At 68.3% G+C, this 57494-nt stretch carries 51 protein-coding genes, 1 tRNA gene and 1 pseudogene (2 of these 53 only partly in view); 25 read left to right on the top strand and 28 right to left on the bottom strand.

Annotated features, from left to right (window positions below; translation table 11 throughout):
* Together ACZ5KP_RS04390 and dnaG are read left to right on the top strand one after the other, a co-directional pair.
* Positions 1–164, top strand: partial view of an Nmad3 family putative nucleotide modification protein gene (locus ACZ5KP_RS04390; RefSeq protein ID WP_460920284.1) — the 3' portion only. Its footprint begins 625 nt before the window's first position; 164 of the gene's 789 nt are visible here — the last part of the coding sequence; its start codon lies off the left edge, out of view; its stop codon occupies positions 162–164.
* Positions 165–361: 197 nt separating this feature from the next.
* Positions 362–1861, top strand: a complete 1500-nt coding sequence (gene dnaG, locus ACZ5KP_RS04385) for a DNA primase DnaG (protein WP_460920281.1) — start codon at positions 362–364, stop codon at positions 1859–1861.
* Positions 1862–1906: 45 nt separating this feature from the next.
* Here dnaG and ACZ5KP_RS04380 read toward each other — a convergent pair whose 3' ends face one another.
* Complete coding sequence (locus ACZ5KP_RS04380) at positions 1907–3235, bottom strand: DUF92 domain-containing protein (protein ID WP_460920279.1); 1329 nt, start codon at positions 3233–3235, stop codon at positions 1907–1909.
* Between the two features lie 201 nt (positions 3236–3436).
* Between ACZ5KP_RS04380 and ACZ5KP_RS04375 the strand changes: the two genes are divergently transcribed.
* Complete coding sequence (locus ACZ5KP_RS04375) at positions 3437–4051, top strand: undecaprenyl diphosphate synthase family protein (protein WP_460920277.1); 615 nt, start codon at positions 3437–3439, stop codon at positions 4049–4051.
* A gap of 58 nt (positions 4052–4109) precedes the next feature.
* Here the strand turns inward: ACZ5KP_RS04375 and uppS are convergent, their stop codons facing one another.
* Positions 4110–5051, bottom strand: a complete 942-nt coding sequence (gene uppS, locus ACZ5KP_RS04370; protein WP_460920275.1) for a polyprenyl diphosphate synthase — start codon at positions 5049–5051, stop codon at positions 4110–4112.
* Positions 5052–5329: 278 nt separating this feature from the next.
* Between uppS and ACZ5KP_RS04365 the strand changes: the two genes are divergently transcribed.
* Positions 5330–5728: a universal stress protein gene (locus ACZ5KP_RS04365; RefSeq protein ID WP_460920273.1), complete on the top strand. Its 399-nt coding sequence runs from the start codon at positions 5330–5332 to the stop codon at positions 5726–5728.
* Positions 5729–5901: 173 nt separating this feature from the next.
* Positions 5902–6741 (top strand): DUF429 domain-containing protein, encoded by an 840-nt coding sequence (locus tag ACZ5KP_RS04360; protein ID WP_460920271.1) that lies wholly within the window; start codon positions 5902–5904, stop codon positions 6739–6741.
* Here the strand turns inward: ACZ5KP_RS04360 and ACZ5KP_RS04355 are convergent.
* From ACZ5KP_RS04355 to hemB, 3 genes are all read right to left on the bottom strand, one after another.
* On the bottom strand, positions 6732–7334 hold the full coding sequence (locus ACZ5KP_RS04355; protein ID WP_464761885.1) for a hypothetical protein: 603 nt from the start codon (positions 7332–7334) through the stop codon (positions 6732–6734). The genes ACZ5KP_RS04360 and ACZ5KP_RS04355 overlap by 10 nt on opposite strands.
* A gap of 373 nt (positions 7335–7707) precedes the next feature.
* Positions 7708–9399, bottom strand: coding sequence for an ammonium transporter (locus tag ACZ5KP_RS04350; RefSeq protein WP_460920266.1), 1692 nt, complete (start codon positions 9397–9399; stop codon positions 7708–7710).
* Positions 9400–9962: 563 nt separating this feature from the next.
* Entirely contained in the window at positions 9963–10976 is a 1014-nt protein-coding gene (gene hemB, locus ACZ5KP_RS04345) for a porphobilinogen synthase (protein ID WP_460920264.1), read from the bottom strand.
* Positions 10977–11142: 166 nt separating this feature from the next.
* Between hemB and ACZ5KP_RS04340 the strand changes: the two genes are divergently transcribed.
* The 6 genes from ACZ5KP_RS04340 to ACZ5KP_RS04315 all read left to right on the top strand — a co-directional run bounded on the left by ACZ5KP_RS04340 (position 11143) and on the right by ACZ5KP_RS04315 (position 16873).
* Complete coding sequence (locus ACZ5KP_RS04340; RefSeq protein WP_460920262.1) at positions 11143–13272, top strand: DEAD/DEAH box helicase; 2130 nt, start codon at positions 11143–11145, stop codon at positions 13270–13272.
* Between the two features lie 63 nt (positions 13273–13335).
* Complete coding sequence (locus ACZ5KP_RS04335; protein ID WP_460920260.1) at positions 13336–14292, top strand: rhomboid family intramembrane serine protease; 957 nt, start codon at positions 13336–13338, stop codon at positions 14290–14292.
* A 17-nt stretch (positions 14293–14309) separates the two neighbouring features.
* Complete coding sequence (locus ACZ5KP_RS04330; protein ID WP_460921122.1) at positions 14310–15191, top strand: endonuclease V; 882 nt, start codon at positions 14310–14312, stop codon at positions 15189–15191.
* A gap of 65 nt (positions 15192–15256) precedes the next feature.
* Positions 15257–16150 (top strand): SDR family oxidoreductase, encoded by an 894-nt coding sequence (locus tag ACZ5KP_RS04325; RefSeq protein ID WP_460920258.1) that lies wholly within the window; start codon positions 15257–15259, stop codon positions 16148–16150.
* Between the two features lie 76 nt (positions 16151–16226).
* Complete coding sequence (locus tag ACZ5KP_RS04320) at positions 16227–16637, top strand: DUF7718 family protein (protein ID WP_460920255.1); 411 nt, start codon at positions 16227–16229, stop codon at positions 16635–16637.
* 68 nt (positions 16638–16705) lie between these two features.
* A complete protein-coding gene (locus ACZ5KP_RS04315) occupies positions 16706–16873 on the top strand; it encodes a hypothetical protein (protein ID WP_460920253.1) in 168 nt (55 codons plus the stop codon).
* Positions 16874–16911: 38 nt separating this feature from the next.
* Here ACZ5KP_RS04315 and ACZ5KP_RS04310 read toward each other — a convergent pair whose 3' ends face one another.
* From ACZ5KP_RS04310 to ACZ5KP_RS04295, 4 genes are all read right to left on the bottom strand, one after another.
* The gene (locus ACZ5KP_RS04310; protein ID WP_460920251.1) at positions 16912–18150 is read right to left on the bottom strand and encodes an ArsA family ATPase; all 1239 of its coding nucleotides are present in this window, start codon (positions 18148–18150) and stop codon (positions 16912–16914) included.
* A gap of 77 nt (positions 18151–18227) precedes the next feature.
* The gene (locus ACZ5KP_RS04305; protein WP_460920247.1) at positions 18228–19358 is read right to left on the bottom strand and encodes a pyridoxal phosphate-dependent aminotransferase; all 1131 of its coding nucleotides are present in this window, start codon (positions 19356–19358) and stop codon (positions 18228–18230) included.
* 88 nt (positions 19359–19446) lie between these two features.
* Entirely contained in the window at positions 19447–20253 is an 807-nt protein-coding gene (locus ACZ5KP_RS04300) for a hypothetical protein (RefSeq protein ID WP_460920244.1), read from the bottom strand.
* A 92-nt stretch (positions 20254–20345) separates the two neighbouring features.
* Positions 20346–21362, bottom strand: a complete 1017-nt coding sequence (locus tag ACZ5KP_RS04295) for an MBL fold metallo-hydrolase (protein WP_460920242.1) — start codon at positions 21360–21362, stop codon at positions 20346–20348.
* 494 nt (positions 21363–21856) lie between these two features.
* Between ACZ5KP_RS04295 and gltB the strand changes: the two genes are divergently transcribed.
* Positions 21857–26644, top strand: coding sequence for a glutamate synthase large subunit (gene gltB / locus ACZ5KP_RS04290; protein WP_460920240.1), 4788 nt, complete (start codon positions 21857–21859; stop codon positions 26642–26644).
* 632 nt (positions 26645–27276) lie between these two features.
* Here the strand turns inward: gltB and ggt are convergent.
* On the bottom strand, positions 27277–28977 hold the full coding sequence (gene ggt / locus ACZ5KP_RS04285; RefSeq protein ID WP_460920238.1) for a gamma-glutamyltransferase: 1701 nt from the start codon (positions 28975–28977) through the stop codon (positions 27277–27279).
* Positions 28978–29109: 132 nt separating this feature from the next.
* On the opposite strand from ggt, the gene ACZ5KP_RS04280 reads away from it, so the two are divergent.
* Both ACZ5KP_RS04280 and ACZ5KP_RS04275 read left to right on the top strand, forming a co-directional pair.
* Positions 29110–29247: a hypothetical protein gene (locus ACZ5KP_RS04280; protein ID WP_460920236.1), complete on the top strand. Its 138-nt coding sequence runs from the start codon at positions 29110–29112 to the stop codon at positions 29245–29247.
* 71 nt (positions 29248–29318) lie between these two features.
* Positions 29319–29514, top strand: a pseudogene (locus tag ACZ5KP_RS04275) (hypothetical protein); the annotation flags it as partial.
* 7 nt (positions 29515–29521) lie between these two features.
* Here ACZ5KP_RS04275 and ACZ5KP_RS04270 read toward each other — a convergent pair.
* The 6 genes from ACZ5KP_RS04270 to ACZ5KP_RS04245 form a co-directional block, all read right to left on the bottom strand.
* Entirely contained in the window at positions 29522–29689 is a 168-nt protein-coding gene (locus ACZ5KP_RS04270; protein ID WP_460921138.1) for a hypothetical protein, read from the bottom strand.
* Between the two features lie 286 nt (positions 29690–29975).
* Positions 29976–30046 (bottom strand) — tRNA-Pro (locus ACZ5KP_RS04265).
* A gap of 71 nt (positions 30047–30117) precedes the next feature.
* On the bottom strand, positions 30118–30318 hold the full coding sequence (locus tag ACZ5KP_RS04260) for a DUF8141 family membrane protein (protein WP_460920234.1): 201 nt from the start codon (positions 30316–30318) through the stop codon (positions 30118–30120).
* Between the two features lie 107 nt (positions 30319–30425).
* Entirely contained in the window at positions 30426–30806 is a 381-nt protein-coding gene (locus ACZ5KP_RS04255; protein ID WP_460920232.1) for a Zn-ribbon domain-containing OB-fold protein, read from the bottom strand.
* The gene (locus ACZ5KP_RS04250) at positions 30803–32005 is read right to left on the bottom strand and encodes a thiolase domain-containing protein (protein WP_460920229.1); all 1203 of its coding nucleotides are present in this window, start codon (positions 32003–32005) and stop codon (positions 30803–30805) included. The genes ACZ5KP_RS04255 and ACZ5KP_RS04250 overlap by 4 nt, the downstream gene beginning before the upstream one ends.
* 219 nt (positions 32006–32224) lie before the next feature.
* A complete protein-coding gene (locus tag ACZ5KP_RS04245) occupies positions 32225–32770 on the bottom strand; it encodes an inorganic diphosphatase (RefSeq protein WP_460920227.1) in 546 nt (181 codons plus the stop codon).
* Between the two features lie 362 nt (positions 32771–33132).
* On the opposite strand from ACZ5KP_RS04245, the gene ACZ5KP_RS04240 reads away from it, so the two are divergent.
* Entirely contained in the window at positions 33133–33492 is a 360-nt protein-coding gene (locus ACZ5KP_RS04240) for a PadR family transcriptional regulator (RefSeq protein ID WP_460920225.1), read from the top strand.
* A 120-nt stretch (positions 33493–33612) separates the two neighbouring features.
* Here the strand turns inward: ACZ5KP_RS04240 and ACZ5KP_RS04235 are convergent, their stop codons facing one another.
* Both ACZ5KP_RS04235 and rnhA read right to left on the bottom strand, forming a co-directional pair.
* Positions 33613–34380, bottom strand: a complete 768-nt coding sequence (locus tag ACZ5KP_RS04235) for a DUF7108 family protein (protein WP_460920222.1) — start codon at positions 34378–34380, stop codon at positions 33613–33615.
* On the bottom strand, positions 34373–34981 hold the full coding sequence (gene rnhA / locus ACZ5KP_RS04230) for a ribonuclease HI (RefSeq protein ID WP_460920220.1): 609 nt from the start codon (positions 34979–34981) through the stop codon (positions 34373–34375). The genes ACZ5KP_RS04235 and rnhA overlap by 8 nt, the downstream gene beginning before the upstream one ends.
* 175 nt (positions 34982–35156) lie before the next feature.
* Here rnhA and ACZ5KP_RS04225 point away from each other — a divergent pair, with 175 nt between their 5' ends.
* Complete coding sequence (locus ACZ5KP_RS04225; RefSeq protein ID WP_460920217.1) at positions 35157–36113, top strand: transcription initiation factor IIB; 957 nt, start codon at positions 35157–35159, stop codon at positions 36111–36113.
* Between the two features lie 509 nt (positions 36114–36622).
* Complete coding sequence (locus ACZ5KP_RS04220) at positions 36623–37942, top strand: M48 family metallopeptidase (RefSeq protein WP_460920215.1); 1320 nt, start codon at positions 36623–36625, stop codon at positions 37940–37942.
* Between the two features lie 38 nt (positions 37943–37980).
* Here ACZ5KP_RS04220 and ACZ5KP_RS04215 read toward each other — a convergent pair whose 3' ends face one another.
* From ACZ5KP_RS04215 to mutL, 5 genes are all read right to left on the bottom strand, one after another.
* Positions 37981–38418 (bottom strand): hypothetical protein, encoded by a 438-nt coding sequence (locus ACZ5KP_RS04215; protein ID WP_460920213.1) that lies wholly within the window; start codon positions 38416–38418, stop codon positions 37981–37983.
* A 581-nt stretch (positions 38419–38999) separates the two neighbouring features.
* The gene (locus tag ACZ5KP_RS04210; protein WP_460920211.1) at positions 39000–39452 is read right to left on the bottom strand and encodes a bifunctional nuclease family protein; all 453 of its coding nucleotides are present in this window, start codon (positions 39450–39452) and stop codon (positions 39000–39002) included.
* A 104-nt stretch (positions 39453–39556) separates the two neighbouring features.
* On the bottom strand, positions 39557–40156 hold the full coding sequence (gene pdxT / locus ACZ5KP_RS04205) for a pyridoxal 5'-phosphate synthase glutaminase subunit PdxT (protein ID WP_460920209.1): 600 nt from the start codon (positions 40154–40156) through the stop codon (positions 39557–39559).
* 123 nt (positions 40157–40279) lie between these two features.
* A complete protein-coding gene (locus ACZ5KP_RS04200; protein ID WP_460920206.1) occupies positions 40280–40444 on the bottom strand; it encodes a preprotein translocase subunit Sec61beta in 165 nt (54 codons plus the stop codon).
* A 99-nt stretch (positions 40445–40543) separates the two neighbouring features.
* Positions 40544–42811, bottom strand: coding sequence for a DNA mismatch repair endonuclease MutL (mutL, locus tag ACZ5KP_RS04195; RefSeq protein WP_460920204.1), 2268 nt, complete (start codon positions 42809–42811; stop codon positions 40544–40546).
* Positions 42812–43005: 194 nt separating this feature from the next.
* Between mutL and ACZ5KP_RS04190 the strand changes: the two genes are divergently transcribed.
* The gene (locus tag ACZ5KP_RS04190; RefSeq protein WP_460920202.1) at positions 43006–43233 is read left to right on the top strand and encodes a DUF8106 domain-containing protein; all 228 of its coding nucleotides are present in this window, start codon (positions 43006–43008) and stop codon (positions 43231–43233) included.
* A 115-nt stretch (positions 43234–43348) separates the two neighbouring features.
* Here the strand turns inward: ACZ5KP_RS04190 and mutS are convergent, their stop codons facing one another.
* The 3 genes from mutS to ACZ5KP_RS04175 form a co-directional block, all read right to left on the bottom strand.
* A complete protein-coding gene (gene mutS / locus ACZ5KP_RS04185; RefSeq protein WP_460920200.1) occupies positions 43349–46117 on the bottom strand; it encodes a DNA mismatch repair protein MutS in 2769 nt (922 codons plus the stop codon).
* A 105-nt stretch (positions 46118–46222) separates the two neighbouring features.
* Positions 46223–46918: a helix-turn-helix domain-containing protein gene (locus ACZ5KP_RS04180; RefSeq protein ID WP_460920197.1), complete on the bottom strand. Its 696-nt coding sequence runs from the start codon at positions 46916–46918 to the stop codon at positions 46223–46225.
* Between the two features lie 134 nt (positions 46919–47052).
* Positions 47053–47319, bottom strand: a complete 267-nt coding sequence (locus ACZ5KP_RS04175; RefSeq protein ID WP_460920194.1) for a HalOD1 output domain-containing protein — start codon at positions 47317–47319, stop codon at positions 47053–47055.
* A gap of 182 nt (positions 47320–47501) precedes the next feature.
* Between ACZ5KP_RS04175 and ACZ5KP_RS04170 the strand changes: the two genes are divergently transcribed.
* Positions 47502–48269, top strand: coding sequence for a LysE family translocator (locus ACZ5KP_RS04170; protein WP_460920192.1), 768 nt, complete (start codon positions 47502–47504; stop codon positions 48267–48269).
* Between the two features lie 45 nt (positions 48270–48314).
* On the opposite strand, the gene ACZ5KP_RS04165 is transcribed toward ACZ5KP_RS04170, so the two are convergent.
* Positions 48315–49298, bottom strand: a complete 984-nt coding sequence (locus ACZ5KP_RS04165; RefSeq protein WP_460920190.1) for a GDP-mannose 4,6-dehydratase — start codon at positions 49296–49298, stop codon at positions 48315–48317.
* 816 nt (positions 49299–50114) lie between these two features.
* Here ACZ5KP_RS04165 and ACZ5KP_RS04160 point away from each other — a divergent pair.
* Positions 50115–50846, top strand: a complete 732-nt coding sequence (locus ACZ5KP_RS04160; protein WP_460920188.1) for a protein-L-isoaspartate O-methyltransferase family protein — start codon at positions 50115–50117, stop codon at positions 50844–50846.
* Between the two features lie 28 nt (positions 50847–50874).
* On the opposite strand, the gene ACZ5KP_RS04155 is transcribed toward ACZ5KP_RS04160, so the two are convergent.
* Complete coding sequence (locus ACZ5KP_RS04155) at positions 50875–51387, bottom strand: carboxypeptidase-like regulatory domain-containing protein (protein ID WP_460920185.1); 513 nt, start codon at positions 51385–51387, stop codon at positions 50875–50877.
* A 141-nt stretch (positions 51388–51528) separates the two neighbouring features.
* Between ACZ5KP_RS04155 and ACZ5KP_RS04150 the strand changes: the two genes are divergently transcribed.
* From ACZ5KP_RS04150 to ACZ5KP_RS04130, 5 genes are all read left to right on the top strand, one after another.
* A complete protein-coding gene (locus ACZ5KP_RS04150; protein WP_460920183.1) occupies positions 51529–52284 on the top strand; it encodes a queuosine precursor transporter in 756 nt (251 codons plus the stop codon).
* 154 nt (positions 52285–52438) lie between these two features.
* Positions 52439–54334, top strand: coding sequence for a S9 family peptidase (locus ACZ5KP_RS04145; RefSeq protein WP_460920181.1), 1896 nt, complete (start codon positions 52439–52441; stop codon positions 54332–54334).
* A 103-nt stretch (positions 54335–54437) separates the two neighbouring features.
* Positions 54438–56447, top strand: a complete 2010-nt coding sequence (locus ACZ5KP_RS04140; RefSeq protein ID WP_460920179.1) for an AMP-binding protein — start codon at positions 54438–54440, stop codon at positions 56445–56447.
* A gap of 133 nt (positions 56448–56580) precedes the next feature.
* Positions 56581–56922, top strand: a complete 342-nt coding sequence (locus ACZ5KP_RS04135) for a MazG nucleotide pyrophosphohydrolase domain-containing protein (RefSeq protein ID WP_460920176.1) — start codon at positions 56581–56583, stop codon at positions 56920–56922.
* Positions 56923–56970: 48 nt separating this feature from the next.
* A protein-coding gene (locus ACZ5KP_RS04130) for a helix-turn-helix domain-containing protein (protein ID WP_460920174.1) crosses the window boundary here: on the top strand, positions 56971–57494 show its 5' portion. Its footprint extends 154 nt past the window's final position; only the first 524 of its 678 coding nucleotides appear in the window; the start codon lies at positions 56971–56973; the stop codon falls past the right edge of the window.

Raw genomic sequence — 57494 nt, 5'->3', positions numbered from 1 at the left:
ACACTGCGATCCCGCTCTCGACGCCCAGCGGCGGCACGGCGGCGAACCGGATCGTCACGGAGCTCTCCGCGGATTCCGGGAAAGGGCCGTGGTGGCGACGGCCGTTGCGATTCGACGGCGATGCCACCGCGGCGCTCCAGCCCGTCGTCGAGGCGTCGCGCTGAGTGATCGGGGGCTCCCCACGATTCGCGCAATCCTTGGGTTCGGTGAGCGGGTCCCGCACGGCCTCGCGTTGAGCAAACTGGCTCCCTGGGGATCGCGCGCTGTGGTCTGCCATCCGATAGGACTTTGCGTGCCGATCGCCCTAGATGGAACCAACTCTCGGGCCGACGGCTCGATCCCCGACCGTCGCCCACCACACATGGACAACTCCGCAAAGTACCTCATTCACGCGGCGTTCGCGGCCGACGGCGTCGTCGAGCGCAGCGACGTCGTCGGCGCCGTCTACGGCCAGACGGAGGGCCTCCTCGGCGAGGAGCTCGATATCCGCCGGCTCCAGGAGTCCTCCAAACTGGGCCGCATCGACGTCGAAGTCCAGACCGCCGGCGGCCAGTCCGCCGGCGAGATCACGATCGCGACGAGTCTCGATCGGGTCGAGACCGCGACCCTCGGCGCAGCACTGGAGACGATCGACCGCGTCGGCCCTTGCCGTGCCACGATCGAGGTCACGAACCTCGAGGACGTTCGCGCGGCCACGCGCCGGACCGTCGTCGATCGCGCCCAGGAGCTGCTCCTCGAGGAGTTCGAAGGTGCCACCAGCGACGAGATCGTCGAGGAGGTCCGCCGTCGCGTCGCGACCGCGGACGTGACGACGTATGAGGGTCTCCCGGCCGGCCCCAGCGTCGAGGACGGCGACGCGATCGTCGTCGTGGAGGGACGCGCGGACGTGAAGGCGCTCCTCGCCGCTGGCGTCAAGAACGCGATCGCCGTCGAGGGGACCGACGTCCCGGAGTCCGTCGCCGAACTCTCTCGCGAACGCCGGACGACGGCGTTCCTCGACGGCGACCGCGGCGGCGAACTGATCCTCCAGGAGCTCCGCCAGATCGGCGACGTCGACGCGGTGGCGTTCGCGCCCATCGATCGCTCCGTCGAGGACCTCTCCCGCTCGGAGATCCTCGCGGCGCTCCGGAGCACCGTCGACGTCGCCGCGCTCGGCGACGCCGCCAGCGCGAGCGACCTCGCCGACGCTGCGCGCGCCCGAACGTCCGGCGGGACCGCGATCGAGACGCCCGGCAGCGAGAGCGAGACCGACGACTCCGACGAATCAGTTGCCGGCGACGCCCCGTCAGCCGCCGGTGAGGATCGCGTCTTGGCGACGGATATCGACACCGTAGAAACGGACGTGTCGGGGGACGGTGAAGGGAACCCATCCGATGGAGACGGCTCGAACCGGTCGGCCAGCGCCGACGGTGCTGGCGCTGCGGGAGCGCCCGATCGGCAGGCTGGATCGGGAAGTGCTGCGGACGGAGGGACGGCGACGGCTGCCGGAGACGTCGAGACTGAGCCCGGTGCCGCGACTGCGGAGGCTGTGGCGGACGACGGCGGCGGCGAGCAGTCCGCCGCCGAACCCCGAACGATCCGCGGCCACGTCGAGGCACTCGAGGGGACGAATCAGGTCCGATTCCTCGACGCCGAAGCGACGGAGCTGCTGACCGCCGACGCCGAAGCGGCCTTCGACGAACTGGAGGGAGCAGACCCAGTCCCGGCCACGATCGTCCTCGACGCCCGGCTCGAACAGCGACTCCTCGACCTCGCCGCCCAGCGTGGGGTCCGCGAGATCGTCGCCGTCGAGCTGGGCGAGTTCGCGAAGCGCCCGACGGACGTCCGGATCCGGACGACGGCGACGCTGCTCGGCGAGTAGTAACAGACGACAATTCGCTGACGAGCAGCGGCGACGGTTCGATTTTCAGAACGCGACGCCAGACACCGTCACGATCCCGGCAGCGACGGCGATTCCGGCCGCGGCGAGCGCGCCAGCGAGCGTCGCCGTGAAGTTCACGCCGGAGTTCCCGAGGATCGTCCCCTCGATCGCGGCGCCGAGGACCGAATCGACGGTCATGCCAGCCGCGCCGCCGAGCCCGATCGCGACCGCGCCGACGATCGTGACGTCCGGGAAGGCGAGCAGCGCGAGCACCCCGATCGTGGCGGTCCCGACCGCGCCCGCGGCGGTCCCCTGCCACGTGACCGCGCCGTCGGTTCCCGGCGGCACCGGCTCCAGCGACGTGATGAGCCGGGTGCCGTCGAACGCGCCACCGATCTCGCTGGAGAGCGTGTCGCCGAGCGCGGTCGCCACTGCGCCGGCGAAGGCGAAAGGAACGAGCGCCGTCGGGGCCTCGAGGAATCCGGCCTCGATCGCGGCGAGCGTACAGACCGCGCCGACGGCGACCAGCGAGTTCGCGAGCACGTTCGTCCCGCCGCGGTTGCCGCCGTTCTCCTCGGCGACGCCGCGTTCGAGCTTGGTTTCATAGCGGAACTTCGTCGCGAGCCCGCCGACGCCGAAGAAGGTGAGGAGGAGCGCGAACCACGCGTAATCGGCCAGCACGATCGTGACGAGCCCGAGCAGGACGCCCGCGAGGACGCCTTCCAGCGAGGCGGTGTCGAGCACGTAGGAGAGGACGCCGAAGACGACCATCACCGCGACGGCGATCGCGACGGCGCTGGGATCCGCGCCCGCGTCGACGGCCGCGAGGAACCAGAGCACGAGCCCGACGGTCAGGAGGACCGGGGGCTCGTCCCTGGGGAACAGCATCGAGCGGATCAGCGCGCCGACGAGTGCGCCGGTCAGACAGAGCAAGAGCAGGCTCCCCGCGGCGAGCCCCTCGCCGGCGAGGACGCTCACGACCGCGATGCCGACGGCCGCGCCGACGGAGCCGGCACCGAGGAAGCCGATCGCCGGTGCGATCGAGGCGCGGACGCGGACGACTTCTGCGCCGAGGTTCCCGACCGTGACGAGGAGGACGCTGCCGGCGAACACCGTGATCGGGAGGTCGCCGAAGACGGAGAGCCCGCCGAGCACGGTCGCCGCGAGCGCGAAGTCGAAGAGCGCGCGGAGCCGTCCGGCTTCGCGATCGGTCGGTCGCGCGAACAGCTCGAACACCGGGCCGTTCGTGATCACGAGTGCCGCTGCGGCCACCAGGAGGAAGGGAACGATCGCAGTGGGTCCCAGCAGCGGCGCAGCCAGCGCGAGCGCCCCCACTGCAGCGAAGGCACCGGCTCGCCGCACGCTCTGGTTCACAGTACCGGGGCTTTCACGGAGGATCACTTAACCCTCCCGAACGCCCGACTGCGCGGTAATCTCTGCCTACTCTGGAGCCAGCGAGGAGCCCTCGGGTAATTACGACGGCAGATCGTCCGTAGCAAAGATCGGTGGCGCTCCGGTAGCTCGTCCATCGGCGGAATCAGACCGTTTTAGGCGCGGACGACCGTCGACTCCCTCGTGGGACTGTACGATCGGTATCTCGCCGTGCGGGTCCGGGCATCCGAGGGCACGCCACCGGCCCACGTCGCCCTCGTCATCACCGAGCGCGACCTGCTCGAACCCGGCGCGTACGACACGCTCTCGGAGTTCCTCGAGTGGGCGTTCGCCTACGGCGCCGAGCGGGTCACCGTCTACGTGAGCGTGCTGGACCCCGAGGCCGTCTCGCCGCTCCGGCGCGGGCTCGAATCCGCCGACGCGCCACGGGCCGTCGCCGTCCACGGTCCGGAGGAACGCACCGACACCGACGCCGACGCGCAGATCCAGGTCAGCGTCGGGCTCGGCGGTAAACACGAGTTCACCGAGGCCGTGCGGTCGCTGGCCGAAGAAGCGGCGGCCGGCGATCTCGACCCGGCCGACATCGACGAGGCGGACATCGAGTCCGAACTCGTCCTCTCCGAGGAGCCGGACCTCGTCATCAAGACCGGTGCCGAGCGGCTCTCGGATTTCATGATCTGGCAGTCCGTCTACTCCGAACTGTACTTCACGGACGTCAACTGGCGAGACTTCCGCAAGCGCGACTACCTCCGTGCCATCCGGGAGTACACCGACCGCTCGCGCCGCTTCGGGAAGTGATTGCGTAGTCGCAGTACGTGGACCCCACGAGGGCGATGACTCGTCGAGCCGGCGTCGGTCACTCGGTCGTGGCCGTCGGCTCCGAGGACTCCGGGATCTCGGACGGTTCGCCGTCCGCCGGTCGTTCGGCAGCCGGGAGCGCGTCGCGACACCGTCTGACCGTCTCGCGGGCCTCGGCGAGTTCGACGCCGCCCAGCGCACGCAACAGCGCGAGCCCGCGGCGGGCTCGCGTGCGTCGCCAGGACTCCTCGCGGTGTTCGTACGTTCTGAGTCCGCGCAGGAAGTCCACGCGCGAGAACTCCGGCCAGTACGGCGCACAGAAGTAGACTGCGGCCTCGTTCCCGTTGGCGTGCCAGGGGAGGAAGTTGCTCGTTCGCTGGTCGCCGCCGGTCCGGACGATCAGATCGACGTCGCGGACCCGCCGATCGTAGAGTCGATCTGCGACCGTGTCCACGTCGATCTCGGCCGGATCGATCTCCCCCGTCGCAGCGGCGTCGACGACGTCGCGTGCCGCGGAGAGCATCGTCTCTCGCCCGCCGTAGGCCAACGCGATGTTGAGCACGAACTCGTCGTACCCCTCGGTCCGATCCTCCGCGTAGTCGATCGCTTCCTGGACCCGTCCTGGCAGCCGTTCGACGTCGCCGATGGCGCGGATCGAGACCTCGTTCTCGTGGACGCGCTCGGCGTCGGCGAAATCGTAGAGTTTCTCCTCGGCGAGGTCGAAGATGACGTCGAGCTGTTCCTGGGGCCGGTCGAAGTTCTCCGTCGAGAAGGTGTAGAGGGTCAGCTCCTCGATGCCCAGCGTCTGGCACCACTCGAGGACGTCCTGGGTCGTCTTCACGCCCTCGCGGTGGCCGTCGCTGGCGTCGGCGCCGTGTTTGCGGGCGTACCGACGGTTACCGTCCTGGATGACTGCGACGTGTTCTGGGGGCTCGTCGACGGCTCGCTCGAGCTGGCGCTCGTAGGCCCGTCGAATCCGGGTTCGCAGCCACTCGATCACGGGGACCACTCCGTCACGAACTGGAAATCGGCCGCTCGCCATTTGTACGTTTCCGTCAGCATCCGTGCCTCCCGTTTGCCGGGTGGGACTTCGTTCGGGACCGGCTACGCGGGTTCGACGACCTCGATCGGCCGTGGTAGTTCGGTTTGGACGCGGTAGTTCGGGCCCAGTCGCGCTCGGAATGCGCTCCGTTCGGACCCATGTTCGTGGTCGGACGCGTTCGTCGGAGCCGCTGCCCGCGGCGTCACGTTCATCCGCCCTGGCTCACATCCCTCCGTATGCGATATCTCGCTGCCGTCGACACCGTCCACACTGCGGCGGCGCTGTGTGATTACCTCGACGAGCGCGCCGATGGTGCCGACGAGGTCGTCGCCGTTGCGGTCCACGAGCCCAGCGACGGCGACGCCGATCCCGACGCGCCGGCCGACGAACGCGACGGTCAGGAGGCCCTGAACGTGATCGGCGTCAGGCTCGCCCTTCCGGACGTCGAGACCGTCCAGCGACGCGGCGACGCCGCGACAGAACTCCTCGCGGTCGCGTCGGAACGCGACGTCGACGAGATCGTACTCGGTCGCCGCGCCGGAACGCCGGCAGCGTCGGCCGATGGCCTCGGAGCCACCGCCGACGCAGTGCTGGCCGACGCCGATCGACCGGTCGTCGTGCTCCCCGTGGGCTGAGCGTCGCCCTCGACGTCGCCGGACGCCACGAAATCCCGAAATCGGGCAGGAGCTACTTGTAGGAGGCCCCGAAATCGCTACGGCATGTGCCGACGCGACGGGGGTCTCGGGCACCACTCGACCGGCCGAACGCGGCGACAGGGCTGCTACCGACCAGCACGGGGGCGGTTCCGGTGAGCTCCACCACTGGTCGGCGTCGGATCTACGGGATCGACTTCAGCGGCGCGCAGGACGCCGGGCGCAACGTCTGGCTCGCCAGCGCCACCCGGCGACAGGGGACGCTCGTCGTCGAGGGCTGCTTCCCCGGCGCGGCGCTCCCGGACTCCGGGACGGATCGCGAGGACTGCCTGCCCGCGCTACGGGAGTTCCTCGCCGGTGCCGACGACGCCATCGTCGGGATGGACGTTCCCTTCGGCCTCCCCGTTGAACTCGTCGACGCCGACACCTGGCCGGCGTTCGCGGGGGCGTTCCCGAACGGCGCCGAGGGACCGACCGAGTGGGCGGAGGCCTGTCGCGATCGCGCCGAGACGCTCGATCGGGATCGGGTCGAACTCAAGCGAGCGACCGACGAGGAAACCGGCGCGCCGTTCTCGCCGTACAACCTCCGGATGCGATCGAGCACGTACTACGCGATCTCGTCGGTGCTCGCGCCGCTCGTCGGGGCCGACGCCGCGAGCGTGCTGCCGATGCTCCCGCCGAACCCCGGCGTCGCGTGGCTGCTGGAGGCCTGTCCGGCGGTGACGCTCGACCGGCTCGACCTCGACGCCGAGGGGTACAAGGACGACGACGAGGCCGCCGAGGAACGCCGCGCCGAGATCGTCGACGCGCTCGCCGAGGGGCCGGCAACGATCGTTCCCTCCGTCCGCGAATCGGCGATCGACGAACCCGACGGCGACGCGCTCGACGCGGTGCTCGCGGCCGTCGGCGTCACGATGGCGCTTGAGCGGGGAGAGGCGACGTCGCCGGGGACGGTGGACGCGCGGACGCGAATCGAGGGGAAAATCTACGCGTGATCGTCCGCGTCGGTCGCCGGCGAACTCCACCCGAATTCGAGCCAGGTGACGCCGATCGCGAAGATCACGAGGAGGAGCGGGCCGGTCGGAACCGAGCCGTGAGCAACCAGTCCGAGTGGCGCACCGAAAAGCAAGGCGAGCGGGACGAGCGGTGCGCCCTCTCGTCGGGACAATGTCGCGATAGCCACGACAGCTAGCAGACATCCTGTGGTTCCGAGCAGCGCCATTGCGCCGACCATCGGATCGCCAGTCAGCGTCGAAACCGTCGATTCGACGCCCGCCGACTGCTCGGCTGGAAGCTCCTGGCCGTTCTTGACGACCAGTCCGACCGCGACGCCGGCGATGGCCTCGTACCCCGTGTGAACGACGAGGTAGATGGCAGTTCCAGCACGTCCGATCGTGGCGACGGCGCCGCTGTAGTCAGCCAACAACAGGTAGAGCGTGACGCCGAACATGCCGAACAGCCCCAGCAAGAGGACGTGGAGGAAGAGCCACGTGTCGACGACTGGCTTGACGTTCGCGTACACGTCGTCCCCTGCATGTGGGTGAACCCACAGGGCGGCCGCGAGCGCGAGCGGGGTGCCTACGAGCACGAGCAGCCGAACGATCCGTCTACCGTCGCTCAACGGTTCCAGACCGCCGGACGAATCGCCTGAAGGACTGGCTGGCATCGTGATCGAGCTAGATCGAAGTGATATTCGCTTTTACATAAACCGAGGTGATACAGATCGTCACTGAAAGTCGGCCGTGGCGAACGACCAGTCGAACGGAGAACTGCCTGCGTAGTTCTGGTGGGTCGATTTTGCTGGAGCCGTTCGATTGCGAAACGTCGCCACCGGTCACGCTACCGCTACTCGTCGTAGCGTCCGAAAGAAGGAATCCGCGAGTGAAATCGATCCGCAGCGATTCGCGGATCGAAACGGATCGACCCGATTGCGTCGATCCGATCGTGTCGCAGTGATCCGATCAGACCGCGTCGACGCCGGACTCGCCGGTGCGGACCTGCGTGGCCGAGGTGACGGGGAGGACGAACACCTTCCCGTCGCCCGGCTCGCCGGTGTTGGCGGCGTCGCGGATCGCCTCGACGACGTCCTCTGCGGGGACGTCGGCGACGACGCACTCGATCTTGACCTTCTGGTGGAGGTCGACCGTGTACTCCTCGCCGCGCCACTGGCCCTTCTTCGCGGGCTGAGAGCCGCGGCCGGAGACGTTCGTGACCGTCAGCGACGGCGCGCCGACTTCCGCGAGCGCCTTCTTGACGGCACCGAGGCGGTCGGGCCGGACGACGGCCATGACCATCTCGATGTCGGTGGCGAACTGACCGCCGTCGGTCCGGAGCTTCTCCTCGGGGATCGCAGTGCCGCCGTCCGTGGCGACGTCGGGCTTGCCGAACTCGGGGTAGGTGTCGACGCCGTGTTCGGAGACGTCGAGCCCCTCACGCTCGTGTTCGGGCGTGACGCGTGCCTGGCCGGCGAGCTTGAGGGCGTACCAGATACCAGCCGTCGCGGCGATAGTCCATGCGGCGATCATCGCGACGCCCAGCACCTGGGCGATGAACGCGTCGACGATGCTGGTACCATCTAGTGCCGCGTCGGTCGCGACGAAAGGGTACAGGAGCGTCCCGAGCACACCGGCAGAGCCGTGGACCGGGAAGACTGCACACACGTCGTCGATCTTGAGCGTCTTCTCGACGAAGCCGAAGACGAGGGGCAGCTGTGCGCCGGCGAGCCCGCCGACGACGAACGCGCCCCACCACGTCGCGACGTTTGGAATCGCCGTGATGCCGACGAGGCCCGCGAGCAGGCCGTTCGCGACGTAGAGCGTGTCGACCTTGCCGGTCTTGAACCACGCGACGCCGCCCGCGCCGATGGCACCCATCGACATGGCGACGGTGGTCGTCAGCACGACGCGGCCGAGGACGCCCCCGTTGAGCACCCACTCGCCCGCCTGGTTCTGCACGACGATCGACGCGGTGCCGACGTTGAAGCCGTACCAGCCGAAGGCCAGCAGGAGCGTTCCCAGCACCGCGAACGTCAGCGAGTGACCGGGGATGACGTTGACGCTGCCGTCCTCGTTGTACCGGTCCATTCTCGGACCGAGTACGGCTGCAGCCGTGAGGCCGGCGATACCGCCCATGCCGTGGACGATCATACCACCCGCGAAGTCCTGGAAGGGAGTCCCGACGAACTCGGTAACCCAGTAGCCAGACCAGGTGAATGCGAGAACGACCGGGTAGATGACTGCTGCGAGCAGGAACGTGTAGAGCACGTACGCGCGAAGCTTCGCGCGCCCCGCGACGGCGCCGGACACGATCGTCGCGGCGGTCATCGCGAAGACGGCACCGTAGAACCAGCCGTTACCCCAGGACGCTGCCGAGTTGTTGGGCGTGAACGCCCAGCCGCCGGTCGACCCGACCAGGTCGCCGATCAGCGGTGCGACTCCCGACCCGATGAGCAGGAAGGCAAGCACACCGACCGACCAGGTCAGGAGGTTCTTCGTCAGCTGGTTGGCGACGTTCTTCGAGCGGACCTGCCCGGCTTCGAGCATGGCGAAGCCCGCGTGCATGAAGAAGATCAGGAAGGAGACGACGAGCACCCAGGAGTAGTTGATCGCTCCCGCGGTGTCGGCACTGATCTGCACCGGAAGCGTGCTCAGCATCCGACCGTCACCTCGTCGTCGGTAGTTTCGGTCTCCGAACCGAGGGAACCGATCTCCCTCCGATCGTAACTCGATTCACCCAATACGTGATCGTTCGTCTTGCGCATCACGGATAGTCTGCTTGAACCATTTGGATATAAGACTTAGCGTTGTTGTATGTCCAATAATATCGTCCACGGGGGACGGTCGTCAGAGATACAATCTGTATAATGGAGTATAAGGTGGTTGAACGGTCGGAGAACGGCGCCTCGATTGCCACGTTCCGGACGAACGTCAAACTAGCTCGTCTGACGGGAGTGCCCATTTCGCAAGTCTTGCACCCCGATCGGCCGGATTCGGCCCTCGCGCGCGGCAGGATTTGCCAGGTCCGGCTGCGCTGCTCCGTTCCGGAGCAGTTCGAACACTGACCACTCGTGAACGTTCGGCAAATCGTGGTGCCGTCGGGGGATCGACGCGCGTCAATCCCGAGACATCGGGGGCTTCTGGGCACCTGATCGTCCCGACGACTCCGTAAAACCGCCCGCTGCAGACGCCCTCGACGCCGTTCGCGTCACCGATCGCACCTACAGCCGCCGGGCCACGTCTTCGGCGAAGTACGTCACGATCAGGTCCGCACCGGCGCGCTTGATGGAGAGCAGGGACTCCATCGCGACGTCGTCGAGGTCGAGCCAGCCCTGCTCCGCCGCGGCGTGGAGCATCGCGTACTCGCCGGAGACGTTGTAGGCGGCGACCGGGCGGTCGAACGAGTCGTCGACGCGCCGGACGACGTCGAGGTATGGCAGTGCTGGCTTGACCATCAGCACGTCCGCGCCCTGCTCGACGTCCAGTCGAACTTCCCGCTCGGCCTCCTCGGCGTTCGCGGGATCCATCTGGTAGTGCCGGCGGTCGCCGAAGGACGGCGCGCCGTCGGCGGCGTCGCGGAACGGCCCGTAGAACGCCGACTCGTACTTCGCCGCGTAACTCATGATCGGCACGGCGTCGTGGCCGGCGGCGTCGAGCGCCTCGCGGATCGCACCCACCATCCCGTCGATCATCCCCGACGGTGCGATGACGTCCGCGCCCGCATCCGCGTGCGAGGTCGCGATCTTCTCGAGCAGGTCGAGCGTCACGTCGTTGTCGACGGTCAGCGTCGCTTCCTCGTGGCCCGCTGGATCCTCACCATCGGCGTCCGGTCGCGCTCCCGGCTCGAGCACGCCGCAGTGACCGTGCTCGGTGTACTCACAGAGACAGACGTCGGTGATCACGGTCGCGTCCGTTGCATCGGTGATCGCGCGGGTCGCACGCTGGATCACGCCGTCCTCGGCCCACGCCCGGGTCCCACGCTCGTCCTTGGATTCGGGGATGCCGAAGAGGATCACCGCCTCGACGCCGGTGGCGAGGACCTCCTCGACGCGCTCGACCGCGTCGTCGAGGGGCACGCGCTCGTGGCCCGGCATCGACTCGATGGGCACGCGCTCCTCGGTGGTCGCGTCGACGAACACCGGCGCGACCAGGTCCGACGCCGCGAGGTCGGTCTCCGAGACCAGCTCCCGGAGGCCGTCGCGGCGCAGTCGGCGTGGCCGCTCGCTCGGATGCATGACCGGTCATCGGAGGCCGTCGCGAAAAACTCCACCGGTCGTAGCGTGCGTGCGGTGGACCGGAGTAACAGTCTGGGCACGCTGCAGCGCCGCAGCCGCCCGGCTGAACCACTTCCAGGCTGTGCTCGACGAACGTTTACGTACGAAGGCGGCCAGAGTACCGCCAATGCGCGTCGCCGATCTGCCCCTCGATCCCGAGTACGTCGCCCACTTCGAGGAGCAGGGCATCGAGGAACTCTATCCGCCACAGGCGGCGGCCGTCGACGCCGGCATCTGCACCGGCGAATCCGTCGTCGCGGCAGTCCCGACCGCCAGTGGGAAGACGATGATCGCCCAGCTGGCGGCTCTGACTGCGGACGGGCCCGCCTCTCGCCGAGCAGCGCGAGGCGAGGCTCGTCGGTCGAGCGAAGCGAGTCCGACGGTGGTCTACGTCGTACCCCTCCGTGCGCTCGCGACCGAGAAGGCGGAGACGTTCGAGGCGATCCCGGGAATCAGCGTCGGCGTCGCCAGTGGCGACTTCGACGCGACGGACGAGGAGCTCGCCGGCCACGACGTCGTGGTAGCGACCGCGGAGAAGGTCGACGCCGCGATCCGCCACGGCGCGGACTGGGTCGAGCAGATAGCCTGCGCCGTACTCGACGAGGTGCACCTGCTGGACGACGCGGGCAGGGGGCCGACCCTCGAGGTGACGATTGCGAAGCTCCGGCGGCTCAACCCCGAGGTCCAGCTCGTGGCGCTCTCCGCGACCGTGCCCAACGCCGAGGAGATCGGCGAGTGGCTCGACGCGACCGTCGTCCGGAGCGAGTGGCGCCCGGTGGAGCTCCGGACCGGTATCTACGCGGAGGGGTCCCTCGTCCTCGGCGACGAGGAAGCCCTCGAAGAGCGTACGATCCAACCGGTCGAGGCCGACGACGCTGCCGACCACGACACCTCGCCGACGATCGACCTCGTGGCCGACGCGCTCGACGACGGTGGCCAGTGTCTCGTGTTCGTGAGCTCTCGCCGGGAGGCCAGACAGCTCGCGAACGCGCTCGCGGGTGCGCTCGATATCGCGGAATCGACTGGACTGACCGATCAGGAAACAACCGCCGACCACCCGGAGCAGCCCCACTCGGATCCCCACCCAACCGCCACGGCACTCCGCGACGCCGCGCGGACCATCACGGGCGAGTCCCTCGCCGACGTCGCCGAGTCGGGGGTCGCGTTCCACCACGCCGGCCTCGCTGCCGAACACCGGAGCCACGTCGAGGCTGGCTTTCGCTCGGGCGAGCTCCGGGTCCTCTGTGCGACCCCGACGCTCGCCGCTGGCGTCAACGTCCCCGCGCGCCGGGTGATCGTCCGTGATCACGAGCGCTACGGCGACGGCGGCTACGAGCCGCTCTCGCCCCTGGAGGTCCGCCAGATGTTCGGTCGAGCCGGACGGCCGGGGCTCGACCCTTACGGCGAGGCGATCCTCGTCGCCGAGGACGAGGACGAGCGGGCTGAGCTCCGGGAGCGCTATCTCGAGGCCGAGCCCGCCCCGGTCACGTCGAAGCTCGACGAGCCACGAGCGCTCAGGCCGCACGTACTCGCCTCCGTCGCCGGCGGCGTCGCGGACTCCCGCGTACAGCTGTCCTCGCTCCTCGAAGAGACTTTCTGTGCCCACTGCGGCGACGCCGACTCGCTGCAGGCGACCGCAGCCGACGCGATCGACCGCCTGATCGACGCCGGGATGCTCCTCGACGACGGGGCGGAGCAGGACGAAGCGGCCGTCACTGGCGGCTCCAGCGCCAGCGGCGGTGGCGATACGAACGCCGGCGAGCGGCTCGTCGCGACCGAACTCGGCGCGCTCGTCTCCCGGGTCTACGTCGACCCGGCGACGGGCGCGGACGTCGTCGCCGCACTCGAGCGCGCCGACGACCTCGACCGCATCACGCCACTCACCGTCTGTGAGATGATCTGCGATACCGCGGAGATGCCGACGCGGTACGTGGGTCAGGCCGAGGCCGGCGAGCTGAGTGAGTTCGCGCTCCGGAAGGAGGGCGAGCTCGCCCGGCCGATTCAGGAGTTCGAGGGCGAGTTCCACGCGTGGCTCGCCTCGCTCAAGACCGCTCGGCTGCTCGCGGACTACGCCGACGGCGTTCCGCTCGACCAGCTCGTCGACGGGTACAACGTCGGACCGGGCGACGTTCGACGGTTCGCCGAACGCGCGGAGTGGCTGCTCGCGGCGACGGAGTCCCTCGCCGAGCACGTGGGAAGCGACGCCACCGAGCGGATCCGCGACACCCGGGAACGGCTGGCGGAGCGGGCCGAATGAGCGGGGCGCTGGCGACCCCTACGGACCACAAACCACATCACGTGCCCGGGCCAAGGACGCGCAATGGCAGAGTGCGACGCGTGTGGCAAGTCCGAGAACATGCCATACGAGTGCAAGCGCTGTGGCGGCTCCTTCTGCACGGAACACCGCCTCCCCGAGGCCCACGACTGCCCCGGGCTCAACGCCTGGTCTGGCGGCGAGGGCGGTGGTGCACTGGGTGGTGGGCCGAGCGCCGGCGGTCCGAACGCGGGGCAGGGCCCCTCCGCAAGCGGGGGCATCGGATCGATCGGCTCCCAGGACGACTCCGGCGTCTTCGACGATCCCTTCGGCACCGGCGGCTGGCGGGGGTACTTCCGGAACAACATGACGTTCGTGTTCCTGGTTGCGATGTGGCTCACCTTCGCCGTGCAGCTGTTTCTCCGCCTCTCCAACGAAGGCGGCATCTACGGACTCGAGGGCGAGCTGTTCATGGTCAGGACGACCAGCCCCGAGAACGTCTGGACGTACGTCACGTCGATCTTCGCTCACAGCGGAATCGCCCACATCGCGTTCAACTCGATCGCGCTGTACTTCTTCGGGCCGATCGTCGAGAAGAAGATCGGGAGCAAGCGCTTTACCGCGCTCTTCTTCGGCGCCGGCATCCTCGCCAGCGTCGGTTCGGTCGCGGTCCCGCTCCTCCTCGACGAGCCGATGGCTGGGCTGGGGGCCAGTGGTGCGATCCTCGCGATCCTTGGCGTCCTGACGATCCTGAACCCGGACCTGCGGGTCCTCCTCTTCTTCGCGATCCCGATGCCGCTGTGGGTGCTCACCATCGGCTACGGTGCCCTCTCCGTCTTCGCCATCGGTATCGCCGGGCCGGGCGCTGGCGGGATCGGCCACGTCGCCCACCTCTCCGGGCTCCTGATCGGGCTCGCGTACGGCCAGTATCTCAAGGAACAGGGCGTGACCGCGCCGCGACAGCTCCAGTTCGGAGGCGGCGGTGGCGGAGGCATGGGCGGTGGCGGCCGCCGGCGGTTCTGAGGCCGTAGCCTCCGATGGTGACCGTCCAGCGTCCGGAGTTCGTTCCCGATCCGAGCCTCGATCGCGAGGCGATGGAGTCCCTCCAGCGCGAGATCGCTGCCGAGGCCGTCTTCGAGGACGACCTCGGCTTCGATCCGGCGCAGCTCGATACGACGGGACAGACGACGCTCGGTTTCGACCACGAAACAGATCGCACCGAGCCAGCGGACGATCGCTCGGCTGAGCCGTCGTCCGACCCACCGATCGTCGCTGGCATCGACCAGGCGTTTCGAGCAATCGACGGGAGCGACGCCGGCCCCGGCGAGTTCGACGAAGCCGTCAGCGCCGTCGTCGCGATGCAATCGGGCGAGGTGATCGAGCGCGTCTACGCCAGCAGCGATCTCGAGATTCCGTACATTCCGGGCCTCCTCTCCTTCCGCGAGGGGCAGTCGATCCTCGTAGCGCTCGCGGAGCTGTCCGTCGAGCCGGACGTCCTCTTGCTCGACGGCAGCGGCCGGATTCACTTTCGCGAGGCCGGCATCGCGACCCACGTCGGAGTCACCGTCGATCTGCCGGCCGTCGGCGTCGCGAAGTCGTTGCTCTGTGGAACGGTCCAGCCGGCGGCTGGGGAGGCCGACGGACTCGACGGGACGGGGAACCTCCCGGCAGGCACGATCCTCCCGATCGAGGCCGACGACTCGATGGAGACGCCGCCGGGGACGGTCGTCGGTGCGGCCGTCCAGACCCGGCAGTTCGACTCGCCGAACCGCTCGATCAATCCACTCTACGTCAGCCCAGGCCACCGGGTTGGCTGGGAGACCGCCGCGGCGATCGCGCTGGCGACGGCGGGCGAGTACAAGCTTCCCGAGCCGATCCGGCTGGCCGATCAGTGGGTGGGAGAGCTGACGACGGCGGAGTAGTTCGCGACCTCCGTGCGCGCGGGCGACCCACGGAAGTTAACATCCAGCGCGCCGACGTTCCGGCCATGCCGGACGACTCGCGACGGGAGGGGTCGCTCGTCGACGACGGAACCGCCCCGGAAGACAGCGGCCGCGATCCGGGGACGGTGTTGATCACTGGCTGTTCCTCGGGCATCGGCCGCGCGACCGCGCTGACGTTCCTCGAGGACGACTGGACGGTTTACGCGACGGCGCGGGACACAGACGACCTCGCGGACCTCGCCGACGCCGGCTGTGCGATCGACGAACTCGACGTCACGAAGCCAGCGGACGTCCAGCGGGTCGTCGACCGGATCATGGAGGAAGACGGCCGGATCGACGCTCTCGTCAACAACGCGGGCTACGGCGTGTTCGGGCCGGTCGAGGAGGTACCGACCGACGTTCTGGCCGAGCAGTTCGACGTGAACGTCTACGGGCCCCATCGGTTGATCCGCGAGGTGCTGCCCTACATGCGCGAGCAGGAACGCGGCGCGATCGTCAACGTCTCGAGCTTCTGGGGCCGGGTCTCCTTCGCCGGCGGCGGGGCGTACGCCGGTTCCAAGCACGCACTCGAAGCGCTCTCGGATGCCCTGCGACAGGAGGTCTCCTCCTTCGGCATCGATGTCTCGGTCGTCGAGCCCGGCCCCGTCGACACCGAGTTCACGAGTCGCGCGGAGGACGAACTCGACTCGCTCCAGCCCACGGGCGCCTACCCATGGTTCGAGTCAGCGTTCGAGGACCTCAGCGCGATCGGCGGTGGCGGTCCGGGGGCCGTCTCCCCGCGGGAGGTCGCCGAGGCGATCCACCACGCCGCAAGCAGTGAGGACCCCGAACCGCGCTACCCTGTCGGCGTGCCCGGCTCCGTCGCGATGCTCGGACGGTTCGTGCCCGCTCGGTGGCGGGATCGGCTGTTCTCTGTCGCGCGGCGGGTGCTGTCCTGAGAACTGTCGGGGTATTGCTCGAGCCCGCTCCGTCCGGCTCCACAGGTTCAATGCGAATAGCGCAGCAACCTGATCCGTGCCGAATACGCCGGCTGGGTTCGACCTGCAGTACGTCGTCTCGACGCCGAGCGAGCGGTGTCGAGTCTGGCTCGGGATCGACGTGTTTCGCGGCGCAGTCCAGCGGTTTCTCGTCCAGCTACAGCGTCGCTCGGACACCGACCACCGGACCGTCGTTCAGATCGCTCGGATCGACCACAATCCGGCCGGAGGCAACGGGCACGATCTCAGTACGGAAGCTGTCCACGTCGATGTCGTCCTGCGCGATGGCGAAGAGCAAACTGTCTATCCACCCACTACTGGTGGCACGCCGACGGATCTCGGCGCCGTTATAGACCAGGCGAAACGATACTTCCGACGGCACACGGGATACTTCCTCCGGGTGCATTACGGAGAGATCGAACCCGACGATCCAGCACCGTGGCCCTGATGGATCGTCTGCGAACCATTCTGACGGCTGCCACACACTTATTGTACATCGACGCCCAACGTCTACCCATGGAGGAAGAACTGACAGAGCCCATCGAACTCTCTCCCGAGGAGTTCACCGAGGAACTCGCTCGAATTCTCGACAGGGACCCCGACGAACTCCGTGCCAAGACCCAGGAGATGGACTGGGGACCACCCTGGGAGGCCGAGGTCGTCGAGACGGAGCGGGCCGAATAACCGTCCACATACCTGTTCCTGCAACCGGCATCGTCGCTTCACTCCAGACACGCCGCAACCACCCGCAGCGACTGCTCTCCCCGGACCTCGTCGGCCAGCAGCGGCACCCGCTTGATCGTCCGCCCCCGGAAGACCTCCTGCGCGCGGGTGAGCGCCCGCTGCTGGACGTCCCAGCGGCGCTGGCAGAACTCACAGCTATCGAGATCCGGCGTCACGACGTCCTCGGTCGGGACGTCGTCGGTGACGTCGGCCAGATCCTCCATTACCTTGTTCACGACCACGGTCTCCACAGGGATCGAGAAGTCGTCGAGCTGGCGGAGCAGTCGCTCGGACTCGATGACGGAGAGTTCCTCGGGCACCATCACGATCCGGAAGTCCGTCAGCGCGGGATCGGTGAGCGTCTCGCGCAGGCGCTCGATCCGATCGGACAGCTCCCGGAGGCTCTCGGTGCCTGTCTCGGGATCGGCGTCCTGCCCGCCGATCATCCCCGAAAGGCCGTCCATGAGGCCGGACATCTTCTCGCGCATCGTGAGGATCCGTCCGACCATCGAGTCCATGAGCTCCGGGAGCTCCAGCAGGCGGAGCGTGTGACCGGTCGGCGCGGTGTCGACGACCACGCGATCGAACCGGTCGTCGTCCATGAACTCGACGAGCTGTTGCATCGCGACGGCCTCGTCCGAACCCGGCATCGTCCCGCCGAGCATCGACTCGAGCGGATTACCGCCGCCCATCATCGCGCCGATGCCGCCCATGCCGCCTGCATCGTCCGCTCCGCCAGCCGCCTGACCGCCTCCGCCCGCTCCGCCAGTCGCCTGCCCGGTTCCACCCGCTCCACTCGCGTCGCCGAACATCGACATCCCCTCGTTCATGGCCGCATCCGGATCGATTTCGGCAGCGTAGAGTGGTATGTCGTCGCGGAGCTGCGTGGGTTCGGGTCCGATCTCGGCTTCGTACGTGTCCGAGAGCGAGTGGGCGGGATCAGTGGAAACGACGAGCGTTCTGGTGCCCGCTGCCGCAGACGACAGGCCGGTCGCGGCAGCCATCGTGGTCTTGCCGACGCCGCCCTTGCCGCCGTAGAGCACGAACTCGGGCGTGTCGCTCGCGACCGGTGGAAGCCGGTCGGCGTCGAGCGCTTCGGGCTGGCCGGGTGCCTCAGCTCCAGCATCGTCCGTTGCCGGTGGCCTGTCCTCGTCGGACGTCGCCGCGTCGTCAGCTGGCGGTGGGGTTTCGCCGTCCTCGCCGGCGTCGTCGACGGGCTCCACGTCGATGTCGCTCATGTCCCGCGCTCGGCGCGCCGAACGGTTCAGGGCGTCGATGTCCGGAGTCGTCTGCGTCGCGCGGAATCGACTCGTGGCTACGCGAAGAACGCCGAGAGCCGATCGGCTGCTTCCTCGACGCGCGGCGTGACGAGGGCGAAGCGGAACCAGTCCTCGCGAGACTCGCCGAAGGCCTCGCCGGGCATCCCCGCGACGCCAGCCTCGTCGACGAGCCGTTTGGCGTTCTCGAGTGTCCCCGGGAACCCGTCGAAGCGTGCCATGACGTAGAAGCCGCCGTCGGGTTCGGTGTACTCCGCGCCGGCGGCGTCGAGTGCGTCGGTGAACGTCGCGATCCGCTCGGCCATTCGCTCCCGGTTGCGCTGGTAGTACGCCGGCTCGGTCTCGCGGAGCGCATCGAGCACCGCCTGCTGTGCCGGGCGGCTCGTCGCGACGTTGACCAGCATGTGACGGGTCCGGGCGCCGCCGACCATCGACTCGGGGAGGATCGCGTAGCCGACCCGGAACCCCGTGACCGCCATCGACTTCGAGACGGCGTTGGTGACGACGACGCGCTCGGCGTCGAGGGTGAGCGCGCTCTCGAAGCGGCCGGTGTAGTCGTAGCGATCGTAGACTTCGTCGGAGAGCAGCAGTGCGTCGTGCTCGTCGGCGATCGCGGCCAGGTCGGCCATCGTCGAGCGATCGTAGACCGCGCCCGTGGGGTTGTTCGGCGTGTTGACGACGATCGCGGCGAGGCGCTCGCCGGCAGCCCCAGCCTGCTCGCGAACGGCGGCGGGGTCCAGCGATCCGTCGGACTCGGCTGCGACGAACCGCTCGGTGGCGCCGAGGAGTTCGGCCTTCCCGGGGTAGTAGGGATAGACTGGGTCCGTGAGCACGAACACGGGCTCCTCGCCGTCCGGTGTGCGGTCCTCGATGCGATCCACCGCTCCCGCCATCGCGAGGTAGTTCGCCTCGCCGGCACCGTTGGTGACGATCACGCGATCGACGGCGACGTTCCGGCGTGCGGCGATCTCCTCGCGGAGTTCGCGGAGCCCCTCGCTCGGCGGGTACTGGAACTCGCCGGAGTCGGTCTCGGCGTACTCGGCGAGCCCCTCCCGGAGCGCGGCAGGTGGTTCCCAGTCCGGCGATCCGCTGACCACGTCGATCACGTCGCGGTCTGCGGCCGCGGCGTACTCCATGACGTGGTAGAAGAGCGGCCGGTCGTAGTCCATGGCCGGTCACTGGCAGCGCCGCCACGTGGCTCTTACGACCTGCCGGATCACCGTCTGCCGCGAGACGTGGCCGTCATGCCCCGACGAGCTACGTGCCCGTTCCCGGTGCAACGTCGGGCCCGCGCGCTTCGGCCGCGATCCCTCGCTCGCGAAGGACCGCTGCGACGCCAGCCGCGTTCCGGGCTGGGACGACGACCACCGGGTGCGCTCCGTCGCCGGCGTCGAAGCTCGCCTCGGCGATCACCGCGGCAAACGACGCGTCGGTCCGCCGGATCGCGGCAGCTTCGTGGAGGAGTGCGAAGCCGGTCCCGAGCGCGAGCGCACCGACCACGAGCAACGCCGCGAGAATCCAGGCCAGCAGTCCGCTGGCGACGACCAGGAGTCCGATCGCGGCGAGTGGGATCCCGGCGGTCACCGCCGTGACTGCCCAGGCGCCGACGGTCCAGTTTCGCCGCCAGGCTGTGGACGACTGGTCCCGATCTGCACCCGTTCGTCCCCGACGGTCCAGCTCCCGAACCGGTAGCGAACGCTCCGTAGCAGCTGCCGCGGTGGCGTCCGCGAGCGTCTCGGCCGACGGCCGGGTCCCACGCAGTCGCTGGAGGATCGACCGCGCCGCTTCCAGTGGGTTCGTCCGGACGCCGTTGGGTTCGATCGACCGTCGATCGAGCGCCGGCACGCGGTAGAGCCCGCTCGCGTCCGCAGGGACCCACTCCGGCAGCTCTACGAGGCTCCTGGGATCCGAGGGATCCACGCCGAGGACCGTAATCTGGGGTGTCGACGCGACCCCTTCGTCTGTCCGCGGTGTGGATCTCTCCGGTGATGGGGACTCCTCTGCTGGTGTTGACCCTTCCGTCGGTGTGGTCCCCTCCGGTGGGGCGGGTCCCTCCGGTACCATACGTCGAATCGGTACGGCTGCGGGCCTCAATCTGGCGGTGTCAGTGACGGGCGCCGAGCAACTGTGGAGCGGATCTGGGAATTCGCCGATCCCTATTCGCCGAGTTCGTACCGGAAAACGCCGTCCTCGTCCTCGCTCCGAGCGGCTGCCCCGTCCTCGACGAGCGCCTCCAGGTGCGCCCACGCCTCGCCAGGGCCGTGCATGACGTGGATGTTCTCGAGGTCGCCGAACAGCTCGGCACTGACCTCCCACGCCGTCGCGGGGCCGATCTCGCCGAGCACCGATCGCGTCCGCTCCGTCCGTTCGTCGTGGTGGGTGAGGATCGCTTCGGCACGGCCGGCGGGATCGTCGATCGGGTCGCGGTGGCCGGGCCAGACCCGGTCGAGGTCCGTCGCGGCGAGCCACCGGAGACTCGATCGATAGGTCGCGAGCGGACGCTCGACGCGAGGATCGGCACCGCCGACGTTCGGCGTGTACTCTGGGAGGATCACGTCGCCGACGAACGCCTCGGCGCGGCGCTCGAACGCGAAGGCCGTGAGCCCGTCGGCGTGGCCGGGGAGGTGGATCGCCCGGAGCGCGTCCGAATCGGCTTCGTCGTCTGCGCGACTGCCACGGTCTCCGTCGGCTCCGCCGTCGGCCCCTGGGCTGCCCGCGCCGAGCGGGAACCGTTTGCCGTGGGTGAATGTCGTTACGTCTGCCGGCTCGCCTGCGAGTTCCTCCTGCCCCTCGAGGAAGGCGAGGAGTTCCTCGCGAGGCTCGGTTGGAATGCCCCACCGCTCGAAGCAGGTTCGCTGGAGGTCGAGGTAGGCGTCGTGACCGCTCCCGTCCACGAGCGGTGCGTCGCGCTCGTGGACGAACACCTCGGCACCGCTGTCGGCCTGGAGTTCGCCGGCGAGTCCGGAGTGGTCCCAGTGCCAGTGCGTGAGCAGGATTCTGTCGAGGTCGGCGATCGCGACACCGGCGTCGGCGAGTCCCTCGCGGAGCGACTCCCGGACGTTCGCCGTCGGCGCGCCGGAATCGACGAGCGTCGTCGGCCCTGCTGGCGGATCGAGCAGGTAAACGACGTTCTCGCCCTCGAAGACGGCGTTGTCGAGGCGGATCGAGTGCACGCTCGTCGAGACGGGCGCGGTTCACTAACCACTCACGGTCGCAGCACCCACGGTTGCCATGCCCTGATCGCTACAGGCACTCGCCGCGCGCACGGCCGCGGCCGGACGGTCGGGACAGGCCTGGTCGCGACGCGGACGACCGCCACACCCGTGGTCGCCCCACGCCTGGTCGCGCGGGGCTCGCCTCCCACTCGTCACGCTGACGCCCACGCCGGGTCAGCCGTCGCTATCGCGTCCGTCCGCGCCGTCTCGTCGGAGGGTCCCGCGGCCGCGCGGTCAGTCATCGTTCGCTCTCGTGTCGGAGAGACGAAACGTCGGCGCTCGGCGACCATATCGGGTGGTTCTTCCCGAAACAGTGGACGTTCGGTCCGGTTCGTTCGACGGCTCGGACCGAACGGTCGGTCCTCAAACAGGCTTAATATCCTTATATGCAATTAATATACATTTACCCTTTCAGGAACACCGTCTTATTGTGCGAGTGACCACGGCTGGGTATGACCCAGCCACACGCAGGGGCGGATGGCGGTTCGCCGGCCCCCGCGAAGCGGGGCCCGTCGGACGCCACGTCCGGCGACGCCCGGGCTCGCGGGCTCGCCGACCCCCAGGAGGAGCGATCGAACTGCGGCGTCGGCGTCGTGATGGACCTCGACGGCGGTACGAGTCACGACGTCCTCGACGACGGACTCACGCTGCTCGAGAACCTCGAACACCGCGGCACGACCGGCGCGGAGCAGAACACCGGCGACGGCGCTGGCGTCCTCATCCAGCGGCCGGACGAGTTCTTCGCTGGCGTCGTCGAGGCCGACCTGCCCGACGTCTACGCCGCCGGCTCGTTCTTCTTCCCGCAGTCCGACGACGCGCGAGCCGCGCTCAAAGACCTCGTCGAAGCCGAGCTCGCGGCCTACGATCTCGACGTCCTCGCGTGGCGGCGCGTCCCGACGGACAACGCCGATCTCGGCAAGACGGCGATCGATTCCGAGCCCGTCGTTTCCCAGGCGTTCGTGGCACCTGCGGGCGATCTTCTCACTGCCGATGCCGCGACGGCCGAGGGGGCTGGTTCTGACGCGATCGACGCCGACGCGATCGACCTCGACGGCTTCGATCGCGCGCTCTACGTCGCGCGCCGGGACCTCGAAACGACGATCGAGGACGAGCAGCCGGCCGGCCACGAGCGCTTCTACGTCGTCTCGCTGGATCGCAAGACGGTCGTTTACAAGGGGCTCCTCAAGGGCGATCAGGTCGCGGGCTACTACCCCGACCTCACCGACGAGCGGATGGCGACGACCTTCGCGATGGTCCACGCCCGCTTCTCGACGAACACCCTCGGCGCGTGGCATCTCGCCCATCCCTACCGCGGGATCATCCACAACGGCGAGTTCAACACCATCCAGGGCAACATCAACTGGATGCGCGCTCGCGAGACCGACCTCGAGAGCGACCGGCTCGGCGAGGACGGACTCGAGGCCATCGAGCCGGTCATCAACGACCCCGAGCAGTCCGACACCGCCAGCGTCGACAACGCGCTGGAGCTGCTCCAGGCAGGCGGCCGCGACCTTCCCCACGCCCTCCGGATGCTCATCCCGGAGGCCTGGCGCGGCGACGACGCGATGGACGACGCCCGTCGCGAGTGGTACGACTTCCACGCCTCGCTGGTCGAGCCCTGGGACGGCCCGGCACTCGTCGCCGCCACCGACGGCGAGCGGGTCGGTGCGGTGCTCGACCGCAACGGCCTCCGCCCCTGCCGATACGACGTGACCGCCGACAACACCCTGATCATGGGATCGGAGGCCGGCGCGCTCGAACCCAACTTCGGCGAGATCGTCGAACGCGGTCGGCTCCAGCCCGGCCAGTGTTTCCTCGCCGATCCCGAGGAGGGGCGGATCGTCCCCGACGACGAGGTCTTCGAGGACCTCACCGACGAGCGCTACGGCGAGTGGGTCGCGGAACAGCAGGTCGATCTCGCGGACGTTGCCGACGCCGACGACCTTGCGCCCGCGAACGTCGGGGCCGGCGACACAGGGGCCGACGGCGAGGGCTCCAGTGCAGAGACCCTGCCCGCGCTCCGCGAGCGCCAGGCCACCTTCGGCTACAGCCACGACGAACTCGAGAACCTCATCGAGCCGATGATGAAGGCGGGGAAGGACCCGATCGGCTCGATGGGTGACGACACGCCGCTGTCGGTGCTGTCGGACTACAACCGCCCGCTGTTTACGTACTTCAAGCAGCTGTTCGCGCAGGTCACCAACCCGCCGCTTGACTACATTCGCGAGGAGCTCGTCACCTCGATGGAGACCCGGCTGGGCTACCAGCGAAACCTCCTCGAGGAGTCGTCGGCCCACGCGAACCAGCTCGTCGCCGACTCGCCCGTCCTCACGGACGCAGAGACGGCGGCGATCAAGGAACTCGACGAGAACGGGTTGACGTCGGAGGTTATCGACATCACGTACGAACCGCCACACGGGGGCGCTACCGCGGACGACGTCGAGGACTCCGACACCGTCGATCCGGAACCCGACGTGCTCACCTTCGAGGGCGAGTACGGCGAGGCCCTGGAGACTGCGGTCGAGCGCGTCCGCGAGGAGGCGACCGCGGCGGCGGAGGCCGGCGCGGACGTCGTCGTGCTCTCCGACCGGGACACCGGCGAGGACGCGGTGCCGATCCCGAGCCTGCTGGCGACCGGCGCGGTCCACCACCACCTCGTTCGCAACGGGCTGCGCAACCACGTCGGGCTCGTCGTCGAGTCCGGCGACCCCCGGCAGGTCCACCACGTCGCGACGCTCGTGGGCTACGGTGCGGGCGCCGTGAATCCGTACCTCGCCTTCGAGACGATCGCGGACCTCGTCGCCGGCGAGGACGGCGCGGACCTCGACGAGGCGATCGAGGCGTACGTCGGTGCGGTCGAGGACGGGCTGCTCAAGACGATGGCGAAGATGGGGACCTCGACGGTCGAGAGCTACCAGGGCGCCCAGATCTTCGAGGCGGTCGGGCTCGATTCGGACTTCGTCGCCGAGTACTTCGAGGGGACGGAGAACCGCACCGGCGGCATCGGCCTCCCCGAGATAGAGATGGATCTGCTGGACCGCCACGCGGCGGCCTGGACCGACGCCGAGATCGACCGCTACGGCGAGTTCGAGCACCGCTCCGACGGCATCCACCACCAGTGGAACCCCGAGACCGTCGGGACGCTCCAGCGTGCGGTGCGCACGGGCGACTACGAGACCTACACCGAGTTCGCGGAGCTGATCAACGACCAGGGTGACACGCTCCAGACCCTGCGTGGCCTGCTCGAGTTCGAGGACGACGAGCGGCAGTCGATCCCGATCGAGGAGGTCGAGCCCGTCCACGAGATCGTCGAGCGCTTCTCCACCGCGGCGATGAGCCTCGGCTCGATCTCGCCGGAGGCTCACGAGAACAACTCCATCGCGATGAACCGGCTGGGTGCGAAGTCGAACACCGGCGAGGGCGGCGAGCCCCCCGAGCGTTTCCACACCGAGAAGGAGTGCAACGTGAAGCAGGTCGCCTCCGGTCGCTTCGGGGTCACCTCGGAGTACCTCACCTCGGCGGACGAACTGCAGATCAAGATGGCCCAGGGCTCCAAGCCCGGCGAGGGTGGGCACCTCCCCGGGAAGAAGGTCAACGAGATGATCGCCCACGTGCGCTACGCGACGGAGGGCGTCGGGCTCATCTCGCCGCCGCCGCTGCACGACATCTACTCGATCGAGGATCTCAAGCAGCTGATCCACGACCTGAAGGCTGCCAATCCGGAGGCGGACATCAACGTCAAGCTCGTCGCGGAGGCCGGCATCGGCACGATCGCCGCCGGCGTCGCGAAGGCCAACGCCGACGTCGTCCACATCTCCGGGCACTCCGGCGGGACGGGCGCGTCGCCGAAGACCTCCATCAAGAACGCCGGCCTCCCCTGGGAGCTCGGTCTCGCGGAGGCCAACCAGATGCTCGTCGAGACGGAGCTGCGCGATCGGATCCGCGTCTCCGCCGACGGCGGGATGAAGACCGGCCGCGACGTCGCGGTGGCGGCGATGCTCGGCGCGGAGGAGTACGTCTTCGGCACGGCCTCGCTCGTCACCGGCGGCTGCGTGATGGCCCGGCAGTGTCACAAGAACACCTGCCCGGTCGGCGTCGCCACCCAGCGCGAGCAGCTCCGGGAGCGGTTCCCCGGCGAGCCCGAACACGTCGTGAACTACATGACGTTCATCGCCCAGGAGCTCCGCGAGATCATGGCCGAGCTGGGGATCGAAACCGTCGACGAACTCGTCGGGCGGGTCGACCTCCTCGACCAGCGCGACGACGTCGACCACCCGAAGGCCAAGAACGTCGACCTCTCGGAAGTGCTGGCAGAACCCGCTGGGGATCAGCGCCGGAAGACTCGCGAGCAGACCCACGAGGTCGACGAACAGCTCGACTGGGAGCTCATCGACGCGGCCCAGCCCGCCATCGAGGACGGGCAGGCGGTCACGCTCGACGCCGAGATCGGCAACGAGGACCGCGCCGTCGGTGCGACGCTCTCCAACGCCGTAGTGAAAGAACACGGCGGTGACGGGCTCACCGACGACGCGATTTCGATCGACCTCGAGGGCACCGCCGGCCAGAGCTTCGGGGCGTTCCTCGCCCGGGGCGTCTCGATGCACCTCACCGGCACGGCGAACGACTACGTCGGCAAGGGACTCTCCGGCGGGAAGCTCACGATCTCGACGCCAGCCGACGCGGGCTACGCGGCCAGCGAGAACGTCGCGATCGGCAACGTCGCGCTCTACGGGGCGACCCAGGGCGAGTGCTACGTCAACGGCGTCGCCGGCGAGCGCTTTGCAGTGAGAAACTCCGGCGTTCGCGCGGTCGTCGAGGGCGTCGGCGACCACGGCTGTGAGTACATGACCGGCGGCGTCGTCGCGGTACTCGGCGACACCGGCCGGAACTTCGCGGCGGGCATGTCCGGCGGCATCGCCTACGTCTTCGACGGCGACGGCGACTTTGACTCGCGGCTCAACACCGGGATGGTCGAACTCGAACGCGACCTCTCCGACCGCGACGAGGCCATGCTTCGCCGACTCGTCGAGAACCACGCCGCCTACACCGGCAGCGAGCGCGCCGAGGAGCTCCTCGCCGAGTGGGAGAGCGTGGTCGATCAGTTCGTGAAGGTCATGCCCGAGGCGTACTCGCGCGTGCTCGTCGAGAACGACGCCGACGATGTGCGCGATCACCTGCCAGAGGCTGCGGACGGGGAGATTGCGGGTGGGGACTCCGGGTTGGCTGCGAGTGGGGACTAGGGACGTTCGGTACGTTTCGCGATACTCTTGTTCGCTGTTCGATCCGACTACTAGGGAAATCAGTACGGGGATGTGGAGAAGTATCGGTAACAGCCGCCTCCGAAAGCCCCAGAGCGCTCGATATCCCGGGGCTCGTTGCGCGCTTCCCTCCTTCACATCCGCTCAGTCGGTCCAGTGCTAACTTCGCCCGGGGACAGCCGACCGCCCTGCCCCTTTCGAAGTCCCACCCACCGCACCGCAACCTCAGTCCTCCCCAACCTCCTCCCTCGCGTACGCTCGGTCGTCCCTCGCACGCTACCCGGGTGCTGACGCACCCGCGAAACGCGCGCCACCGCATCCCACCGGGGCATCGGCCCCTTCGACAAACTGCCTGGGTGGGGCTCCGGAAGGGGCCGACCGCTCGACGATCGTAACGACGTAAGCACCGCAGGTGAGCGGAGCGAGCCGAGGAGCGCAACGAGTTAGGATCGTCGAGCGGGAGGGGGCTTCCGTGGCGGTTCGCTGCCCAAGTCACTCCGTAACCACATGAGTTCCCTAGTAGTCGAGTAGCGCAAGAACTCCGGACTAAGCACAATCTTGATCGTTCGATACTGCGCCACTCACCGGGCGAGCCTCCCAGCCGCCATCCGAGCTCAGTACCCCGACACCTGCCCGTCCTTCCGCGGCTCCGTCGCACCGGACAACACCCCACCGTCGTTCCGGACGATCTGTGCGCCGCCGAAGAGCGCGGGCGGAAGGATCTCCACGTCGTGCCCTTTCCGGACGAGTTTCGTCGGGACGCCGTCGTGCATGCGCTCCTCGAGAGCCAGGCTGCCGTCCTCGCGGTAGCGCCAGCGCGGGGCGTCGAGGGCCGCCTGCAGGGGCATGCCGTAGTCGAGGATATTCGAGAGCACCTGCAGGTGGCCCTGGGGCTGCATGTAGCCGCCCATGACGCCGAAGGCCGCCCAGTCGTCTTCGTCGAGCTTCGCGACGGCGGGGATCAGCGTGTGGAAGGGGCGCTTGCCTGGTTCGAGGCTGTTGGGGTGGTCGGGATCGAGCGAGAAGGACGCGCCGCGGTTCTGGAGGGCGATCCCGGTGTCGCCGGCGACGAGTCCGGAGCCGAAGCCGTGGAAGCGGGAGTTGATGAAGGCGACGACGTTGCCCTCTGCGTCGGCGGTACAGAGCAGGGCCGTGTCCGCGTCTTCGGCGGGATCGTGCCCCGCGCCCGCTCCGCCTCCGCCTCCGGCGCCGTCGCCGTTCGCGCCGCCGACCTCCCTCGGGAACCCGATCTCGGCATCCTCGATCGCCGTCTCGCCGATCTCGTTTGCGCGCTCGGCCGCGTAGGAGTTCGCGGCGAGATTGGGCACGTTCTCGAACGTGGGATCGGTGACGTAGTGGTGGCCGTCCACGAACGCGAGCTTCATCGCCTCGGCGAAGGCGTGGACGCGCTCGGCGGAGTCGTAGGGATGCTCGCCGGCGTCGATCTCGCTCGCGAGGTTGATTGCTTCCAGGGCGAGCAGTCCCTGGTTGTTCGGCGGGAGCTCGTAGATCTCCGCGCCGCGGTACTCCGTGGCGACGGGCTCGGGCCACTCGACTTCGAAGTCCGCGAGGTCCTCGGTCGTGAGGAACCCGCCCTGGGATTGCACTTCTGCCGCGATCTCCTCGCCGATTGCGCCCTCGTAAACGGCGTCGGCGCCCTCCGCCGCGATGGTTTCCAGGGACTGGCCGAGCTTCGGAAGGGTGACCGCCTGCCCGACCGCCGGCGCTTCGCCGTCGAAGAGGTACGCTTCGCGGGCGTGCTCGTCGGTGAAACGATCCTCGCCGTGTTGCCACTGCGCAGAGACGACCTCAGTTACGGGGTAGCCCTCCGTGGCGTACCGGATCGCGGGCTGGAGCGTCTCGGCGAACGCCAGGTGACCCAGCTCATCGACCGTCGCCTCCCAGCCTCGCGCGGTCCCCGGAACGGTGACGGCGTGCGGGCCGAACTCCGGCATCGTGACCGCGTCGGGATCCGTGACCTCGGCTTGCTCGTCGTCGCCGTGACCCGCCGCGACGGCCTCCCGGACGTTCTCGATCGTGGCGTCAGCCGGTGCACCGCCGCAGGCCCGCATCGCACCGACCTCGCCGTCGGCAGTTCTGTAGAGCGCGAACACGTCGCCGCCCAGCCCCGTCGACGTCGGCTCGACGACGTTCAGCGCCGCGGCGGTGGCGACCGCGGCGTCGAAGGCGTTGCCGCCCTGCCGGAGCAGTTCGACGCCGGCCTCCGCGGCGAGTGGCTGGCTGGTCGCGACGATCCCCTCGGGCGCGTAGACGGTCGAGCGGCGGGAGCCGAAGGCGTCGACGTCGGGGTTCATGGGCGGGAGGTCGCACCGAAATCGGATAGTGCTGTGGGAAGGGGAGGATCATCGGTTTGCGATGGGTGGTGTCGCTGTACCGAGTTGTCCTATGCCGAAGACATTTGATCGAGTACGCGCAATTGGCAGTACGTGGTTTGGACGATGGACCGGAGTGAACGCCGAGAGCGATCTGTGAGCGACGACGAGTACGAGCGGATGCCCGGCCGGATCGAAGCCGCGTTTGACCGGGTTCGCGATCTACTCCCGGACTCGGAGCGCGACGAGTAGCTCGTTTTTCTACTACTGTCATGCCGTTCTCCCGTTGAATTCGACATTTCGATGGCGACTGTGAGAAGCGGATGGCCGCGAAGCGTCGCTTCGACCTGGAGCGCTCGAGCTGGGGCGACGTGACCTTCCGGAACGGCACGCCCGCCGAGATAAAATCCACGTGGACCGGGCACAGGACGGACAGCCGGGCAATTTCAAGCTATCTCGACCTATCTCGAGAAGCCCCGGCGGCACGACGGCTGGTACTGCTTCGTGGTGTATCGGCCCTCCAAAATCAGTCCGTTGCGAACTCTGCAAACGGATCTAACCTCGCCTCTCCATCGACGATGACGATGCGCTTCTCGGGATACCGCTCGATGGACTCGGAATCGAAAATCTCCCCGAACGTTACTGGAGGGAGGTCCTCCGGGTCGTCGTATTCAACCGAAAAACCATCGGCCATTTCCGATGGTTACGTCTCTTGAGCAGGTAACCCTTGTGGGAGTTGATCGCGTATCGGGTCTGTTAGCCCCTCAAAAGACCATTCTCCAATCTCGAATCAGGATGCGCTTCCGCAAGCCAACTTCCCTGTCGATTTGCACAGGCGCCGCGAACGAAGTGAGCACCCGAAGCCTCGTGAAACTCGTCTTCCGAGCCCGCGCTCGCTCCGCTCACGCGGACGCAGAGCTCTTTTCCCCAAGTATTTGCGAGGCGCAGCTCGCAGAGCCGCGCCTCGTAAAATGTGGAAGTGGGGCCGCTGAGATTTGAACTCAGGTCCGACGCACCCCATGCGCCGAGGATACCACTACCCTACGGTCCCACGCAGTCGTAGAAAATCGGGCTCGGCAATTAAGGGTGTCGAACCAGCGTCGGTGTATCGCCAGCCCCGACTCAGGTCTGCCTGGCGACGAACCACAGCGACGTGATCGTCGACGTGATCGCGACGCCGACGACCGCGCCCATGAACGGTTCGAAGCCGGCCGTCGGGCCGAGAAGGTAGCCGGCGGCGAGACCGAACGGGTCGAGGATCGCCGTCAGGACGACGAGCTGCGCGGTCGGCGAGAGGGTCTGGAACTTGTAGAGGGTCGACATGCGATCGATACGTAGCGCTGCCCATGCACAAAAGGATCGCCGAGTTGCCGAGTCTGCAACTCGGCGAAACGGAGCTGCCCGCGGTCGGGGCCGTCGAACCGCGACGCTCAGCCGAACACCGGCGCCGGGCCGCGATCGCCCTCGTACACGTCCGTCAGTTCGACGGTCTCGCCGATCTCGCGCTCGCTGGTGAGCCGCGCGAGCACCCGCGCGTCGCCGAGGTCCACCAGCGCGACGGTGTAGGGGCCCTCGAACTCGGCGGGCGCGATCTCGATCCGGGTGCGCGCGTAGACCTCGCCCGCCGTCGGGAGGTCGATGCGCTCGATCGCCCGGGAGCCACACTGGGCGCAGGCGGCCTTCGGCGCGGCGGTGGCGTGGCCGCAGTCGTGGCAGCGCTGGCCCAGCAGCACCTGATCCTCCCAGAGGTGCTGGCGCCACTCGGCGTAGCTCGGGTCCGTCTGGCCCGGCCGATTTTCGAGCGTCGTCATGCTCCCGCCTCCAGGACGCTGACGACGGTCGTCGCAGTGTCCCCGCCGAGGTTGTGCGCGAGCCCGATCTCGGCGCCGTCGACCTGGCGCTCGCCCGCGTCGCCGCGGAGCTGCGTGACGAGCTCGACGATCTGGGCGGTGCCGGTCGCGCCGATGGGATGGCCCTTGGCCTTCAGCCCGCCGCTGGGGTTGACCGGCAGCTCGCCGCCGAGGGACGTGCGCCCTGCCGCCGCGGCGGGCCCGCCCTCGCCGTCCTCGAAGAAGCCCAGCGCCTCCGTCGCCAGGATCTCCGCGCCGGTGAAGCAGTCGTGGAGCTCGACGACGTCGACGTCGTCGGGGCCGATCCCCGCCGCGTCGTAGGCCTCCGCCGCCGCGTCGCGAGCGGCCTGCGTGACGCCGGGGTCGGCCTTGTCCGCGATCGGCACGACGTCAGTGGCGTGGCCGACGCCGCGGACGGCGATCGGCTCGGAGTCAGCCCCCTCGCCCGTCGCGTCCATCTCCGTGGTCTCACCGGTCGCCACGTCCTCGCTGGCGACGACGACCGCCGACGCGCCGTCGCTGAACGGACAGCAGTCGTAGAGCCGGAACGGCGACGCGACGACGGGGCTGTCGAGGACCTCCTCGACGGTGATCTCGCGGCCGTGCTGGGCGTCAGGGTTGAGGCTTCCATGGTAGTGATTCTTCACGGCGACCTCCGCGAGCTGTTCCTCCGTCGTCCCGTACTCGTGCATGTGCCGGTCGGTCAGCAGTCCGAACACGCCCGGGAAGGAGAGGCCGACGGGCTGTTCGTAGTGCTCGTGCATCGCCGTCGCGAACTGGGTCGTCATCTCGGCGGTCTCGAGCCCGGTCTCGGGGGTGCAGCGCTCGACGCCGCCGACGAGGACGACGTCGTGGCGGCCGGACTCCACGGCCTGGACGGCGTGCTTGAACGCGTTCGAGGAGGTCGCACAGGCGTCCTCGAAGCGCTGGCAGGGGATCCCGGCGAGCCCGACGTGACTGGCGAGCTGGGGTGCGAGGTGGCTCGCGCCCTCGATCTGGCCGCCCATCGCGTTGCCGAGGTAGAACGCGTCGATCGCGTCGGTCGGGACGCCGGCGTCGTCGATCGCGGCGAACGCCGCCTCGCCGAACAGCTCCGCCAGCGGTCGATCGTGGGCGTCGAAGCGGGTCATGCCCGCGCCCACGACGTGTGGCTGGTTCATGGACGACCGTTAGGAATCCCCCGAGAAAACGGTGGCGTTCGGCGAGCCCGCTGCGCCAGCGGCGGGCAAGGCACTAGCACGAGCGCGGGGTGGTGGCTGCCCTACCGCCGCGCCAGCGGCGGGCAAAACATTAGCACGAGAGCGGGGGTAGCTGTCCACCGCCACGCCAGCGGCTGCTCGCGCCGGGCGTGACTGCAGAAAGTGCGGTGACGTCGCGTCTCAGTTCCGGGGGCTGTCGAAGTTCTCGTCGTAGAGATCCATCGAGTGCTCGATGGCGTCCTTGGCGGCGTCGGCGTCCTCCCAGCCCAGCGTCTCGACTTCCTTGCCCTCCTCGAGGTTCTTGTAGGTCTCGAAGAACTCGGCGATCTCGGCCTTCTGCTGGTCGGTGAGGTCGTCGACGTCCTGGACGTGATCGTAGCGGGGATCCTCCGTGGGCACCGCGATGACCTTGTCGTCCTGCTCGCCGTCGTCGTCCATGCCCATCAGCGCGACGGGGCGGGCCTCGATCACGCAGCCGGGGAACGTCTGGTCCTCGACGAGGACGAGCACGTCGAAGGGGTCCTCGTCGTCGTAGTACGATCGGGGGAGGAAGCCGTAGTCGCTCGGGTAGTGGACGTTCGAGTGCAGCACTCGATCGAGCACCACACCGGGGACGTCCTTGTCGTACTCGTACTTGTTCCGCTCGCCCTTGAGGCACTCCACGACCGCGTAGATCTCCTCGGGCGGGTTCGGGCCCGTCTCGAGGTCTTCCCAGAGGTTGACCATGCGGGCGTGTCTCGGCCCAGTTTCCAGATAGACCTTTTCATCGCGCTCCGTCGGGGAAACGTCGCGGAGAACTGTGGGCGCCGCCGACTGCTGCCGGCCATTGCTTCCAGTCGGTCGGTGCCTGCCGGACTGCCCGCAGCTGGCTGCGTCGACGCGTCGAGCGAGGCGGGCGAACCGGGCCGCACTGGCCCCTATCTCGGGGCCGACCTGCCGAATCCGTCACTCATCTATCACGATGGCGACCGTTCGCTGTGGCGACGAATACGCCAGAGGTGAGTCTACTCAGGTTCCACCGACCATGGCCGAACCCCCGTCTTGTCCCAAACACGAATATTAAGTAATGTGCTCACAACAGTGCATCTATGTCAGAGGCCCAGGCGGTCGACGGTTCGAAGGCACGCGATCTGACTGCGTTCCAGCGTCACATACTCACGATTCTCGCCGAGGAGCCGATGTACGGGCTCGCGATCAAGCGGGAGCTCGAAGCCTACTACGACGACGAAGTCAACCACGGCCGGCTCTACCCGAACCTCGACGATCTCGTCGAGCTCGACTTCGTGGCCAAGAGCGAACTCGACAAGCGGACGAACCAGTACGAGCTGACGGAGGAGGGGTACGCCGCCGTGCTCGATCAGGTTCGCTGGTCGCTCGAACGCATCGTCACGGACGACGGCCGTGCCGAAGAGATTCGATCCATCGTCGACGACGCGCTCGACTCGTAGCCAGCGCCGCTCCCCGAACCGAATCCCGCCCTCCTGCGGCCTCCGTCGTCCTCTCTCCAGCGACGACTGCTGTCTTCCCCGATCAATACCGAGCATTTCCTCCGCCGACCGCTGCCGGAATCACTCCGCTGATTCGTCCGTGGGCATCGGTACGTCAAGCTCCTCGTACACGTACGCGATCGACTGGTCGAGCGCGGCTGCCTGCTCGTCGGTCGGCCAGACGTTCCGCGAGTAGTACTCCTCGCGGAACCACCGCAGCTCCGCGGCCGTCACCGCGGCGATCGGTTTCGCGTGGTGGTTCGAGACGAATTCGGCCAAAGCCTCGGCGTTGGCGGCGTGGCGGTCGCCGTGGGCATCGCGCACTTGTTCGACGACGGCCTCGTTGCGTTCCGCGACGGCGTCCCACGATTCGGGATCGCCAGCGCCGCCGAGTTCGACGTCGGCGGCGCGGTCGATCTCGTCGATGCGAGCGGGATCGATGGCCCCCTCGTCGTCGCGCCACTCGATCGGGTGACAGACGAGCGTCGGCGCGTCGTTCGTACCGGCCGCGTCGCCGTCGTCCCGGATCATCGCGGCGTAGTCGTACTCCGCGAGCAGGTCGGCGCGCCGGTCGCGGTAGCTCTCGGCCTCGGCGTCGTCGGGCACTCGCCGGGCGAGGCGGGTGAGTCGCTCGGCCTCCTCGATCGTCGCCTCGGGGAGGTCCGGCTCGATCGATTCTGTCTCCTCGCGTTCGGGCGGTTCGACGGGATCGACCGCCACGTCCGTCTCGCCGGAGTACGGCGCGACCCGGCGATCGAACGGGTCGTCCGCGGCGTCGGTGGCATCGGCGTCGGCCTGCTCCCCGGTTTCCTCGACCCCCTCGACGTCGTGGTCGCTCTCCTCAGGCATCGTCGAGCGCCTCGTTGGCCAGTGCGTCCGCACGGTCGTTGAGCTCGCGAGGCACGTGCTGGAGGGTCCACTCCTCGAACGCGTCGAGCAATTCCATCGCGCGCACGCGGCGCTCGCGGAGTTCGGGCACGTTCACGTCGTACTCGCCGCGGATCTGTTTGAGCACGAGCTCCGAATCGCCGAAGACTTCGAGGTCGTCGAACCCGTAGTTGCTCGCGACCTCGAGTGCCCGGATCAGCGCCTCGTACTCCGCACGGTTGTTCGTCGTCCGGCCGACGGTCTCGCCGCCCTCGGCGACGATTCCGTCGTCGGTCGCGACCACGTAGCCGATCGCGGCCGGGCCGGGGTTCCCCCGGCTCGCGCCGTCGAAGTAGATCTCTGCGGTGCCGCCATTGTCGTCGCTCCCGCCGTTTGCCAGGACGGCCTGGACGTCGGTGGGCCGCGCGCCCTGGATCACGACCTTGTCGTCGTAGGCTACCGCGGTCGCCTCCCCGAGCGTCGCGCGCCAGTGCTCGTGCTCGGTGTTGCCGGGCTCGACGGTCGCGCCGGCGTCGGCGAGCTGCGCTCGCGCGCGCTCCACGTCGCACTCCAGTACGGGCATTGAGCGCAGGTGAGGGGTTCTGGCTGAAAACGTTTCCGTTCGGGCGTCAGAATGCGCACGGCAATGGCACGGACGGCGGTCCGGTGGCCGCAGACGCTGGAATTGTGACCTCTCGATAGGCGACGCATACCGGCGAAGGGTTTAACTGTGAGAAAGGAACTACTATAAAAATGCGATGACACGGTCTACCCGCCAACGGGAGCGCGAGTCGGAGCAATCTTCTGAGGAAGAGACCGTACGGGAGTGTCCCGAGTGTGGATCGGAGGATCTCGTCAAGAGTTCCGACCGGGGCGAGCTCGTGTGTGACGACTGTGGGCTGGTCGTCGAGGAGGAGCAAATCGACCCCGGCCCCGAGTGGCGAGCGTTCAACCACCAGGAGCGTCAGGAGAAATCGCGGGTGGGCGCGCCGACCACCCAGACGATGCACGACAAGGGCCTGACGACCACCATCGACTGGAAGGACAAGGACGCCTACGGCCGCTCGATCTCTTCGAAGAAGCGTAGCCAGATGCACAGATTGCGGAAGTGGCAGGAACGGATCCGCACGAAGGACGCCGGCGAACGCAATCTCCAGTTCGCGCTGTCCGAGATCGACCGGATGGCCTCCGCGCTGGGCGTTCCGCGCTCGGTGCGCGAGGTCGCCTCCGTGATCTACCGCCGCGCGCTCAAGGAGGACCTCATCCGCGGCCGGTCGATCGAGGGCGTGGCCACTGCGGCGCTCTACGCGGCCTGCCGGAAGGAGGGCATCCCGCGAAGCCTCGAGGAAATCTCGGAAGTCTCACGGGTCGAGCGCAAGGAGATCGGCCGGACCTATCGGTACATCTCCCAGGAGCTCGGCCTCGAGATGAAACCCGTCGATCCCAAGAAGTACGTTCCCCGTTTCTGCTCGGAGCTCGAACTCAGCGAGGAGGTCCAGTCCAAGGCCAACGAGATCATCGAGAAGACCGCCGAGGAAGGGCTCCTCTCCGGGAAGTCCCCGACCGGCTACGCTGCCGCGGCGATCTACGCGGCATCCCTGCTCTGTAACGAGAAGAAGACCCAGCGCGAGGTCGCCGACGTCGCGCAGGTCACCGAGGTCACGATCCGCAATCGGTACCAGGAGCAGATCGAGGCGATGGGAATCCACAGTTAGGGAACTCGATTGGTTTGGTCGCGCCCAGCACGGCTCGCAGATCAGCTCCGTTCGCTCCCGTTCGTTCTCGCCGCCGGTTTCTAGCGAGTAGCTTGTGGTGCTCCACATCGAGCGATCGTCTGTGCCGCAATCACAGCCTCGAAAGCCCCCGCGCTCTCGACTCGGGCGCCTCGCTGCGCGCTTCGCTCGTTCGCGCAACTCACTCGCTGCAGTGCTTGCATCGTCGTCCTTCGTCGAGAGCGCGGCCCCTTTCAGTCCCACCCAGGAGGCTCGTCCAAACAAGCTGGGTGGGGCTGAAAGGGGCGGCCAGCTACGCGAACCCCGGCGAAGTAAGCACTGCAGCGAGCGAACGGACGTGAGCGAGCGAAGCGCGCAGCGAGCCGCGGGAGCGTAGCTGGCCGGGGCTTTCGAGGCTGTCCTCGTGAGGTACGCCGAGATTCACTGCGTAGGATTCCGGATCCATCTCCAGAATCGCAGCAGTTTCCCGGCTCGCACGCAAGAACGCCAGTATGCTCGCCGCACACGTCGTCCTCGTCGGCCTGCTCGTCGGGACGACCGCGCTCTACAGCGCTCTCTCGGTCCTGAACGTCCGGCACGGCCGTCGGGCAGTCCACGAGAACGCCGACTGGCTCGCCGCCGAACTCGACGTCGAAGAGCCCGCGGAACTGCTCGGCTACCAGCGCGCTCGGACGGGCGCCTCCCTGCTACAGACGTGGGTCAGCCTGGTGCTCCTGCTGGGCGCGCTCTACGCCGGGGTGTTCACCGGGGCCGTCGAGTTCCTCGCGGACGCGGGGCTCGGGCCGGTCCTCCAGGGCGTCGCCTTCGTCGCCGGCCTGCTTCTCGCCCAGCGCATCGTCGCCGCGCCGTTTTCGGCGTACTCGACGTTCGCCATCGAGGAGAACTTCGGGTTCAACGAGCAGTCGCCGCGGCTCTGGATCAAGGATCAGCTACTCGGACTGGCGATCGGCCTCGCACTGCTCCTGCCGATCGCGGGCGTGCTCTTCTGGCTGATCGAGGCGTTCGCGACGCCGGTCTGGGTCGGCGCGGGCTGGGCGCTCGTCGTCGGCGTCGGGCTCGTGATGCAGATCCTCTATCCCCGGGTGATCGCGCCGCTGTTCAACGACTTCGAGCCACTGGCCGACGACGAGGTGCGACAGGCGATCGAGGATCTCTTCGAGCGTGCCGGGTTCTCCGCGTCTGGCATCTACACGATGGACGCGAGCCGGCGATCGACCCACCTCAACGCCTACTTCGTCGGCTTCGGCTCGACGAAGCGCGTCGTTCTGTTCGACACGCTCCTCGAGGAGCTCTCGACCCGGGAGCTGGAGGGCGTCCTCGCCCACGAGCTCGCCCACTGGAAGTTCAACCACATCTGGCAGCGTGTCGGCGCCAGCGCCCTCCAGATGGGCGTCGTCTTCGCGGCCCTCGGCTGGCTGCTCGGCACCGACTGGCTTCCCGAGCTGTTCGATCTTCCCGCCGAGGCGACGTACGCCCACCTCGTGGTCGCCCTGCTCTTCGTCTACCCGCTGCTGGAGCTGACCGCGCCACTCCTGAACCAGCTCTCCCTCGCGCACGAGCGGGAGGCCGACGGCTACGCCGTCGACCAGCTCGGCGAGGCCGAGCCAATGGTCGGCGCGCTCGCGACGCTCGCCAGCGAGAACCTCGCGAACCCCTTTCCCCATCCCTGGTACGCCGCCTTCACCCAGAGCCATCCGCCGATCCCCGAGCGGATGCGGCTCGTCCGGGACCGCGTGGACGGTGACGACGGGAGCGAGGCTGCCACCACGGGCACAGACGCCGAGGGCGGCGATCCCGCTGCCGACGACTGACGCCGTCGCGGACCGCACGGTGCCCGCCGGCCCGTCACCTACCCGCGCCGTGGTGACGCCTCGGGAGCGCTCTGGACTCGACTGACGAGCGCCGCGCTGACGTAGCCGAGAAAGAGCATGAGCGGGCCGCGGAGCGCGAGATCCGCCATCGCCCCGATCGAGCCCAGGAAGACGAACTCGACGTTGCTCGATCCCGCGCGTGGGAAGGCGGTGAGGTAGGCCGCCCGGAAGGTGAACAGCGCCGGCAGGAGCGCGAGCAGCCCCAGCGCGACCGCCACGAACCCGTTCGCCGCCGACTGGGAGTAGTAGCTCCCGCGCAGGCCCGCGACCGCCCCACCGAGGATGCTCGCCGGGAACAGCCAGCCCGGTCGTCCGAACGCCAACACCGCGACGGACCCGCAGACGGCGGTGACGGCCGCGCCCTGGAGCGCCGGGCTCCACTCGAAATCGAAACTGGGCGTGAGGAAATCGCTCACGGTGGCGCATCTGTTCGGCGCCAGTACCATTGTTTTTGTCCCTCGTCTGCGGAGTGCCATCCTCGACTACTGAGGAAATCACTAGCTGGCCGCGGAGTGACTAGGACAGCATACCGCTTCGGAAGCCCCCTCCCGCTCGCGCCCGCTCGCTCGCTGCGCGCTTCAATCGCTCCCGTTGGTCGCTCGTTCCAGTGCTTACTTCGCGAGCGAACGCGAGCGGTCGGCCCCTTCCAGTCCCACCCGGTGGATGTGGCCTCGGTCGTCGCTCCGGTGGATCGCCAGCGAGCGGAAGCTAGCGGGCGATCCCCAGTGCTTCGCGCGCCCGACTTTCCGCCGCACTTCGCTCCCCGAGCCGTTCTCAGGGTGGACTCCGGAAGGGGCCGACCGCTCCGGGAAGCACGGCGACGTAAGCACTGCAGCGAGCGCTAGCGAGCGAAGCGCGCAGCGAGCCGCGCGACCGGAGCGGGAGGGGGCTTCCGAAGGCGGTCGCGGTCCAGCTCACTCCGCGGTTCGAAACTGATTTCCTCAGTAGTCGAATCGATCAGGAGCGCTCCACAGGAACGGACGACGAACCAGCGCGCTCAGGCCTCTTCGCGGAGCTCTCGAATGTCCTCGAGTTCTTCGAACTCCGCTGCGTCCTGGCGGCCTTCCTCGAAGACGGACTCGGCGATCTCGATCGGCACGTTCGTCCGGGCAGCCAGCGCCATCGAGTCGCTCGGACGGGCGTCGATCACGACGCCGTCGCGGGGCGTGTCGACGTGGAGGTCGGCGATGTAGGTGCCCTCCTCGGTGACCTCGCTGACGACGACGCGGTTCACTTTCCCGCCGAGTTCCTCCATCACGTCGAGCAACAGGTCGTGGGTCAGCGGGCGCCCGATGTCGGTGGCGTCGAGCCCGCGAGCGATCGAGCGGGCTTCCTCGAATCCGACGAAGATGGGGACGACGTCGTCCTCGTCGTCGACGGCGAGTACAACGACCGGGACTGGGCCCTGTGGCGTCCCCGCCACGCGAACGGCGTCGATCTCGGCGTTCATGCCGATACCGACGGTCGCCACGTGCAAAAGTCCCCACGAACGGCGACCCGCTCTACTGCAGGCCGTCGCGCGGTTGCCAGCCGGACCGAAGCGGCGACGGAGCCCTACGCGTCGGCCGCCAGCGGTTCGAACAGCGCGAGGTCGTGGATCCGGGAGTCGTCGGTGAGTTCGGGATGGAAGGAGGTCCCGACGATCGGCCCGTCCCGGACTGCGACGGGGCGGTCCTGTACCGTCGCGAGCACCTCCGCGTCGGCGCCGACCTCGTCGATCGCCGGCGCGCGGATGAACACCGCGGGAAACGGCGAATCGAGCCCGGTGACGTCGAGCGCTGCCTCGAAGCTGTCCTTCTGGCGACCGAAGGCGTTGCGCTCGACGGCGACGTCGACCAGCCCGAGTTCCTCGACGCGGTCGTCGCGCGCGTCTCGCGAACAGACGATGAGCCCTGCACAGGTCGCGAGAATCGGCTTGCCCGCGGCGGCGTGCTCGCGGATCTCGTCGGCGATCCCCTCGCGGTGGATCGTCCGCGAGATCGTCGTGGATTCGCCGCCGGGCATGAGGAGCGCGTCGCAGTCGGGGGCGACGCCAGCGGTACGGACTTCCTCGACGCGGACCTCCTGGCCGAGGGATGCGCCAGCCCGCTCGACTGCGGCGACGTGTTCGGCGACGTCGCCCTGGACGGCGACGACGCCGGCGGTGATCGTCATCGTCGAATCGGAGTGGCGCGGTGGACAAAAGCACGACGGACGGCTCCACGACGAACCGGGCAGAGGACGCGTCGCTCACCGGGCGACGCGCACCGAACGAAGCGGGGCTGCCAGAAACGGGGCTCAGTAGACGATCGTCAGCGTCTGGACGAACGCGCCCAGCAGGATGCCAAACGCCATCACGCTCTTGGGATCCATCCGGATCGCGTCGTTGTCCTCGGAGTCGAAGTACCGAACGAGCCCGGCACTGGACATCAGGCCGCCGCTGTTCTTTCCACTGCCACTCATGGTCGACGCTCGGGACCGGGGCCCCATAGGTCTTCCTCTCCGGGAGCAGAAGTGCACAGCGGCGAGAGCCTCGTCGGCGACGCAGCGTTTCGCCGTAACTCAGTCCCGCCGGCTCCCGTGGCCCGGATAGTCTCGCTCGAAGCGATCGGCGAGTTCGTCGCCGTCGATGCGGACGATCGTCGGCCGCCCGTGCGGGCACGCGAACGGATTGTCGCAGTCGTCGAGCGCCGAGAGCAAGGAGGTCACCGACCCCTCCGTCAGCGAGGTGTTGCCTTTGACCGCCGGCGCGCAGGCGAGATCACCTAGCAGTTCGTCGGCCATCGCCTCGACGGTGCCCTCGCCGTCGCCGCCGGCCAGCAGCGAGCCGAAGACGTCCCGGATCGCGTTCGGATCGAGCGTCTCGCCGAGGACGGTCGGCACGCTCCGCACGGTCAGCGTCCGCTCCTCGCGGTCGGCGTGGAAGCCGAGCCGGCGTAGCGCGGGCGCGTACTCGTCGTAGGTTTCCGCCTCCGTCGGCGTCAGGGAGAGCTCGACGGGATCGGCGAGCGCTTGCGCCGTCCCGGAGTCCACGGCCTCGCGGAGCCGCTCGTAGTGGATCCGCTCGTCGGCGGCGTGCTGATCGATCAGGAGCAGGCCGTCGGGCCCCTCCGCGACGAGGTACGTGTCCGCGTGCTGGCCGAGGACTCGTAGCGGCGGCAGCCGGTCGAACTCGGTGCTCCTGGCCGAGACCGACTCGCCATCGAGCGTGCGCTGGTCGGTCGCGGTGACCGACGGTTCGACGCGAGCGCCGAGCTGGTCGGTCCAGTCGCCAGCCTGTGGCGTGTCAGAGCGGCTGGGATCGCCGAGCGTGTCGGCGATCACGCTCTCCACCTCATCGGTCGCGGTTCCGTCCGTCGCGGCGGTCGTGGCCTCGGGCTCGTCGCCATCCGTCCTTCCGCCAGCGGCCGTCGACGAATCGGCGTCGTCGGCCGGAACGGCGTCGGGAGCCGCGCCCCCGGCCGAAGCGGCGTCGGAAGCTGCGTCTACAGACTGAGCGGACCCCTTTGTGGCTCCCCCAGCGGACGCCGGATCGGTTCCGCTCTCGGTGTCGGTAGATGCCGGCGCGGTGCCGTCGGGATCAGTGGACTGCGGGCTTGTGGCATCCGTTCGTTCGCGTTCGCCGTTCGCGTCGTCCGCGGATCCAGTCGTCGACGCCGGATCCCCACCACCAGGACCACTATCGTCCGATGGAACCGAGGTCTCAGCGGGCTCGGACGCGCCGCGCGGCGCGGACGCGCGGACGATCCCCGCGTCGAGCAGCGCGTCCCGAACGGCGTCCGTCACCGCGTCCTCGACCGCACCCTCCTCGTCGAAGCGCACGGCCTGTTTCCGGGGATGGACGTTCACGTCGACGCGGCCGGGCGGGATGTCCACGAACAGCACCGCGAAGGGGTAGCGCTCCGCGGAGAGCTGCCGGCCGTAGGCCTCGACGATCGCACCGCGCACCGTATCGCTGGCCACTGCGCGGTCGTTGACGTACGTCGCGAGATACTCCCGGCTCGCGCGGGTGGTCTCGGGCTCGCTGACGTGGCCGTGGACCCGCGCGACTGCATCGGTGTCGGGCTCGACGTCGACGTCGATCATCGACTCGGCGACCTCGCGGCCGTACACTGCCATGATCGCCGCGACGCGATCGCCGTCGCCGGTCGTCGCGAACACTTCCCGGCCGTCGTGAGTCAGGGAGATCGCGACGTCAGGGTTCGCGAGCGCGTACCGGCCCACAACGCGCGAGACGTGCCGGAACTCCGTCGCGGGCTCGGAGAGGTACTTCCGGCGCGCCGGCGTGTTGTGGAAGAGGTCCGTGACGATCACGGTCGTCCCGCCGGGGTGGGCCGCTGGCTCGACGGTCTCGACGTCGCCGCCGCGGTAGATGAGACGGGTGCCGGTGTCCGGCGCGGTGCCGGCAGCGTCGTCGCTGGGGCCTGGATTCGGTTTGGCGATCAGTTCGAGATTCGCCACCGCGCCGATCGTGTGCAGCGCCTCCCCGCGGAAGCCCAGCGTACTCACAGATTCGAGTTCGTCGGCGTCGGTGAGCTTGCTCGTCGTGTGCTCGCGCACCGCGGCCCGGAGGTCGGACTCGGCCATTCCCACGCCGTCGTCACGCACCTCGACGCGGTCGAGCCCGCCGTTCTCGACCGCCACCTCGACCCGGCTCGCGCCGGCGTCGATGGCGTTCTCCACGAGTTCCTTGGCGACGGACGCCGGACGCTCGACGACCTCTCCTGCCGCGATCTTGGCGATGGTGTCCTGATCGAGCGGCTGGATCTCGGTGTCGTCGGGCACGGACGGCTGCCCGGGATCGTCCACGTCGTCGGCGTCCTCGGTCACGTATGCTCGCTGGCTCCGGGGGACCAAAACTCCCGCGGGCTGGGACGGGGAGGGGCATGCGTTGGCGACTGGCGGTGGTTCCAGTTGTCTCCCACGACCCCGACCAAACACACCAGCACCACCATTGAATGCCCTCAAATGGCAATGTGATCCAGGTCCGCCCGCTTATCCCCTTCGAGCCCATAGAAGGAACAATGAGTCCCTCCACAAAACGGCCCGTCACGGCCCCTCCCAAGGCGACCCTGATCTGTCCGGCCTGCGGGCACGAATCGAACGTCGACGGCGACTGGATCCACGAGGTCCACACCGAGTTCACCGACTACGAGTGTCCGGAGTGTGGCGAGACGATCGCCTCCCGGCCCGAGCGCTCCGAGCCGCCCACCCGGAGCAGCGGGGCCGTCCAGTGTTGCTGCACGGACTAGCCACGGTCTAATCACCGGTATTTCTCAAGCCTGAGCGTTCCACCCGATCTTTGTTTGTCGCCACAGCTACACGGTCGTGACTCCGGACGAGGGCGACCGGTCGTTTCGCCGTGAATCAGGACTCCTCGAGGGATTCCTGCCACTCCTGCACCTTCGCCAGGAGTTCGACGGGTGCGGTCTCGTCGACGTCGACCTCGGTCAGCTCCGCGAGGACGGCCTGGGTCTCGGGATCGAGCCGCTCGCTGGCGTCGCCGGCGTCCTCGTCGGGGTCGGACTGCTCGGACGCGTCGGGTTCCCGCGACCGCTTCCCCGCGTTCGCCACTCCCTGTCCACCGTCAGCGTTGCGCGCGGACGAGGATCGGCTCGCCCCGCTCGCCTCACCACCGTCCGCGCTCGCGGTCCGCAGCTCTCCGCTCCCGACGTCGAAGACGACCTGCTGAGGCTCACCGTCGCCACCCCCGCTGCCACCTCGCGCCTCGATCGCATTCTCCTTGCGGAGCCGATCGAGCACGTCGCTGGAGCGATCGACGACGGGTTCGGGCACGCCCGCGAGGTCGGCGACGTGGATCCCGTAAGAACGATCGGTCGGACCTTCACGAACGGTCCGCAGGAACGTCACCTCGCCGTCGGTCTCCTCGGCGGCGACGTGGACGTTCGCGACGCGATCGAGGTGGTCGGCGAGCGTGGTGAGTTCGTGGTAGTGGGTGGCGAAGAGCGTCTTCGCGCCGACCTCGTTGTGGAGGTACTCCGTTGCCGCCCACGCGATCGAGATGCCGTCGTAGGTCGCGGTGCCGCGGCCGACCTCGTCCAGAATGACGAGGGACTCCTCGGTCGCGGAGTGGAGGATGTTCGCGAGCTCCTGCATCTCGACCATGAACGTCGAGCGACCCTGGGCCAGCTCGTCGAGTGCGCCGACGCGGGTGTAGATGCCGTCGACGAGGCCGATATCGGCCGCGTCGGCGGGCACGAAGCTCCCGACCTGCGCGAGCAGGACGATCAGCGCCGTCTGGCGCATGTACGTCGATTTCCCGCTCATGTTCGGGCCCGTGACGATGACGAAGCGGCGGTCATCGCCCAGACTCGCGTCGTTGGGAACGAACTGCGTCGTGGTTTCGACGACCGGATGGCGCCCGCGCTCGATCTCGACGGGACCGCCTTCGGGCCCGAGTTCGGGCCGGACCCAGCCCTGCTCGGCGGCGTGGGTGGCCAGCGAGGCCAGCGCGTCGACGGTCGCGATCGCGCGGCCAGCGTCCTGGAGCAGTGCGGCCTCGTTCGCGACGGTCTCCCGGATCTCCTCGAAGAGCTCGCGTTCCAGTTCGGCGCGCTCGTCCTCGAGGCGCAGAATCTCGCGCTCGCGTTCCTCCAGCTCCTCGGTGACGAACCGGTCGTGGTTCTTCAGGGACTTGATCTGGCGGAACCGCTCGGGTACCTGGTCGGCCTCGGAGCTCCCGACCTGGACGTAGTAGCCGTCGGTGGCGTTGCGATCCACGGTGACGTGGGTGAGCCCCAGTTCCTCGCCGACGCGGTCTTCCAGCCCGTCGATCCACTCGAGTGCGGCTTCGTGACGCTCGACGACACCGTCGAGTTCGTCGTCGTAGCCTCGGGCGATCAGCCCGCCCTCCGAGAGCGACGCCGGGGGCTCCTCCGCGAGCGCGGCGTCGAGTTCGGCGCGGAGGTCGGCGGCGGCCTGGCGGTCGGGTCGTTCGAGAATCGCCGGCAGCGGCGAGTCGGCGAGCGTCGCGTCGTCCTCGATCACCGCCTCGGCGGCGGGAAGGACGCCGAGTGCGTCGCGTACGCGCAGGAGATCGCTGGCGTCGGCGCTGCCGTGGGTAGCCCGACTCGCGAGCCGTGCGAGGTCCGACGCTTCAGAGAGCTCCTCGCGCAGTCGCTCGCGTGCGAGCGCGGAGGCCCCGAGCGCGTCGACGGCGTCGAGGCGCGTCTCGATCGTCTCCCGATCGCGTCGTGGGCGAGCCAGCCATTCGCCGAGCCGGCGGCGGCCCGGACTGGTGACGGTCTCGTCGATCGTCGCGAGCAGGGACCCCTCGCGGTCGCCCTGCATCGTCTCGGTCAGTTCGAGGTTCCGCTGGGTCGTGGCGTCGAGTGCGACGTGCTCGCGGTCGCGGTAGCGCTGGAGCCGAGTAAAGGAAGCGAGTACGCCAGCGCCGGTCGTCTCGACGTAGTCCAGCGTCGCGCCGGCGGCCTGGACCGCGGGCGCGGCCTCCTCCAGTCCGACGCTCTCGACCGCGCCGTCGCCGAACTGTTCGCGGAGGCGGTGGGCGGCCGCGCCAGGCGCGAACGCCTCGGCCTCGTGCAACGTCAGCGTGGCCCCGAGGTCGTTCCGGAGCGTCGCGATCGCCTCGTCGTCCTCCCGCAGATCGGGCCCGGGTAGCACCTCCACGGGATCGAATCTGGCGAGTTCGGCGAGCAGGTCGCCGAGGTCGCCGCCGACGCCGGTGACGTAGAACTGCCCAGTGGTGACGTCCGCGAGCGCGACGCCGTACCGGTCGGTCTCCTCGACGACGGTCGCGAGGTAGCGGGCGTCGGCGTCCGTCGTCGAGAGGAGCGTGCCCGGCGAGACCACGCGAGTGAGCTCGCGGGAGTGGTCGCCCCCCTCGTCTCGCTGGTCCGCGACGGCGACGCGGTAGCCCCGCTCGACGAGCGCCTGGAGATACGGCGTCAGCTCCGAGAGCGGCACGCCCGCCATCGCGTACGACTCGCCGCCGGAGGACTTCGAGGTCTGCTTGAGGTCCAGCTCCCGGCAGACCAGCTCCGCGTCCTCGCCGAAGAACTCGTAGAAGTCGCCGACCTGCATCGCGAGCACGTCCGCTCCCGACTCCCGCTTGAGGGTCGCGAACTCGCCGACGATCCCCTCCGCTGCGTCCATGTCCGTGGGCAGACGGCTCGGCGGCAAAACGATGTGGGTTCCGGGGCGGAACTGGTCGGCGCTCGCTCGGGAGAGTCCGTCCGTTCAAGCGGCGGGTGTACACCCTCAGGTCCGGTCGTCGACGAGGAACGTCACGATCTTGCGCTCGGCGGCACGGACGTGCTCCTGGAACGTCGTCGGGGAGATGCCGAGGTCGGCCGCGATCTCCTCGCCGGTCTTTCCGCGCGGACGCTGGTAGTAGCCGGCTTCGTGGGCCGTCTGGAGCACCTCTCGCTGACGGTCGGTGAGGTCGTCGAGGATCGCCGTCTGTAGTTCGGACTCACAGAGCAGCGGCGTCGGTTTTGTACGGGTGCGCTTGGCGACCAGTTCGACGGCGTGCTCGGTCTCGAACGCGTCGACGAGCGCCCCCGGATCGTCCGCGGGCATGACCTCCGCGACGATCTTCCCGCCGGCCGGCGTCCCTTCGACGGTCGTGGGGATGGCGCGGTGGTTTGCGAGATACTGCGCTGGACAGCCCTCGTCGACGGTGATCTCGACGAGCCCCAGCCCGTCCTCGTCGACCAGAACGCGCGCGCTGAGATCGTCGCGGTCGGCCAGCGTATCGACGACGCGATGGGGATCCGCCCCTGCCACGCTGAAGTACTCGACTTGCCGTCCGTCGTCGCGCGGAAGCTGCTTTTCCAGGGTGATCTCACAGTTCTCTCGCTGGGCGATCGACACGAACGGGTAGACCGGCTCCGTGATCGTGAACTCGACTTCGACGACGGAGCCGTCGTCAGATCGGGAGTGGTGGAGGGTCATTCTTCGAAGCTATTCGCGGACGACTGTTAACTGTTGAGGCGCATCCCGGTGGGCTGGCCCTGTGGGGATCGAGTACGGCGACTCGTCGTGTGAGTTCGTTGTTCTGGTGGCAGTAAACGCTGTAAGCTGGTCCCTCAGGTAGTCACCGTTGCTTCGGTGTACACCTCGACCGTGTCACTGGACCGAGCGACCACGTCGTAGCCCGCGAACTGGAAGCTGAGGTGACCGTCGGCGGATTCGCCCGAGAAGACGCCGTTCAGGCAGTCTGCGTCGATCGCAGCCTCCAGTGGTGGCAGGTCCCGAACCGGCGTGTCCGAAACCCTGCTTACCAGTTCACAGACGGCGACGCTCGTCGACGAACTGTCTTCGACGGTCGTCGATGCGAGGGGTCGGTCGGTCACAGTGCGACGCATGGCCCCTCATTCGCATAGCCGACGTGTATAGGTGATCCCTGTTTATGGCGGTCGACAATACGGATCGGGGCGCCACCGTGGCGTCGTTCGAACGCGCCCTGCCCGGGCGTGTCGAGAACTCGCACGATGCGCCCGACGCGCTTTTCTCACAGCGATCCATCGCCACGAGCGTGTCGCTCGCGACCTCGCTACTCGTCGGCGTCGCCTTCGGCCTCGCGATGGCCGCGCCGCCCGGCCCGATGAATGCCGTCATTGCGGAGGAGAGCGTTCGCCGGGGTTGGCCAGCGGGCGTCAAAGCCGGCCTCGGTGCGATGACCGGCGACGCGATCTTCTGCGTGCTGGCGTTCGTTGGCGTCGTCGAAGTCGTCCAGCACGCTCCGACGCTCCGGGCGGTGATGGTGGGCATCGGCGGACTCCTCATGTGCGTCTTTGCCGTGGACGCGGCCAGGAGCGTGCGCGATGAGCAGGCGCGAACGACCGAGGGCGACGGTCCACCACCGAATGGCGTCGACGATCGGGATTCCGGTGAGGTTGCCGACGCACCGCCGACTCCCAGCGACGCGGGATCGAGCACCGGGTTCCGGAAGGCGCTCGCGCTCTCGCTGACGAACCCCTACCAGATCGTCTTCTGGCTGACCGTCGGCGTCGGATTGCTCCGTTCCGGCACGCTCGACGTCTTCGCCCACGCGGCGTGGCTCGCGGACGCGACGGCGGCCATCGGCGGTCCCGGATCGCTGGTCGTCGAGACCGGAAGCGTCGCACTGCTGGTCGGCTTCTTCGGCGGCATCGGCGTCTGGATCACCGGCTACCCGGCGACCGTGGCCGCACTGGGCGAGCGCAGCGATCGCGCTGGCCCGATCGTCGCTGGCATCTCTGCCGTCGTGCTCGCCGGGTTCGGTGGGGTGTTCCTGCTCGACGCCGGGACGTCGTTGCTCTGAGGATCCGTTTTCCGAGCTACGGCCGTCGAGAATGAGCGCCCGTCTTCAGGAGTCCATGACGAGCGGCTCGTACCACTCCCGGTTCGCCTGGTACCAGTCGACGAACTGCTCGACGCCCTCGCGGATGTCCGTCGTGGGCTCGTAGTCGAGTAGCTCGCGTGCCTTCGACACGTCGGCGTGGGTATGTCGGGCGTCGGCCTCCTTCGCCTCGTCGTAGACGATCTCGACGTCGGCGCCGGTAACGTCGATCACGTGCTCGGCGAGCTCGGTGATCGTGATGTTGTCCGTCGAGCCGACGTTCACGTCCTCGCCGTCGGCGGCGTCGGTCTCGAGCAGCGAGCAGTTCGCCCGGACGACGTCGTCGACGTAGGTGAAATCGCGCGTCTGCTCGCCGTCGCCGTAGATGACCGGCGGCTTCCCGTTCAGACAGCGGGAGACGAAGTTCGAGATGGCCATGTTCGGGCGCATCCGCGGGCCGTAGACCGTGAAGTAGCGAAGGTTCACGACCGGGAGGTCGTAGACGTCCGTCCAGACCTTGCCGTAGTGCTCGGCGGTGAGCTTCGTCACGCCGTAGGGACTCTTCGGGTAGTTCGGGTGCTCCTCGTCGTAGGGCAGGTAATCCGGCCGGCCGTAGACCGACGAGGACGAGGCGTTGATCACGCGCTCGGTGTCGTGCTCATCGGCAGCCTGGAGCACGTGCAGGAACCCCGTCGTGTTGATCTCGTGGGGCTTCAGCGGGTTCTCGACGCTCGTCCGTACGCCCGCCTGCGCGGCCTCGTGGTAGACGTACTCGAACTCGTGCTCGGCGAACAGGTCGTCGACCACGGACTGGTCCGTGATCGAGCCGTCGACGTAGTCGAAGCGCTCGGGCGCCATCTCGCGGCACAGCTCGATGTTGTGCTCCTTGATCCCGACGTCGTAGTAGGGATCGAGCGGATCGAGCACCACCACCTCGTGGCCGCGATCGAGCAGGCCCTGGGCGACGTTCGAGCCGATGAAGCCCGCTCCGCCGGTGACGAGGATCGTCATACCGCTACAGTCGGTCGCATCCCGTTTGGTGGTTGCGGTTTTTGCGACGGGTGGATCGCTATTCTCGTTCGTACCGTCGGGATTCGGTCTCCGGGAATGCCCGCTTCGACTACTGAGGAACTCAAATTGGAGCGTGGGAGTTGGGTGGACCCCGACCGCTTGCGGAAGCCCCCTCCCGCTCCGGGAAGCACGGCGACGGTGAGCCGAGCGAAGCGAGTCTCTCGGCGCGAAGTCTTTCGGAATAAGCACTGCAGCGAGCGCTAGCGAGCGAAGCGCGCAGCGAGCCGCGCGACCGGAGCGGTCGTCCCCTTCCGAAGTCCCTCCCTGAGAACGATTTGGGGAGCGAAGCGCGGCGGAAAATCGGGCGCGCCCAGCACTGGGGATCGCCCGGCGGTCTTCGCTCGCTGGCGATCCACCGGAGCAGCAACCGCGACCAAATCCATCGGGTGGGACTGGAAGGGGCCGACCGCTCGCGTTCGCTCACGCAGCAAGCACTGAACGAGCGACCGAAGGGAGCGAGGGAAGCGCGTGGTTCGAAAGAGCGAAGCTCTTTCGTTATCACGAAAATCTTCGATTTTCGGCGACAGCAAGTAAGCGGGCGCGAGCGGGAGGGGGCTTCCAAGTGGTTCGCCGTCCAGCTCACTCCGCGGTCAGCGATTGATTTCCCTAGTAGTCGAATCAGTCAGATCGCACCCCAGACCGGCGACAAACCGTTCTTCTACGTTCGCTTCGTTTCGATGCGGGATCGGTCCCACTCCGTACCGGCGTCCCGCTTCAGGCGGGCGATTCAAGACCCTCCACCACGGAGGGCGGAGTATGGAACCCGCGGTGCTGCGCGACGATATGGTCGACAGCCTCGAGCACGAGGCCAAGGCCGTCGTCCGCAGTGACTCGGTGGGCCTCGCGATGCGCGAGGTCCCGCGCGAGGAGTTCGTCGACGAGGAGAAGGCCGCCTACGCGGACACCGCGCACCGGAGCCACGGCACGCGCGTCCTGGCGCCCAGCACCGCCGCTCGGCTGCTCGAGGCGCTCGAGCCGACGGCCGGCGACGAGGTGCTCGTCGTCGGGGCTGGCGTGGGGTACACCGCTGCAGTCATCGCGGAGGTCGTCGGTGCTCGCCACGTCCACGCGATCGACATCACGCGCCAGCTCGTGTTCGAGGCACGCAGTAACCTCGCCTCGGCGGGGTACTCGGCGGTCCTCGTCGACTGCCGCGACGGTGCGGAGGGGCTCGCGGAGTACGCTCCCTTCGACCGGATTCTCGTCGAGGCCGCAGCCGTCGAGCCGCCGGAACGCCTCGTCCGGCAGCTCTCCGAGGACGGGCAACTCGTGATGCCACTCGGTGCTGGCCAGCAGTCGCTGACGATCGTCGAGCCCGACGGCAGCCGACAGGCGCTCGGCGGCGTCGCGTTCGCCCCGCTGCTCGTCGAGGGCGAGCAGGCCGGTGCGGTCGAGCGGAATCGAACGGCGCGGGAGGAGCGCGAGCGCGCCGATCGGAAGGCCCAGCGCCGCGCCGGCTGGGAGCACGACTGGATCGACTGGGACTGATTACTCGTCGATGGTGGGCTTGTCCCGATTATTCGAGTACGAGGATCTCGCTGTTATCGCGCTTGTCCTTGAACTCGGAGTCCGGATGCTGGAGGTCGATCCCGAGGGTCCCCTGATCCTGGTTGGCCTCGAGTTCCGGTGAAACGTCCTCGAACGTCACCGTCCCGTCGCTGTCCGACTCCTCATGCATTGCTCCATCGGCGAGGGTAGCCGAGGATCCCTGAAGCACAACCGTCGTCCCCGAGATGGGGTCACCGCTCTGATCGACGACCGTGATCGTCACGTCTTGAGTGCCGTCCTCCGACAACTGTATCGTGTCTGGTTCCGGTTCGGCGTCGAGTTCGGTATTTCCGATCTCTCTGGTGTCGTCGATCATCGACATCATGACCGAGAGCGCCGCGACGCCGACGAGCAGCGCGATCACGAGCCGGATCGGCAGCCCCTCGATCGCGCGCTCGTCCTCGAAGATCGCCGTCGGGGAGCGGATCTCGATACCACTGGTTCGTGCCGGTGCGCCGCCGGAGTCGTCTGGGGACGGCATGGCGACGAGTCGCCGCGGCTTCCTACGTAAAGGCCCGGACGAGCCGACCGCTCCAGCGTCCGACCGCGTATCCGCCGTTCGATCGGATCGGTCAGCGCCGGATCGAACCCTCTTTCCCGAACGCCCGCTTGGCCGGGAGTAATGAGTGCCGACACGTCCGCGTCGCGCCGCGAGGCTCCTGTCCCGACGATCGGGCAGGTCGCGCTGATCGCGCTGTTCGTCACGTCCCTCGTGACCGCCCAGCTCACGGCGACGAAGATCCTGGCGTTCGATCTCCCGTTCTCGCTGCCGGTCGTCGGCGCCGCGATCACGCTGCCCGGTGCCGCGCTCGCGTACGCGGTGACGTTCCTCGCGACGGACTGCTACAACGAACTCTACGGTCGCCGACCGACCCAGCTGCTGGTCAATGTCGGCTTCGCGATGAACTTCGTCCTGCTCGCGCTCGTCTGGTCGACGATCCTCGCGCCGGCTGCGGGACAGGGCGTCCCCGCCGACCAGTTCGAGACCGTTCTCGGCGCCGGCACGAACGTCGTGATCGCCAGCCTGCTCGCCTACGTCGTCAGCCAGAACTGGGACGTGCTCGCCTTCGACTGGCTCCGCGAGCGCACCGACGGCGAGCACCTCTGGGTGCGCAACATCGGCTCGACGGCTTCCAGCCAGGCCATCGACACGGTGATCTTCGTCACGGTCGCCTTCGGGATCCTGCCGCGTCTGCTCGGCATCGGGGGCGTGTTGCCCTGGGATCTCGTCCTCGAGTTGATCGTCGGGCAGTACCTCCTGAAACTGCTGATCGCGCTGGTCGACACGCCGTTCGTCTACGGCATCGTCGCCGCGATCCGCGAGCAGGAGGCTGGCGAGGACTCCGGTGGCGCTGACGCGCTGGCGTGGCGGTCGTAGGCGCGTCGCTCCACGGCTGGATCGACGAAATCGGCGGATTTTGACCGTTCGCGGCAGGATCGGTGGACGGATTTCGACGCCACTGGGCAGAAATCCACACGAACGTTCCGCCGGATTCCCAAGCATTGATTCCCCGGCGGGCGAGCGTTCGGCTATGCCACAGCGAAGCGACTCACAGGACGTTCTCGAATCCCTCGCGAGCCTTCCCTCCTTCCACCACCCGACGGCATCGCCCGACGGCGACACTGTCGCGGTGTACTACGACGACACCGGCCGGAACGAGCTCCACCTGATCGACGTCGAGAGCGGCGAGCGCAGCGTCGTCACCGACGGCGAGGTGCCACGCAACGCGCGCTGGCCGATGGCGTGGGGACCGGACGGCGACGTCCTCTACTACCATCAGGACGAGGGCGGCAATGAGCAGAACGACGTCTGGCAGATCGATCGCGACGGAAACGGCGCGACCCCCGCCGTCGAGATGGACGGCCAGGTCTCGCTGGAGGCCGTGGCCGACGACGGCACGATCTACGTCGGCTCCACTGCCGACGGGCAGATGAACGTCTATCGCCAGGCGCCCGGGGGCGAGCCCGAGCAGATCACGGACTACGACCGCGCCGTCTACGCCGTGGAGCTCGCTCCCGACGGCGACCGGATCGCCTACGCCACCAACGAGGCCGAGGACTACAACAACGTCGACGTCTACGTCGCAGACGCGGACGGCTCGAACCCGCGAAACCTCGAGATCGGCGAAGTCGGTGCCGAGTCCGGTGCCCTGGAGTGGGGTCCCGAGGGCGACCGGCTGCTCGTGTCGGACAACTCGACGGACCTCGCACGTGTGGGCGTCTACGAGTTCGCCGATGACGAGGTCACGTGGTACGGTCCAGGTGAGTACGAGGAGAGTCCGGTGGCGTTCCTCGAAGATGACGACGGACGGACTGACCGGATCGTCGCGGTGCGGACGCGCCGCGCCGCCAAGGTACCGGTCGTCTACGACCTCGAGACCGGAGAGGGCAGGGAGCTCGACGTGCCCGCGGGCGTGACGATCCCGGCCGGTGGCGGCCGCGCCTCCGACGGCTCCCCACAGCTCGCGGACGACCGACTACTCCTGACCCACACGACGCCGGACCGCCGGCCCGAGCTCCTCGCGTACGACCTCGCGACCGACGAGACGACGGTACTCCTCGCGGCGGAGTACGGATCGTTCGATCCCGACGACTTCGCCGACGCCGAGTACCTCCGCTTCGAGTCCGACGGGGTGCCCGACACCCGGCAAGCCGCCGTCGAGCACGAGCCCTACGAAACGTTCGAGATCGGCGCGCTGTTCTACGACGCGGGCGAACGGCCGTCCCCGCTCATCGTCAACCCCCACGGCGGCCCCCGAGCCGCGGACACGCGGAGCTTCGACCTCTACACGCAGTTCCTGGTCCAGCAGGGCTTCAGCGTCCTCCAGATCAACTACCGGGGCTCGACCGGCCGCGGTCGCGCCTTCGTCGAGGAACTCTACGACGACTGGGGCGGCGCAGAACAGGGCGACGTCGCCACCGCTGCCGAGTTCGTCCTCGATCGCTACGACTGGCTCGACGACGACCGCGTCGTCGTCTTCGGCGGCTCCTACGGCGGCTACTCCACCTACTGGCAGCTCGTCCAGTACCCCGACCTCTACGACGCCGGCATCGCCTGGATCGGCCTGACCGACCTCGACGTGATGTACGAGGAGACGATGCCGCACTTCAAGACGGAGCTGCTGGAGAAGAACCTCGGGACGCCCGAGGACAACCCCGAGCTCTACCGCGAGCGCTCGCCCATCGAGTACGCGGAGAACCTCTCCGCGCCGACGCTGCTCGTCCACGGCGTCAACGACCGTCGAGTCCCGGTCTCCCAGGCACGGATCTTCCGGGACCGGCTGGAGGAACTGGGCTACGAGGCCGAGGACGACTTCGAGTACGTCGAACTCGGCGAGGAGGGCCACGCCTCCTCGGACATCGACCAGAAGATCCGGCTGTTCGAGATCCTCGCCGACTTCCTCGACCGGCGCGCGTCCGCCGAGTGAGCGGCGACCGATCCTGCCGACCGCGCTTTCTGCGGACACTCGGGGTCGGGAGATGGCGGCAGTTTGACCAAGAACTATGGGGAACGTTCGCTACAGATTAGCTATGGACACGCTCGAGGACATCGACGACGTCGTCCACGAACCCGACCCGGAGTTCGTCGAGTCGACGAACGTCTGGCAGTTCATGCAGCACTACGGCATCGAGGACTACGAGTCGCTGATCGAGCGGACGACGACCGAGATCGAGGGCGAGCCGGACTCCGGCGTCGAATGGTTCTGGGACGTTCTCCCCGACGAACTGGGGATCGAGTTCGACGAGCCCTACGACGCCGTTCGCGACGATGCCGACGGGCCGCAGTTCACCGAGTGGTACCCCAGCGGGCGGATCAACGCCGCCCACAACGTCCTCGATCGCCACGCCGCGCGCGACTCGGGCACGCGCAACCACGTCGCCTGCATCTGGGAGGGCGAGCCCGGCGACGTCCAGAAGATCACCTTTCAGGAGCTCCGCCGACAGGCCGACCGCGTCGCGAACGCACTCGAAGCGCGCGGGATCGAGCAGGGGGACACCGTCGGGCTCTACATGCCGATGGTGCCGGAGGTCATCGCGATCCTCTACGGCTGCCTGAAGGCCGGGGCGATCGCGGTGCCGATCTTCTCGGGGTTCGGCGTCGACGCGGTGGAGACGCGACTGGGCGACGCCGAGTGCTCCGTGCTGTTCACCGCGGACGGGTTCTATCGGCGGGGGGACCACGTCTTCCTGAAGGACACTGCCGACGAAGCGATCGAGGCTGCTGGCTGCGTCGAACACACCATCGTCTACGATCGCCTGGGCGCCAGCGATCCCGATACGGGTGTCGACGTGCTCTGGCACGACGATCGCGACGAGTGGTGGGCCGACGCCGTCGCGACGGCGGACGATCACTACGAGACGAAGTCGCTCCCGAGCCAGCATCCTGCAATGCTCCTCTACTCCTCGGGCACCACCGGCCAGCCCAAGGGGATCGTCCAGCCCCACGCCGGCGCGCTGCTCCAGTCCGCCAAGGAGATCTACTTCGGTTTCGACCACCAGCCCTCGGACCGCTTCTTCTGGGTCTCTGACATCGGCTGGATGATGGGCCCCTGGACGCTGCTTGGCAACCACGCCTTCGGCGGCACGATCTTCATGTACGAGGGCGCACCGGACCACCCCGATCCCGATCGCTTCTGGCGGATGATCGACGAGCACGAACTCTCCGTGTTCGGCATCTCGCCGACGGCGATCCGTGCGCTTCGCAAGCAGGGCGAGGCGTGGCTCGACGGGCACGACCTCTCCTCCCTTCGCCTGCTCGGATCGACGGGCGAACCCTGGGATCCCGAATCCTGGCGGTGGTTCTACGAGCACGTCGGCGGCGGGGAGTGTCCGATCCTCAACATCTCCGGCGGCACCGAGATCTTCGGCTGCTTCCTCATGCCGACGCCGATCCAGCCGCTCAAACCCTGCACGCTTGGCGGCCCCGGCCTCGGGATGGATATCGACGTCGTGGATCCCGACGGGAACTCGATCCTCGACACCACCGATCGCGGGTTCCTCGTCGCGCGTGACTCCTGTCCCTCGATGACCCAGTCGCTGTGGTCGGGCGACGAGCGCTACCTCGAGGAGTACTGGTCGACGTGGGAGGATCTATGGGACCACGGTGACTTCGCCCAGCGCGACGCCGACGGCTTCTACTTTCTCCACGGCCGCGCCGACGACGCGATCAACGTCGCCGGGCGGAAGGTCGGGCCGGCGGAGGTCGAGGGCGCGCTGATCGACCATCCGGACGTGAACCAGGCCGCCGCCGTCGGCGTCGACGACGAGACCACCGGGCAGGCCGTCGTCGCGTACGTGGTGCTGGAGTCAGGCGTCGACGAGACGGACGACCTCCGGGCGTCGCTCGTCGAGTGGGTCGGCGAGGAGATCGGGAAGCCGTTCCGCCCCCGCGAACTGTTCTTCGTGGACGCGTTCCCGAAGACGCAGTCCGGGAAGATCATCCGACGGGCCATCGCCGGCACCTACGAGGGCGAGGAGTTGGGCGACATGTCCTCGATCGAGAACCCGGGTGCGCTCGAGGAGATCGAGGACGCGCGATGACCGAGGACGCATGATGAGCGAGGCCGGGCGATGACCGAGGCCGGGCGCTAACCCGTCCGAGGGCAGTGGCACGTCCGGCTGCGGTGGCGTGGGCTACCGCACGACTTTTCCACTCGCTCCCGGAGCATCTCGCATGGACGATTCCAGTTCTGGAGACGGCCCCGTCGTCGACGACCCACAGGATCGCGTCGCCGAGTTCGTCTCGACCCACGAACTCGAAGCACCGCCAGTCTATCGGCTGCTCGATCTCGTCTCCGAGACCGGCGAACTCGCCAAAGAGGCGGCAGTTTCGACGGACTACGGAAGCGATCCAGCGGAGCTAGAACTCTCCACCGACGAACTCGGCGACGTCTACTTCTCCCTCCTCGCGCTGGCCGAATCGGCCGACCTCGACGCCGAAGAAGCGCTCGCCGGATCGCTGGCGAAGTACGAACGGCGGCTCGCCGAGTACGACTCGGCGGGCAGCGGGGAGTAGCCTACGGTATCCGGTGCGTTAACTGTCGAAGGGACCAACGTCTGTCTCATGACGGTCACGACCGAGTTTCTCATCAGTTCGCCAGCCCTGCCGCTCGTCGATTTCGCCGCCTCGCTGGACTCGAACCAGTTCGAGTGCGTCCACGGCCTCTGTCGCGAGCACGATGCTCGCGTGTTCGTCGTCTACGTCGAGCCGAGCGAGGAGCTGACCGAGGCGGAGCTACTGTCCTTCGAGGAAGTCGTCGAGGCGACCTCGCTCGGGCGCGCGAGTGGCAGTGCCGTCTTTCAACTCACCATCGAACTCGCGGACGTGGTCTCCGAAGCGTTCGCGCCGGAGCGTTTTACCGCCGCCCAGATGGAGCCGACCGTCGTGACGCCGGAGGGCTGGTACGAGACGAAGCTGTTCCAGCACCACGAGGCGTTCAACGGGATGCGATCCCGATGCGAGGAGTTCGGCATCGACGTCGATCTGATCTCGATCGAACAGACCACCCCGGCGAGTGACGATTCGACCCCCTATGGACTCACGGAACGACAGCACGAGGCGCTGACCCTCGCCATCTCGCGTGGGTA

This window comes from Salinarchaeum chitinilyticum (genome assembly GCF_055390775.1).
This window is presented reverse-complemented; position numbering and strand designations above follow the sequence as displayed.

Bases quoted from the DNA above. Each gene is read 5' to 3' on its own strand.
- dnaG (WP_460920281.1), top strand. From the start codon at position 362: ATGGACAACTCCGCAAAGTACCTCATTCACGCGGCGTTCGCGGCCGAC.
- ACZ5KP_RS04365 (WP_460920273.1), top strand. From the start codon at position 5,330: ATGCGATATCTCGCTGCCGTCGACACCGTCCACACTGCGGCGGCGCTG.
- ACZ5KP_RS04350 (WP_460920266.1), bottom strand. From the start codon at position 9,399: ATGCTGAGCACGCTTCCGGTGCAGATCAGTGCCGACACCGCGGGAGCG.
- hemB (WP_460920264.1), bottom strand. From the start codon at position 10,976: ATGCATCCGAGCGAGCGGCCACGCCGACTGCGCCGCGACGGCCTCCGG.
- ACZ5KP_RS04340 (WP_460920262.1), top strand. From the start codon at position 11,143: ATGCGCGTCGCCGATCTGCCCCTCGATCCCGAGTACGTCGCCCACTTC.
- ACZ5KP_RS04335 (WP_460920260.1), top strand. From the start codon at position 13,336: ATGGCAGAGTGCGACGCGTGTGGCAAGTCCGAGAACATGCCATACGAG.
- ACZ5KP_RS04325 (WP_460920258.1), top strand. From the start codon at position 15,257: ATGCCGGACGACTCGCGACGGGAGGGGTCGCTCGTCGACGACGGAACC.
- ACZ5KP_RS04315 (WP_460920253.1), top strand. From the start codon at position 16,706: ATGGAGGAAGAACTGACAGAGCCCATCGAACTCTCTCCCGAGGAGTTC.
- ACZ5KP_RS04310 (WP_460920251.1), bottom strand. From the start codon at position 18,150: ATGAGCGACATCGACGTGGAGCCCGTCGACGACGCCGGCGAGGACGGC.
- ACZ5KP_RS04305 (WP_460920247.1), bottom strand. From the start codon at position 19,358: ATGGACTACGACCGGCCGCTCTTCTACCACGTCATGGAGTACGCCGCG.
- ACZ5KP_RS04300 (WP_460920244.1), bottom strand. From the start codon at position 20,253: ATGGTACCGGAGGGACCCGCCCCACCGGAGGGGACCACACCGACGGAA.
- gltB (WP_460920240.1), top strand. From the start codon at position 21,857: ATGACCCAGCCACACGCAGGGGCGGATGGCGGTTCGCCGGCCCCCGCG.
- ggt (WP_460920238.1), bottom strand. From the start codon at position 28,977: ATGAACCCCGACGTCGACGCCTTCGGCTCCCGCCGCTCGACCGTCTAC.
- ACZ5KP_RS04270 (WP_460921138.1), bottom strand. From the start codon at position 29,689: ATGGCCGATGGTTTTTCGGTTGAATACGACGACCCGGAGGACCTCCCT.
- ACZ5KP_RS04260 (WP_460920234.1), bottom strand. From the start codon at position 30,318: ATGTCGACCCTCTACAAGTTCCAGACCCTCTCGCCGACCGCGCAGCTC.
- ACZ5KP_RS04255 (WP_460920232.1), bottom strand. From the start codon at position 30,806: ATGACGACGCTCGAAAATCGGCCGGGCCAGACGGACCCGAGCTACGCC.
- ACZ5KP_RS04250 (WP_460920229.1), bottom strand. From the start codon at position 32,005: ATGAACCAGCCACACGTCGTGGGCGCGGGCATGACCCGCTTCGACGCC.
- ACZ5KP_RS04245 (WP_460920227.1), bottom strand. From the start codon at position 32,770: ATGGTCAACCTCTGGGAAGACCTCGAGACGGGCCCGAACCCGCCCGAG.
- ACZ5KP_RS04240 (WP_460920225.1), top strand. From the start codon at position 33,133: ATGTCAGAGGCCCAGGCGGTCGACGGTTCGAAGGCACGCGATCTGACT.
- ACZ5KP_RS04235 (WP_460920222.1), bottom strand. From the start codon at position 34,380: ATGCCTGAGGAGAGCGACCACGACGTCGAGGGGGTCGAGGAAACCGGG.
- rnhA (WP_460920220.1), bottom strand. From the start codon at position 34,981: ATGCCCGTACTGGAGTGCGACGTGGAGCGCGCGCGAGCGCAGCTCGCC.
- ACZ5KP_RS04225 (WP_460920217.1), top strand. From the start codon at position 35,157: ATGACACGGTCTACCCGCCAACGGGAGCGCGAGTCGGAGCAATCTTCT.
- ACZ5KP_RS04220 (WP_460920215.1), top strand. From the start codon at position 36,623: ATGCTCGCCGCACACGTCGTCCTCGTCGGCCTGCTCGTCGGGACGACC.
- ACZ5KP_RS04210 (WP_460920211.1), bottom strand. From the start codon at position 39,452: ATGAACGCCGAGATCGACGCCGTTCGCGTGGCGGGGACGCCACAGGGC.
- pdxT (WP_460920209.1), bottom strand. From the start codon at position 40,156: ATGACGATCACCGCCGGCGTCGTCGCCGTCCAGGGCGACGTCGCCGAA.
- ACZ5KP_RS04200 (WP_460920206.1), bottom strand. From the start codon at position 40,444: ATGAGTGGCAGTGGAAAGAACAGCGGCGGCCTGATGTCCAGTGCCGGG.
- ACZ5KP_RS04190 (WP_460920202.1), top strand. From the start codon at position 43,006: ATGAGTCCCTCCACAAAACGGCCCGTCACGGCCCCTCCCAAGGCGACC.
- mutS (WP_460920200.1), bottom strand. From the start codon at position 46,117: ATGGACGCAGCGGAGGGGATCGTCGGCGAGTTCGCGACCCTCAAGCGG.
- ACZ5KP_RS04180 (WP_460920197.1), bottom strand. From the start codon at position 46,918: ATGACCCTCCACCACTCCCGATCTGACGACGGCTCCGTCGTCGAAGTC.
- ACZ5KP_RS04165 (WP_460920190.1), bottom strand. From the start codon at position 49,298: ATGACGATCCTCGTCACCGGCGGAGCGGGCTTCATCGGCTCGAACGTC.
- ACZ5KP_RS04160 (WP_460920188.1), top strand. From the start codon at position 50,115: ATGGAACCCGCGGTGCTGCGCGACGATATGGTCGACAGCCTCGAGCAC.
- ACZ5KP_RS04155 (WP_460920185.1), bottom strand. From the start codon at position 51,387: ATGCCGTCCCCAGACGACTCCGGCGGCGCACCGGCACGAACCAGTGGT.
- ACZ5KP_RS04150 (WP_460920183.1), top strand. From the start codon at position 51,529: ATGAGTGCCGACACGTCCGCGTCGCGCCGCGAGGCTCCTGTCCCGACG.
- ACZ5KP_RS04145 (WP_460920181.1), top strand. From the start codon at position 52,439: ATGCCACAGCGAAGCGACTCACAGGACGTTCTCGAATCCCTCGCGAGC.
- ACZ5KP_RS04140 (WP_460920179.1), top strand. From the start codon at position 54,438: ATGGACACGCTCGAGGACATCGACGACGTCGTCCACGAACCCGACCCG.
- ACZ5KP_RS04135 (WP_460920176.1), top strand. From the start codon at position 56,581: ATGGACGATTCCAGTTCTGGAGACGGCCCCGTCGTCGACGACCCACAG.